Raw genomic sequence first — 52,358 nt, forward strand, 5'->3', positions numbered from 1 at the left:
CACGCAAAATGGCGCAACTAGAAGCCCCTATTTTGATTACTGGTGAAACAGGTACAGGTAAAGAGTTATTAGCTAGAGCGTGCCATTACGCATCTAATCGTTCTGTTAAACCTTTTATTGCACTGTCGTGTGCTTCACTTCCTGATGATGTTGCTGAGTCTGAGTTATTTGGTTATGCCGGGTACGAAGAAAATGCAGCGCCAAAGCGCGGTGTATTAGAGCAAGCCGATGGTGGAACTGTATTTTTAGATGAAGTTGGCGAAATGTCGACTCAACTACAAACTAAGTTACTGCGTTTTTTACAAGATGGTACGTTTAGAAAAGTAGGCGATGAGAACGAAGTTAAAGTAAATGTACGTATTGTTGCCGCTACTCAAAAAGACTTACCTGCAATGGTACAAGAAGGGGTTTTTAGAGAAGACTTATATTACCGTATAAACGTGCTTACTTTAGAAATAGCGCCACTAAGAGATAGAAAAGCAGATGTAGGACCACTTGCAGAGCATTTTATTCAAAAATATGCACAGCAAAATGGTCATGCAATTCCTGTTTTATCACAAGAGTGTTTGAGCTTTTTACAAGAGTATCCGTGGCCAGGAAATGTTCGTCAGCTGGAAAATGCAATTTACCGTGCAGTGTCGTTACTAGATGATAGCGAGCTTCGCGTAGAGCATTTACAGTTACCAACTTTTACCCATGATTTAGGGTATTTAGAGTCTGATTTTGAAGGCTCACTAGATCAAGCTGTTAAACGTTTTGAAGCGACTTTACTTCGCAAACTCTACCCAGCTTATCCAAGCTCACGTCAGTTAGCTAAGCGATTGGGCCTAAGTCACACCGCGGTAGCTAATAAGTTACGTGATTACGGTATTAACCGAAAAACAGTAAAAGTGTAACTGGCCTAAATAAATTAAAATATGGGGACTAATTTTTAGTGCCCATATTTTTTGTTACCCCGTCAATTGCAATCGTCTCGATACCTTCTTCGTTAAAGTTCATTACAATGCTGGCGTTATTACGAGTGAAAAAATAGCTACGGTCATTAAGTTCAATAACATAATCGCCTTTTACGGGGTCGCTAAATTGCTGCTTTTTTAAAGTGATCTTATGTTCGCCAATTTGCCATTCAAACTCTTCAATAAATCCATTATTAAATTCTTGCACCCATATTTGGCTGTCATCCTTTGAAAGCGTTATAGCTACCGAGTAAGAGCTAGGGATCTGCTCCATATTGTAACTTTTAGAGCCAATAGTGAATTTTTCAGCTTTTTGCTGCCATTCAAAACCAAATTTAAATTCTTTAACTACACCAGTAGGGTAAGTAACAGAGCCTTTACCCGGTAATGAAAAATCGGCAAAAGCATTATAACTAGGCACTAATAGAGTTAGCGCAGTAATGATTTTTAGTTTTGACTTCATGAGTTATCTTTTTATTGTAATAGTGATTTAAGATTAAAGTAGAATATTCGTCTTCGCAAGGGGCTATGCTACACTCGAATAAATTTAACTGGTAAGACCTTTTTTGTGAACTTATATATTCGACTTTTATTATTGTTTTTTAAAATTAAACGTAACAAGCAATATCAAAATTTACTTGATACGGTAGATATTGATTACAAAGCTCTACCTACTGATTGTGACATTAATTTACATTTAACAAACTCACGTTACCTCGCGATGATGGATTTATCTCGAACTTGGATGACTGAGCGCGTTGGCTTGCTTAAACAAATAATGAAGCGTCGCTGGTTTCCGATTGTTAACGCAACTGCTATTACTTATATTCGTGATATTAAGCCTATGCAGCGATATACAATAAGTACTAAGTTAGTTGGATGGGATCATAAATACTTTTATATTGAGCAAAAGTTTCACTCAGAACGAGGCTTACATGCTATTGCTTATGTACGCGGTGTATTTAAAAGTAAAAAAGGGATTATAAGTATTGAAGAAATGCTTGAAGTGGCTGGTTTTGATGGCCAAACACCTATATTGCCAAGTGAAGTTATGCACTGGAAAGAAATGCTAGAGCAGAAAAAGTTAAGTAACCTGCCCTAATCTCTACAAATGAAAAAAAGGCCTTTCGGCCTTTTAACACACATTGTAATTGGGTAACTACGTACTACTTTATATATGCTTTAAAAGCTGTATCTAACACCGAACATAGCAACAACGGGGTCAAGCTCTACAGTTGATGTAAGTGCTTTTGCACCATTAGCATAAACAGTGGCATCGGTATCAATATCCATAATTGATACCATGGCGTGTAAACCCCAGTTTGCATCAATTTTATAGTTAGCACCTACCTGAGCCATAAAGCCAAACGAATCATCTAATTTTACTTCTACATCGTCTGTTCCTAGCGTCGCTTTAAGTGCTTGAGAAGGTTGCTCATCAAAAAATGCAGTGTAGTTTATGCCTACACCTATAAAAGGTCTTAGCGCATAACTTGTGTCTAAAAAGTGGTATTGCGCAACTAAAGAAGGAGGAAGCTGTTTTATATCTGCAATTTTGTTGCCTGCTAAGCCGCCTGCGCCATTCACATCGTGTGAAAAAGGTGTTGCTGCTATTAGTTCTAACACCCATTGATCGTTAAATGCATAATCTACAGTGATACCTAGTTGAGTATCTGAATCACCTTTAAGGCCCAGCGTAGGTGCTTCATTAATTGCTGAGCTACTGTTATCTGGGTTTACGTTAATAGCGCCAACATTTACGCTAAAGTTAGCGTGTGCAGCTGGAGAGAGTGCTAATAAAGAGGTTAATAATGCGATGCTAATTTGAGTTTTCATGTTGTTCTCCAAGAACTACTGTTTGATTGGCGCTATTATTACCGAGCAATAAAAATGAAAACCTGTTCTAGATCAAAGTTTAAAAAACATTTTAACCTTGTGGAATACTTTATTGATTTAGATTAAATTTAGCGTCGTTCTGCTTTCATAAAGATTGACATATTTGTTTGATTAACAGTCACATGAATGTATTAAGGCTGACATCGCTTAGTCATAAACTCACGTTTTAATAAAGGCACATTAAATAATAAAGTGTGTTTAACATGTTTTTAGAAGCATTCGAAAAAAAAATCAAAAACAACGGATATTCAAAAAGAAGTTGTAGAGCACTTACAAACACTAATTCGCTTTGAATCAGTAACCCCTAACCAAGCGGGTGCAATTGATTGGCTTGCAGTTAAATTGTTGGGTTTAGGTTTAAGTTGCGAGCAATTTACTATAAATGGTGTGACTAATTTAATTGCCTGCATAAAATTCAAAGAAGGCCCATGTGTTGCTTTCTCAGGGCACATTGATGTAGTACCAGCAACAAGTAGCGGTTGGTTAAGTCCTCCTTTTGAAGGGCGAGTGCGAAATGATGCAATATACGGTAGAGGGGCGGCCGATATGAAAGGGGGTGTTGCCGCCATGCTTAGCGCCACAAAAAAGTTAATTAATAGTAAATCCGCTAAAGTAGGGACTCTTTACTGGCTTATCACGTCAGATGAAGAGGGAGAGGCTGAATTTGGTTCTCAAGAAATAGTTAATAAGCTTGCCAAGCAAGGTGTTGTATTAGATGGCTGTATTGTCGGGGAGCCATCAAGTGTGGCACAAGTTGGCGATACAGTTAAGAATGGCCGTCGTGGTGCGCTTTCAGCTCGGATTTTAGTTACTGGTAAGGCAGGTCATGTAGCTTATCCTCAAAACACACTCAATGCTGCTCATATTGCTGCAAAAATAGTAAATAGCTTGAGTGATCAGATCTGGTTACTCGATGTGGCTAGCTCAAAAACCACACTGCAAGTGACTGGAATTAACATAAATAATGTGGTCGATAATTTAGTGCCAAGTCATTGTGAGATTACATTTAATGTACGTTATAGCCACGGTTACAGTAGCGCAGCAGTTAAAACGCAATTAATGAATACCCTAAACAAGTTTGCTGAGCATTTTACAATTGAGTGGGAACGCCCATGCGAGCCTTATTATACAAGCCATAATACGGGTTGGAGTTTACTTACTCATATTGAGCAGGCTATTTACAAAAACACTTCAAGTTACCCATTACTAAGTACAAATGGAGGGACATCGGATGGACGATTTTTTGCCAGCCCCCATACTCAAGTTATTGAATGTGGTGTGCGAAACAATACGATTCATCAAGCTAATGAACACGTATCTATTAGTGATTTACTTAAAATTGAAGCTATTTATACAACTTTACTAGAGCAGATATTTATAAATAATTAAATATAAATCGAGTACTTTATAAATATAAAGCACTCTCTTATTATTGGTTATTCTAAATAACGTTTGGCTTTGTTTTCTTTTACACTTTCAAGATCGACCAATACCAATCCATCAATACAATTATTAAAATCGGGATCAATGCTAAAGCTTAAAAATTGCACGCCACCTGGTTTACAAAGTTCAGTGTATTGTTTAAATAAAGTAGGGACTTGAGCCCCCATATTAGCTAACACATGCTTTAACTCTACAAAATCTTCTTTTACGTCATTGCCGCAAAAAAGAGTATTGCACTGGGTTAGCTGTTGCTCAGTTAATTTAAATTCATTATTAGGCGTAGCTAATTCAATACCACTTTTATAGTAATGCTGATAGTAATAAACGAGCATGGCTTTTGCTTGCTCGGGTAGAGCATTTGATACACTTACAGCACCAAACAAGTATCTGTACTGTGGATAGCTTTTTATAAAAGCGCCAATGCCATACCATAAATAGTCGAGGCTCTTACGTCCCCAATATTTAGGCTGTACAAAGCTTCTACCAAGCTCAATTCCTTGTTTTAGATAGGGCGTCATAGCGTCGGTATAAGAAAATAAGCTATCAGTATACAAACCTTCGCGGCCATGCTTTTGTATTATCTGTTGTGCACAGGCTAATCGATAAGCACCTACCAGCTCTAGCTGCATTGGGTCCCACAGTACAAGGTGTTGGTAATCCATATCGTATTTATCTATATCACGACGCTTACCACTACCTTCACCGACTGCTCTAAATGCAATTTCTCTCAGGCGCCCTAACTCTCTAAAAATAGGTGAGCTACCTGCATATTGGTATAGATGAATATGCATACCGTCTTGCGTTTTACCAAGAAGTTGGCATTGCTCAATTGCTCTTTTTAGCTCTTTTCTGCACTCGGGAACAGCGATAGGTGTTTGTGTTTTTAGCGGCAGTGCTTTTTTTGTTGTAAGCCTATAAAGCTGTTTACGGATGAGGTTTACAACTTCTTTATCTTTAAGATTTTCTATTAAGTAAGATTCAGGAGGGATAGAGGCGCCAATCTCAAACTCTAAAGATTTTTGGCGCTGCTTAAACATTTCGGCCACTAATAGTAAACTTGCCAAAGGTTTATAAATCATTGATGTGCCATAAAAAAGTGGACTGTTTTTGGCTTTAATATAAATAGGTAAAATAGGGCAGTTAGCTTTTTTTGCCATACGTAAAAAGCCACTATTCCATTTGCAGTCTTTAATACCTGTTGGCCCTAATCGCGATACTTCTCCTGCCGGAAATATAAGTAATGCGCCTTCATCCTTTAAATGGTTTTGTATATTACTAAGCTCTTGTTTTTTACTCATACCAGATAAGTTATCTACGGGGAGTAAAAGTGAGTGCATTGGAGTAACCGACATCAACATGCGGTTTGCCACTACTTTTAAATCCTGTCTTACAGTTGAAAGTAATTTGATAAGTGCTAAAGCATCTAATGAACCAATAGGGTGGTTAGCAACGATAACAAGTTTACCCTCATTAGGAATATGTTCTATCTGCTTAGGTTTATAGCGCGTATCAAAATTGAGTTCATCGAGCACTTGTTCAACAAATTCTAATCCTTGTAGGTGAGGGTAGGCATCACCAAAAGCAACAAACTCTTGTTCATGTAATAAGTAGCCTAGGCCTTTTTTTACTAAACCTTTTACTTTTGGTGAGTTCTTTAGTTGTGGTAAGTTTGCAGCAATTACTTTATCAACACTTATCATATTAACCTCATATTCCGTTTGGCCTATTCGCCATACATGTAAGATTAAAAAAAGGGTGTGACAGTTACTTTGCAGTAGTGTGACTTTTTAAAGTGCTAACTTATAAACTGTGTATTGTTAGGAGAATTTATGTCGGTATTGGTTGCTATAACTGGGCGTGACAACACAAAACTAATAACGAAGTTACAAGAGCGATTACCAAATACGCTGATAGAGCAATGGCCTGATTGCAAAAACGCACATGATGTGGATTTTGTACTTGCGTGGAAAGCGCCAGAATCTATGTGGCCACAGCTACCTAACTTAAAGGCTGTGTCGTCATTTGGTGCTGGCGTAGACAGTATCGATTTAACATTACTCGACGAAAGTGTTGAAGTAGTTCGCATTGTTGACATGCAACTAGCTGATGATATGGCGGAATATGTACTGACACATGTGTTAGCTCAAAAGTTACGTTTAAAAGAGTATTACATTAAACAAACACAGCAAACATGGAAGCCAAAGCGGGCGCATAGTAATAAACATGTCGGCATACTTGGGTTTGGTGAATTAGGTAAAGCATGCGCGCAAAAGCTTATAAATAATGGCTTTAAGGTAAGTGCCTGGGCGCAAAGTAATAAAAACGCGACTAATGTCGAAATTTTTTATGGCGAGGAAGGCCTCAATAGTATGCTTTCTGATGTTGACTACCTTGTATGTCTATTACCCCTTACGCAAGCAACGACAGGCATTATTAATCACTCAATGCTCGCAAAGCTGCCTAAACATGCTGTTGTTATTAATGTGGCACGCGGTGCTCATGTTGTTGAACAAGACTTACTAAGTGCATTAAATAACGATAGCTTACGCGCAGCTACACTCGACGTATTTGATCAAGAACCTTTAGCGTCGAATCACCCTTACTGGGGAAACCCCAAAATAACGCTTACACCACATTGCGCGGCGATTTCTGATTTAAATAGTGTTATAGAGCAAATAGCCGATAATATTGAATGCTTGAATAAGGGGTTAGTACTTAATAATCCAATAGATAGAACTAAAGGTTATTAGCTGATAGCTAATTAGTTTAAAAAACAGCTTGTTAACATTTGTAATTTTTATTAGTGTAAAAGGTATTCTCACTAATAAAAAATACAAAGAGGGTGTTATGAAATCGAGTCAAAGTGGCGTTAAATTAAGCCTAGTTATTGTTTCAATTATTATACTTGGTGTTTCAGCTTGGTTTAATCAGGCTAATGCAGAGGATACTCCTTCTAAAATACAAACCCAAAGCGAGTTAACAATAGCGGACTAGCCTACTTACTATGTATTCCTCTGTTTTCGTGTTTCTTCTCGTGACTCTTTTTAGCAGTACACAAGCATTATTTTCACAGTAGTGCTTGTGCGCCCCTGAAGCTCTAATTTTCATCTTGATTGAAAGTGCTTTTTAATATTTTTAAATTCTTAACAAAAAAAAGCCCAGCAATGCTGGGCTATTAAATATTCTAGGGAAAAGTTGTTAACTTTGGGTTACATTAAATTGCCCAAATGTATAAACTTTAAACAAGTAAAAAGTATTGATCAACACTAAACTCATATTTGAAATAACACTCGACGACATAAGATCTAAGCTAAATGATAAGAATAATAAACCACACGCACTAATGGCGGCAACGCGCAGCAGTGTTATCTGGTTAATAAAGAATGCACCTAAACCTAGTGCAAGTAGTGTAGTATTTAAAAGCCAATCTAGCTCGTTTAGCATGGTCGTTTCAATAGTTCAGTTGTTGAAAAAAGGAGCGCCATTATGTTGATCTTTTGCGCACCTTTCAACCAAGTAATTTTAAATTTTCAGATTAGTTTTTTTAATGCTAAAAGTAGCTACCGATTGCTGAAAATAAACCATTATCAGTAATTACTTGATACTTTTGGCAGCTCTGCGGTTTTTGTAAGTCACTGCATAAATAAAGGGACTCACGGCTAGAATCATAGGTGGGGTGTAGGTTTGAATCAATCAAAGTAGCCCCCTTGCCAAAGAATCCGGGCCAGTAAACACTCTCACTTACCATCCCTAATTTTTTATAGGTGAGTAAGGTAGGTTTTGGAAAAGCTAAAATTATTACAGCAACGACAGCGAGTGATATAAACAGTCCTTTTTTTTGCGTTGTTTTTTGGCTTATATCATTCTTTGCACTGGAATTTAACTCGCCAGGTGAAGGGCGCTGAGTAGAACGCTGAGGTTTTCTTTTTTGCGCTGTTTTTTTTCTTGCCGGTGCTTTACCTAGCAACGATTGTTTATTTGGGGTTTTAGACATAAAGCAAATCTGGCCTTTTTTCCGTAGGTCTCTATAATTAAATGAGTAAATTTATATACTAAGCTAATTATTATGATAACTTAAAGTTAGCTTATAGCCTACGAGGAATAAAGATGAATACGCAGCTATCAATTTTAATTGTAGATGACGTTAGCACAGTGCGTAGTTTTTTGAGCCAAACGCTCATGCACTTAGGGATAGATAACGTAAAGGAAGCATCTACTGCCTCACAATGTATTAGTGAGTGCCAAGCTGCAAATTATAATATCATTTTTTTAGACATTGAATTGCCAGACGGTGATGGTAAAGATTTGATTGCACAAATCAATGAATTAAGCCCAGAGACAAATGTGGTTATGGTATCTGCACATTCAGGTATTGAGAATGTTAAGGATGCAATTGATAAAGGCGCTAAAGGGTTTGTAGTAAAGCCATTTACACCTAAAAAAATAGCGGCAATGCTTAAGAAGTTTTATCCAGATTTAGAAAATGTCTAATAAAGTAAGTACATTTAAAATTTAAACAAAAAAAACCGGCAAAAGCCGGTTTTTTATATTCTATCAAAAACAAATTATAGAGCTTTAATCTTAGCTGCTATACGGCTCTTATGACGAGCTGCTTTGTTTTTGTGAATTAGACCCTTAGTTGCGTAACGGTCTAGGATAGGTGTAGCAACAGAAAAAGCTTGCTGTGCAGCTTCTTTATCGCCCGCTTCAATAGCAACAATTACTTTTTTGAAGTAAGTGCGCATCATTGAACGACGGCTTGCGTTGTGCTGACGGTTTTTTTCGCTTGTGATAGCGCGTTTTTTTGCAGACTTGATGTTAGCCAAGGTTTGCTCCTAACAATCTTAAAATAAAGCTTAAATTAAAGGCCGTGGAATATGCCTGTTTCTATCATGAATGTCAATTTAAATTTAACAATCCAAGAAAAACTGCACCATATAACGAGCATCAATTTGCCGCTTTAGCAGTTAATACCGACATTGTAACAAAGCACAGACCCCCAGCCTAGTGCTTTAAAGCGATTTATAAAAAAGACTGTGGCATAATCGCCTATCTTGAGGATTTTTGAGTAGGTTTAAGGTGTCAAAAGGTTTATTTCGCTCCGGTATGATTGTTAGTTGTATGACTATGATATCGCGTATTTTAGGGCTCGTTCGAGATGCAGTCGTTGCCAATTTATTAGGCGCAAGTGCGGCGGCTGATGTTTTTTTATTTGCTAACCGTATTCCTAATTTTTTACGTCGTTTATTTGCAGAAGGTGCCTTCGCACAAGCATTTGTACCCGTGCTGAGTGAAATTAAAGAACAGCAAGGCGACGACAAGGTCAGACTTTTTGTTGCACAAGCAGCAGGCACATTAGGAACCATTTTACTGATTGTCACTATTATAGGTGTTGTTGCTTCACCCGTTATTGCAGCATTGTTTGGCACCGGTTGGTTTATAGATTGGTGGCAGGGCGGACCCAATGCCGAAAAGTTTGAACTTGCAAGTTCATTACTTAAATTTACATTCCCTTATTTGTTTTTTGTAAGCTTAGTTGCGCTTAGTGGTGCGGTAATGAACGTATATAACCGTTTTGCTGTTGCTGCATTTACACCTGTTTTACTCAATGTCTCTATTATTACGTGTGCAATTTTTTTACATGATAAATTTAGTGTCGGGGCTTATTCTCTCGCAATTGGCGTATTTATTGGTGGCGTTGTGCAGTTATTGTTTCAACTCCCATTTTTATACCGTGCAAAAATGTTGGCGCGTCCACGCTGGGCATGGCAAGACGAAAACGTAAAAAAAGTACGTAAACTTATGCTTCCTGCTTTGTTTGGTGTATCTATTAGCCAAATTAATTTGTTGCTTGATACCATGATTGCTTCATTACTGATGACAGGCTCGATTGCATGGCTTTATTATTCAGACCGTTTAATTGAATTTCCGTTGGGCTTATTTGGTATTGGTATTGCGACAGTTATTTTACCGGCGCTCTCTAGGTTACATAGCAGTAAAAAAAGTAGTGACTTTCAGCATACCCTCGACTGGGGGGTGCGTTTTGTTATATTTTTAGGCCTACCAGCAATGATAGGTCTAATGATCATCAGCCCGCTTATTATCACCGTATTGTTCGACCACGGTGCGTTTAAAGAAGACAGTGTTGATCATGTTAAAGCAGTTAGTTTAGGCGTAGTCGCATATTCAGTAGGGCTTGTAAGCTTTATGCTGATTAAAGTACTTGCTCCTGGCTTTTATGCTCGTCAAGACACAAAAACGCCGGTGCGTATTGGTATTATTACCTTAGTGTTGAATATGGTATTTAATATTATGCTGGCTCCTTTTATTGGTTATTTAGGATTAGCACTCGCTACTTCGCTATCGGCTAGTTGTAATGCATTTTTGCTGTATAGGCAGCTTAAAAAAGAAAATGTGTATCAGTTTTCATCAATGAGTATGCGCTTTACACTTAAATGTGTTGTTGCAAGTATGGTTATGGGAGCTGTTACATGGTTTGTGAGCAGTTACTATTACTGGGCTACATGGGCTTTTACACAGCAGGTAGTCTTATTAATAGCACTCGTGGCTTTGGCAGGTATTAGTTACTTTGCAATGCTATTTTTGATGGGCGTTAGACTAAATACGATAAAAAGTGTAGCAATTACTGAATCAAACTAAAAAAAAGATTATAATCGGCAACTCTGCGGCTTTAATTAATTTTTAGTCGTAATTAATAGCTCGCTAAACAAGGCATTAGGTGGCATGGAGTTAATTAGAGGTATACACAATATTCGCCCACACCACTTTGGTTGTGTGTTAACTATTGGTAATTTTGACGGTGTTCATTTAGGCCACGCAGAAGTACTAAAAGGCTTACTTACTGATGCTAAAGCGCATAGTTTGTCTAGCACTGTAATGCTATTTGAACCCCAGCCACAAGAATTTTTTGCTAAAAACAATGCCCCAGCACGGCTAACGCGCTTACGAGATAAGCTACGTTTGCTTAGTGATTTAGGTATTGAGCGAGTTATTTGCATTAGCTTTAATCAGCAATTTGCAAACATGCATGCTGAGCAATTTGTTAATGATATTTTGATTAAAAAGTTAGGTGTTAAAGCTCTCACTGTTGGCGATGATTTTAAGTTTGGAAAGCAGCGCCAAGGTAACTTTGACTTACTTGCTAGCATGGGCAAGCAAGCGGGCATGGACGTAAAAAGCACCGCGAGTTTTCGTCAATTAAATGCTAGAGTAAGCAGTACTTTAATACGAGATGCTTTGGCATCTGGTGACTTAGCAAGTGCTAAAATAATGCTTGGTCACGATTATGCTATTTCTGGGCGTGTTATACACGGCTGGAAAAGAGGACGTGAACTCGGTTTTAGAACGGCAAATATTGCCCTAAAACGCCAAGTGTGTCCTGTCAACGGGGTGTTTGCAGTGCAAGCAACGATTGCAGGAAAACAGATTTTTGGAGTTGCAAATGTAGGCAATAAGCCGACATTTAATGGAACTCGTGCATTATTAGAAGTTCATCTTTTTGATTTTGCACAGGATATTTACGGACAATTTATGCATGTGGAGTTAATAAAAAAACTTCGCAATGAAAAAAAATTCGAGACATTAACACAATTAACGGCGCAAATAGCAACTGATGTTGCTGCCGCTAAGCAGTGTTTTGGTTTAAATCAGGTAGCCGATAGAGACGGAATGTAGGATAAATGAGCGACTATAAACATACTTTGAACTTACCGGAAACACCGTTTCCAATGCGTGGCAATTTGGCACAACGTGAACCAAAAATGCTTAAAGCATGGTATGAAGACGACCTGTACGGTCAAATTCGCAGCGCTAAGAAAGGTAAAAAGACCTTTATTTTGCATGACGGCCCTCCGTATGCAAATGGCGACATCCATTTAGGCCACTCAGTTAATAAAATATTAAAAGACATTATTGTTAAGTCTAAAACATTATCTGACTTTGATTCACCATTAGTCCCAGGTTGGGATTGTCATGGTTTACCAATCGAGTTAATGGTTGAGAAAAAAGTAGGCAAGCCGGGCGTAAAAGTAACCGCGAGCGAGTTTCGTGAAAAATGCCGTGCATACGCTAAAAAACAAGTAGAAGGTCAAAAAGTTGATTTTAAACGTTTAGGCGTATTTGCAGATTGGGATAAGCCTTACTTAACAATGAACTTTGACTTTGAAGCGAATGCAATTCGTGTACTTGGTCGTATTATTGAAAAAGGTCATTTGCATAAAGGTGCTAAGCCTGTGCATTGGTGTACAGATTGTGGTTCTGCATTAGCAGAAGCTGAAGTTGAGTACCAAGATAAGCAATCACCAGCGATTGATGTACGTTTTACATTTGTTGATCAAGATGCTGTTGTAAGTGCATTTGATTTGGCTGATGGTCATAAAGGTGAAGGCAGTGTTGGTACTGTTATTTGGACAACAACACCGTGGACGCTTCCAGCAAACCGCGCGGTAGCTGTGCATGCCGATTTAGAATATGCATTGGTGCAGGTTGAAGATGAAGGTGTACAACAACGTCTAATTTTAGGCTCTGAGCTTGTTAAAGATGCAATGGACCGCTTTGGTTTTAATCACTTCCACGTATTAGGTTATGTAAAAGGTGCTGCACTTGAAAACTTACAAGTAGCCCATCCTTTTTATGATTTTAATGTACCAGTGATTGTTGCAGAACACGTAACGACTGACTCAGGTACCGGTGTTGTACATACAGCACCAGGGCATGGTCAAGAAGATTTCGTGGCTGGTTTAAATTACAACCTTGAAGTAGCTAACCCTGTTGGCGCTAATGGCGTTTATTTACCAGATACTGAACTTTTTGCAGGTCAGCATGTATTTAAAGCAAATGCGAGCGTAATTGAAGTATTAAAAGAGCACGGTGCATTAATGCATCATCATGCTATAACTCATAGTTACCCACATTGTTGGCGCCATAAAACACCGATTATTTTCCGTGCTACACCACAATGGTTTGTAAGTATGGATCAGGCTAACTTGCGTGAAGATTCTTTAAAAGAAATTAAAAACACGCAGTGGTTGCCAGAGTGGGGCGAAAGCCGTATTTCGAACATGGTTGAAAGCCGCCCAGATTGGTGTATATCTCGCCAACGTACTTGGGGTGTGCCAATTGCATTGTTTGCAGATAAAGATACCGGTGCACTTCATCCAAATACTCAAGAACTCATTGAGCAAGCTGCACAGTTAGTTGAAAAATCTGGTATTCAGGCATGGTACGATTTAGACCCTGCTACATTACTTGGTGAAGAAGATGCCAAGCAATACATGAAAGTGCAAGATACGCTAGATGTATGGTTTGACTCAGGTGTTTCACACGCATGTGTTGTAGACGCACGTGAAGACCTAGTTGGTCCAGCTGATTTATACCTTGAAGGTTCTGATCAACACCGTGGTTGGTTTATGTCATCAATGATGACATCAGTGGCTATTAATGGTCATGCGCCATACCGCCAAGTATTGACTCATGGTTTTACCGTTGATGAAAACGGTCGCAAAATGTCTAAGTCGCTAGGCAATGTTATTTCTCCACAAAATGTGATGAATAAACTAGGTGCCGACATTCTTCGTTTATGGGTTGCCTCTACCGATTACACGGCAGAAATGACTGTGTCGGATGAAATATTTAAACGCTCTGCCGATCGCTACCGCCGTATTCGTAACACTAGCCGTTACTTGCTTGCTAACCTAAATGGCTTTGATCCAAAAACAGATCAAGTTGCTGTTGATGATATGGTTGAGCTTGATAAGTGGATTGTTGGTCGTGCTGCTCAGTTGCAAGACGAAATTTTAGCCGCATACGATAGCTACCAAATGCTATTAGTAACGCAAAAGCTAATGAACTTCTGTACGGGTGAGCTTGGTTCGTTCTATTTAGACGTCATTAAAGATCGTCAGTACACAGCTAAGAGTGACAGCCATGCACGTCGTTCTTGTCAAACAGCGCTTTATCATATTGCAGAAGCAATGACGCGTTGGATGGCACCTATTATGAGCTTCACCGCACAAGAAATTTGGGAAGCTTTACCGGGTGAGCGTAGTGACTACGTATTTACATCTGTTTGGTATGATGGCTTACAAGCGCCAACAAATAGCCAATTTAGTAACGATGATTGGTTAGAAATTCTAACAGTACGCGACGAAGTAAACCGCTTATTAGAAGCTGCACGTAAAGAAGAAGTCATTGGTGCAACGCTTCAAGCAACGGTTAATTTATTTACTGGTAAAGAGCTTGCCGCTAAATTAAATGCGCTTGGTGATGAACTGCGTTTTGTATTATTAACATCGGCCGTAAATGTTTCTGAAGTTGATAGTCAGCCAGCTGATACACAAACTACCGAAATTGAAGGTTTATTCATTAGTGTTGCTGCAACAGATGCTGCGAAATGTGAGCGTTGTTGGCATTACAGTGAAGATGTAGGTGTTAACCCTGCTCATCCTGAAATTTGTGGTCGTTGTGTAAGTAATGTTGACGGCGAAGGCGAAAAGCGTCAATTCGCTTAGGAGTTATTCTTAGTGAGCAAACTAGCCCAAAAAAGTGGTTTAGTGTGGCTTTGGTTGAGTCTATTACTACTAGTAATAGACTTTGCCAGTAAAACACTTGTTGTAGGGACTATGGCTTATCAAGAGTCGATAAACTTACTCCCTGTTTTTAGTATTACTTATGTGCATAACTATGGTGCTGCTTATAGCTTTTTAAGTGAAGCGGGTGGTTGGCAGCGTTGGTTTTTAAGTGCGATTGCCATTGCTATTAGTGCTTTACTTGTGTGGTGGCTAAAACGCTTACCTGCAACAAACAAAGTACTATGCGGTGCTTATGCACTGGTACTTGCAGGCGCTATTGGTAATTTATACGATCGTATTGCGTATGGTTATGTAATCGACTTTATTCACGTATTTTATAAAGACTCACATTTTCCTGTATTCAATATTGCTGATTGCGCTATTTGTATTGGCGCAGCATTATTGTTATTTGATGCCTTTACCGGCGAGAGTCCGAAGGAGCATAAAGCATGAGCCAAGCTGTAATTGGTGAAAACTCGCAAGTTATTTTCCATTTTTCTATTAAATTAGAAGATGGCTCTGCCGCCGATTCTACCAAGGTGCACAACAAACCTGCTAAATTAACAATGGGCGATGGCAGCTTAACGGCAAACTTCGAAAAGTGTTTATTAGGTTTAACTGCAGGCGAAAGTAAAACGTTTGAATTAGAACCTGAAGATGCGTTTGGTCAGCCAAATCCAGATAATATTTACTACGTTGACCGTAGTAAATTTGGCCCAGAAACACCAGCTAAGGTAGGTGCAATTATTGCGTTTACTCAACCAGACGGTACTGAGCTTCCTGGATTAGTTCGCGAAGTGCAAGGTGAGTCGGTAACGATTGATTTTAATCACCCTTTATCTGGCCAACGTTTAACGTTTGAAGTTGATATTATTGAGGTGGAAGGTTAATGGAAATATTACTAGCTAATCCACGCGGCTTTTGCGCTGGTGTTGACCGTGCTATTAGTATTGTTGAGCGCGCCCTAGATATTTTTGAAAAGCCAATTTATGTGCGCCACGAAGTAGTACATAACCGTTATGTGGTTGATGGATTAAAAAGTCGTGGTGCGGTATTTGTTGAAGAGCTTGATCAAGTACCTGACGACAGCATTGTTATTTTTAGTGCACATGGTGTTTCGCAAGCGGTTCGCTCAGAGGCTAAACGTCGTGATTTAAAAGTATTTGATGCAACGTGTCCGCTTGTAACTAAAGTACATATGGAAGTTACACGTGCGAGTCGCAAAGGTATTGAGTGTATTTTAATTGGACACCATGGCCACCCTGAAGTAGAGGGAACAATGGGACAATATGATAACTCAGCCGGTGGCATTTATCTTGTTGAAACCGTTGATGATGTTGTTGCGCTTAATGTAAAAAATGCTGAAAATCTTTTTTATTGCAGCCAAACAACACTCTCAGTTGATGACACAGCAGATGTTATTGATGCACTACGCAATAAATTCCCATCAATTGACGGACCTCGTAAAGATGACATTTGTTATGCAACGCAAAATCGTCAAGACGCTGTTCGTGACTTAGCTGATAAAGTTGATGTGCTATTAGTTGTTGGCGCTAAAAATAGCTCTAACTCTAATCGCTTACGTGAACTTGCAGATAAAATGGGCACAGTTGCTTATTTAATTGATGACGCAACTGATGTACAAGAGCAGTGGGTTTCAGGCTCTAAATCAGTTGGCGTAACTGCGGGTGCATCTGCGCCAGAAGTACTTGTACAACAAGTAATAAGCCGATTAAAAGAGCTAGGTGGCACACAGGTTGTTGAGAACCCAGGTGAAGTAGAAAATATAGTATTTGCTGTTCCTGTAGAGCTACGTTAATTTAAATATATTAAACATTTAGATTAAAGGAGAGTCGTTATGAGCAAGTCACTTCAAAATGATGGTTTGCTTTTTTCGGCTCTTTTTAATGAGCGAGGCGTATTAGCCACGCTTATTGTTTCTCAAGTTATTGCTATTGTTTTAGCTTTTGCACCTAATGTAGAAGGAGATATTTGGCTACGACTTGGGATCATTAGTTTGTTTATGCATTTAATTGTTTTAGTCGGTACCTCTTCTTTATACTTCTGTAGATTTTTCTTACAAAAACGTACTCAAACTTTTCAATTAAGTTTATTTTTTGCCTTTTTTTATTATCTACCTGTATTTTTAGTATTTTATTTTCTCATTTTGCTTTTGATATAGATGATACAAATAACCTAATTTATTTCACACTTCGCAATTGCATTATAGTGGCTTTACTGGCGGCTTTATTCGTCCAGTTTTTATTAATTCATTTTGAAAAAGAGCAGCAAACTAAAGCACTTTCTCGTGCAGAGCTTGATGCCCTACAAGCTAGAATACGTCCTCATTTTTTATATAATAGTTTAAACACTGCTGCAGAGCTTACTCATCATGATGCCGATGCGGCAGAACAGGCTATTTTAGCATTAGCCGCCTTATCACAGGCTGCAATGCACTCGGGGAAGAATGTATCTCTTGAAGATGAAATAACGTTGAGTAAGCAATATATCGCACTTGAAACGTGGCGTTTTGGTAATCGCTTAAGAGTTGATTGGCAAATACCTAATGAACTACCCGCATTGAGCATTCCTTGCTTAACCCTGCAGCCATTAATTGAAAATGCGGTATGCCACGGCGTTGAAACAAGTGAGCATGGTGCAGAAATAAAAGTAGAGCTACATATCACTACCGGCTATATAACCATGATTGTTTCTAACCCTATAACAATTTCTAATGCTCAAACTAGGCCTAATAACGGAATGGCGCTTGAAAATATTCGCCAGCGATTAAATATTTATTATAAAAATAAAGCGCAGCTAACAATTACTAATAAAAATGATGTGTTTAGGGTCAAGGTCGTTATCCCTAAGCTAATTGAGGGCAGTGTATGAATGTACTCATTGTTGATGATGAACCTCTTGCGAGATCTCGCTTAATCCGTTTGTTAACACATGATAAAAGCATAGTTGTACAAGGTGAGGCAAGTAATGGTAAGGAAGCTCTAGTACTTGCTAAAAAGCAAACGCCAGATTTGATTTTTTTAGATGTTGATATGCCTGGTATGAATGGTTTACAAGTTGCTAATGAGCTCAATAGTTTAACTCTACCTCCTGCTATTGTTTTTATAACTGCCCACCCTGAGCATGCCTTCGATGCTTTACAATTAAGCGCTGCAGGTTATTTAGTTAAACCTATTTCAGAGCAATCACTGCAGAAGGTTCTTAAGCAAGTTGGGCGTTTAAATAAAGTACATATTCAAAAACAACAAAATGTAAAAATCTCTTATCAGCTAGCTGGTACTCTACGTAGTGTTGATATAAATGATGTTTTGTACTTTAGTGCCGAAGAAAAGTATACCAAAATGATATTCTCAGGTGGAGAGGCTTTACTGGAGCAAAGCCTAAAGCAATTAGAGCTGCAATATCCCGCATATGTTTTACGAATTCACCGCAATACATTGGTGCATAAACAAAAAGTAATAGCCTTGCATTCAAAAGGGAATGGCAATCATATGATTGAGCTACAAGGGGGCAGTGAGTTATTGCCAGTGAGCCGCCGCGAGCTTAAATTAGTTAAAAATACGCTTTAGACTTATTTCGCAATTAAGTTGCCTCTGACTTAAATGCATTTACGCTTAATTACTACTGTTTTGTTGAATGAGCCGATTTAATTAACCGTTTATCAACAAATATAACCGCTTGTCTTAGTCCTCATTGATTCCTCAAATAAATAGCATAAACTTATAATCAGATAATTTTTATTTGGTTCTACTATGCAGTCATCTCAAACAAAAGTGCAAAGAGGCTTCACTCTAATTGAAGTGTTAATTGCATTTATTATTCTTAGTTTTGGCCTTTTAGGCGCAGTTGCCCTGCAAGCAAAAGCAAAGCAAGCAAGCTTTGATTCTATGCAGCGTGCTGCTGCAGTTGCACTTGGTAATGATATTGTGCAGCGTATCCGTGCTAACGATACCCCTCAAATAGCGGGACTGTACACACAAACATTTGATAGTGAAACTGCAACGACAACCTCGCAAACGTGCTTTACAAATACTTGTAGCGCAGCGCAAGTTGCGGCCTTAGATCTTGAACAGTGGAAAAGAGCTATAAGAGCTCGAGAAAATACGGGATCTTTAGATGGTGCTACCGTATGTATTGCACCTACAGCAGTTGCTGGCTCGGGTGGTAAGGCATTTAATTTAGAAGTAATTGTTTCGTGGCAAGGTCGGCAAGAGTTTAATGCAAATGATGCTACTGGCGCAATAAAGTGTGGAACGGCTGACAAAAAGCGTCGCTTAGTTGTTTTGACTAGTTACATTTACCTTAGGAGCTAACATGAAGCAAAAAGGTTTTACACTTGTAGAAATGATGATTTCATTATTTATTGGTGGATTAATACTAGGTGGCGTTATGTTCACCTATATAGGTATGAAAGTAACCACTAAAGATACGATGACTATTGGTGAACTTCAAGAATCAGGGCGCCTTGCAATTAACATAATGCAACGTGATATTGAACAAATTGGCTTTTGGGGAACTTATTATGACGATTCGTTCACTGCAGTAAATACAGATACATTAGCAAACCCTGGAACAGACTGCTTTGAAGGGTTAAATAATGGGAGTTTTCCTGATTTTGCTACAGCTAGTAATTTTAGAACTATTTACGCAAAGGTTGCTGGAGAATCAAAAGAGCTTAACTGCCTAAATAATCCAATTAAAAGCACTGACATTATTCAATTAAAATTTTTACAAGGCAAGAGCTTAACAGTTAATACAGTAACTAATGAGACTCAGGCTGATGAAAACTACTTTGTAGCTGAGCAAGAGAAAGCTCAATTTTTCCGTGGAACGGTTAACGCTGCGACTCTTAATGTTAATGCAACCGTTTGGCCTTACAGCCATCATGTTTATTATCTATCAGAACAAACTTATAAAGTTAATAATAAAAATTTAACTGTACCTGCATTAATGAGAAAGCGCCTGGTTGGTGGAAGCATCAACACAGAAACTATTATGGAAGGTGTTGAGAACATGCGGTTTGTTTTTGGTCTTGATACTAACAGTGATAATCGTGTAGATACCTACCGAAGTATTCAAGATATGAAGTATACAGATTGGGAAAATCGTAAAGGTATTTTAACTGTTCAGGTTTTTTTATTAATACGCGCATTACAGCCAGACCCAGGAGTTAAAATTAAAAACCAAACTTATACGTTAGGTGAGGATGAAGATAAGCGTGTATTAACATTTACCGATAATTTCAGACGTACTGTGTTTACTACTACTATTCGATTAAATAATGTTGGATCAAATTTATGGCGTATTTAAAACAATCACGAAAAAAACAGCAAGGTGTAGTTCTAATTACAGCTTTAATAATGGTTATTGCAGTGACCGGTATTGCTGTAACACTTATGAGCAGTAGTAGTATTGATATTAAAATTACCAATGCAGCACAAGAGCGCGAAGTGGCCGAAAATGAACTCATTGGTGAAGTGCAGCGCATGATCTCTGATGAGGCAAATCAAGGCGCTAATAATCAGTTCTTCCTGACTCCCGATGAAGTAACTGCAATCGCGGATGGTGATGACAAAGGTATGGTGATTGCAAATCATGCAGATATGCAAAGCAAAATGACTAACCTGAACAAGGGGGCGTTAGATTTAGAATGTCCTCGACGCTTCAATTTTACAGCAGGTATATCGTGCAATATGTTACAGGTTGCCACAACAATAGAATATGGATCTAAAAGTAAACATGAACTAACTATTGTTACAGGTATAGCACAAGAAATGGCCAGCGTAAGCAAGGGGATTTAAGATGAAATTTAAATTAAACAAAGTGTTAGCCTCTTTGCTTGGCTTAACAATAAGTGTGTCGGTATTCGCTGAGGATATTGAGCTTTATGTAAATCATGATGTAGAGACAGACGAAAATCCAAGAGTGTTAATGATATTTGATACCTCTGGCAGTATGGCCTGGGATGTTGTAGATGGAGGCCAGTGTTATCGTCGATATCAAAATGGACAGTTTTATACATCAGATTGTTTTAAAAGTCAGACTTACTTTAGTTACACACAGCAATGTTACAAGTCTGTAAACGGATATGCACAAGCTGTTTGTGAAGATAGCCGCTTATTAGTAGCTAAAAACGCTGTTAGCCAACTTATTACCGATAATGATGATATTGATTTTGGTTTAATGAGATTTAGAGAAAGTTCAGGTGGCTATGTACTAGCAAGGCTTGGTGCTAACAAAAACACTTTACTTAATGAAGTTGACGATTTGCCTGCAAGTGGTGCAACTCCTTTAACTGAAACATTATGGGAGGCGTATAGGTATATTACTGGGCAAAGCCTTTATTATGGGTATGGTATTAACAGCAGAGATAAAGCAGCCGATGCTAATGGAACTTATAAGTCACCATTTAAAAAGGAATCAGGAGATCCTCTCAGGTGCGATAACTCAATTAATATTATTTTGATGACTGATGGAGACCCTACTAACGATGATGGTCGTGATGATCAGATTAAAAGTGTACATAATAATTTATTTAATGATTCAATCCCTTTTGTGAGCGGTGATTATTCTAATAGCTATTTAGTTGCTCTATCAAAAATAATACATGGAACAAATAATACAAAAGTAGATTTATACTCTGATACAAGTGATGTGCTAGATACTGGTAGAGTTTTTACCATTGGCTTTGGCACAGGAATGAGCGAGGGCGGTATCGACTTACTAGAGAAAGCTGCATCAGTTGGTGGAGGCCAGTACTTAGAGGCGCGAACTTCAGAAGCTTTATCTGAAGCATTAAAAAATACTATTTCAAGAATTAGAGAAGTAAATGATAGTTTTTCATCGCCTTCCGTTGCGAGTAATAATGTAGATCAAACTCGTAGCCGGGATGCTGTTTATTTTGCCATGTTTTACCCTGAAACCGGTGCCCGTTGGCGTGGAAACTTAAAAAAACTGAAAGTATCAGGGAATCAAATTGTTGATTCAAAAGGATTGTCGGCACTTGATGAGAATGGTTTAATTGACGAAAATGCAGAAACATTTTGGTTGCCAAGTGGGGAGCCAGCAGATGGTAACTTAGTTGCACAAGGTGGTGTGAACCTTCATTTAACGACATTAGATTCAGATAGCCGTAATTTATACACTGACAATCAGGGATCTATAGTAAATTTTAATACCTCAGTTGTGAGTGATATTCTCAATTTAGTCGGTAACAATCCGCTAAGCTTATCGAGTAATGATATCAAATGGGCAATGGGTATAGACGTTGATGATGAAGATGGCGATGGGTCTAGCGTTGACCAGCGCAAAGATATTTTTGGTGACCCTCTGCATTCTAAACCTGTTGCAATCGACTATGGTAATGATGATATTCGAGTTTTGATAGGAACTAATGCTGGCTTTTTACATATGTTTAAGGATTCAGATGATAGTGTAAGTGAAAGTTGGGCATTTATACCGTCTGCTTTATACAACATTATTGAACCTCTACGTGAAAATCAAGCCGATACGAAAGTATATGGTATGGATGGTCCTATTAGTATTTATTTTGATAATAAAAACTTAAATAGTGATGGTTTAAATGACGGTATTATTGATGCGAGTGGTGACGATAAAGTGTGGGCTTTTGCGGGGATGCGTCGCGGTGGTAAAAATTATTACGGACTTGATATAACAAACCCAAACATACCAAAAAAATTATGGGACGCACCAATAGAAGGCGGAAAAGGTGATTTTAAAGAGCTTGCGCAAACATGGTCAAAGCCACAAATAGCCTATATTAAAGCATTTGGTGATAAGCCTTTATTAATTTTTGGTGCTGGATACGATACAAATAAAGATGCAGCTATTCGTAGTGAGGATGATATAGGGCGAGGTATCTATATTGTTGAAGCTGAAACCGGTAAAAGGGTGTGGGCATTAACACCGGATATTAATGGCTTTAAAGGTAAGCATAGTATTGCTGCAGACATAACCACGCTTGACTCAGATTATGATGGATATATAGACCGAATTTATGCGGCAGATACCGGAGGTGATATTTGGCGTGTAGATATGCCAGGTAGTAACACTAGCGAGTTTAGCCATTATAAATTAGCTGAGCTTGGTAGTAATAAAGCAACTGAGGACCGACGCTTTTTCTATAAACCACTCGTAGCACGTACAATTTATAGTAAAGTAAGCGAGTCAACAGTTAATGGTAGTACCGTTATAACACGCTTAGATACACCGTATGATGCCATAGTTATCGGCAGTGGTAATCGCTCAAAACCAACCGGCACCAATGAAAAAGATCAATTGTTTATGATCAGAGATGAAAATACGGTTACTAAATCGTATAAAACGAATGCACCAGATACTATTGTGCCTGCTGATTTGATGCAAATGAATTCAGACCCATTTGGCAATGCTCTAGATGACGTTGATGATTTTGTTGACTTAGAAGTGGACTTGGCTAAATTTAATGGCTGGAGATATGAGTTAGGAACGGGTGAAAAGTCGCTAGCTGCTGCCACAGTTGTTGGAGGTGTTGCCTATTTTACAAGCTTCACACCTGCATCAGATACATCGACTGAAAATCAATGTTCGCTAAGTGGTGGTGGTGGTTCTTTATACGCTTTTCACTTACATTACGGTACTAAGGTGTATGACGACCTTAAATTTACAACCAGCTATGATGTACCAGATACACCTCAGTTATACTTTGGTGAAAGCCCTTCATGTGTAGATGGTAATGGCGATGGTAAATGTGATGACGACCCAACAGTTGACGTAATACAAGAAAGTCAGTTTTATTTAATTGGGCCTGGTATTAAAGGTGAAAATGCGGAAAATCCAATGAAACCTGTAGAAATAAAAGGTCCTGGTTTAACTGTTGTCGATGGTAAAGTTGTGTTGGTTAATGACAATGCAGTAGGGTTTGGCTTTAAAACCCAACAAACATATATCTATAAACGTGAAGAAAATGACGAAGTTAATAATTAAGGAAATTAGATGAAAAAACAACACGGGTTTACCTTAATTGAGCTGATGATAGCCGTTGCTATCGTCGGCATACTCGCTTCAATTGCGCTGCCTAACTATACTGAATATGTAAAGCGTGCTTCGCGCGCTGAAGCTGCTGCAGCATTGTTAGATGCTGCAAACAAGGAGGAGCAGTATTTTGTGGATAATAGGGAATATACAGGGACATTTACTGATTTAGGATTGCAAAGTAAAACCGAAAATGGCCATTTTGAGCTATCCATAAAGGTAGTTGATAGCAATACCTTCACTATTACAGCTAAGCCTATAGCCGGTGCTGTAAAGGGGGATAACGATTGTAAAGAGCTTACAATTACTGACACAGGCCTCAAAGGTGCAAAAGGAAGTAAAGGTAACTCTGATATTGATTATTGTTGGGGTCGATAGCCTAGATTACTTCTTCTGACACTTATCAGTTGATTTGATGCGAATTCTACCCGTTTGACTTACAGATAAAGCCAATCCTTCGAGATTGGCTTTATTGCTATTGGGGCAATATATAAAAGTCCCATTTTGAAAACCATTTAAAGAACCATCTGGACGAAATGTAATGGCGTTGCGCGGATACTCTAAAGTATCAGCATCATGGACATCCTCGAAAGTGCTTAAGAGTAACTCATCATCATCTAGAGTCGTTGATTTATCTTTATCGATAAATAGTGACATTTGACCATCCCACTCGTCCTTTGTACATTGACTGCCTTTTAGTGCGCAAAGCGTGACGTAAGTACCATTTTCAATTGCGTAAAGGCGGCCATAATTTATATTTCGATGTAGTAGATTCACATGGTTATCTAATCGGTTTTTAGCCAAGAAGTCTGGATAAAACCACATCGATAATTGACTGATTACACTGACAACAGCCATTGAAACCATTAATTCAAGAAGTGTCACTCCCTTGTTTTTTGATATTGATAATCTCATCCTTGAAGACCTGAGTTAATAAATGATTAACTCAGTCTAGTAAATGATACAAATATGACAAGATGAATTTGTATGTTTTTTAACCGCAAGTCTGAGCTGTATCACCGGTATAAAAAGAAGTACCAGATTGAGATACTGTTAAAGCTTTATTATTTTCACTGCCATTATTAGGACAAAATACAAAATCACCGGGGTTCGTTGTTATTCGACCACTGGTATTAAACCGTAATCTCCTATCATTACCAGTATATTTTATTTTGTCATTAAGGCTTATTTTTTCCATAACTCGTAGTAAAGAGTCTGTAGAGCTGTTGTATTGACCGCTATTATCACCATCAATGAATACAATGATAATTTTATTTCTGTCCCATCGATTACGACATTGCATTGTGTCATTTTGATTTTTTACTTCACCGTGCTGCGCGGCACATATAACGACTATTTCATCTGTACTTGCTGCTTGAGAGCGTGCATAGCTAATATTTCTTTTTAACTCCAACAAAAAATTCTCAGCTCTATTTTCTTCTAGCATATCGCTGCTATTCCAAATCGCAATAGATGCAATGATCCCAACGATAGCAACGGTTACCATGAGTTCTAAAAGAGTGAATCCGTTTTGTTTGTTTTTCATATTAATCTCATTTACTGCTAGTCATTTAAGTATAGCTATTTTTATACAATAAATTATACCATGATCGGTTGTTTTATCACCGTAATTCAATCGCTTTGTTTGCTATGAACATCATGATTGTCTAAAATCGAGGCAACTGGAGCTTTCAAAAGTAATTAATATGAAAAAAATAGAAGCAATTATCAAACCTTTTAAGTTAGACGATGTGCGTGAAGCGTTGTCGGATGTAGGTATTACAGGTATGACGGTAAGCGAAGTTAAAGGCTTTGGACGTCAAAAAGGTCACACTGAGTTATATCGTGGCGCAGAGTATATGGTTGATTTTTTACCTAAAGTAAAACTTGATATTGTATTGACTGATGAAGATGTAGACCGTGCAATTGAAGTTATTGTAAAAACGGCACAAACAGGAAAAATCGGTGACGGTAAAATATTTGTCACTGATGTTGAGCGTGTAATACGTATTCGTACTGCTGAGGAAGATGAAGAAGCGATTTAAGATTTTCTTCTACGCAGTAAAAAGGCGCTTACTAAGCGCCTTTTTGTTTATTTAGTTCTTTTATTTAGTCTTCGTGTTTGCTTTGCGTGCTCACTAAGCTCAGTTAAACCTAATTGGTCGTAACTTTTTTCCATCATTTCAAGCGCGGGATCCAAGTAACTGCTTTGTGAGTAGTGTTCAACAACAAACTTACCTCTATTAGCAGCAGCTAAATAAGCTTCACGCTCATAATAGTAAGTGGCTACTTTTAATTCATAACGTGCCATACGATTTAAAAGCCATACTAAACGACGCTTAGCTTCAGGCGCGTAATCACTTTTCGGAAAGCGTTTTACTAGTGTCGATAAATCGGTAAATGCAACACGTGTACGGTTAGCATCTCTATCAGCTCTATCTACACCAAAGTACTCTTGGAACGCATTTTTATCTGCTTTAATGTTTACTAAACCACGCATGTAATACATGTAATCTAGGTCTTTATGGTTTGGATTTAAGCGGATAAAGCGGTCAATGGTTGCAAGTGCTTGTTCAGTATTACCTGATTGGTAATGTGCATACACTAAGTCCATTTGTACTTGTTTAGAGAATGGGCCAAACGGGTAGCGAGAATCTATTGCACTCAAAAGTTCAATTGCGCGAGCATATAAACCAGAATCTAGTGTTTCTTTTGCGTCTTCATATAAAGCGTGTGCAGACTTATTCGGTACACGTTGAATGTCTTCTTGGTCTGGAGCAGACGAACAAGCGCCTAAACTAAGTACAGAAACTGAAAAAACAATGGCAAATGCACGTTTCCCTATTTTATTTATCATTTTATTTGTTACCTTCGATGTCTTCGGCTAGGCCAAGTCGGTAAAACCGAGTAAACTATGCGTATTATATTATGCTTTTATTAAAAGCGATTCTAACCCAGTCGAGCAAAGCTTGCACTGGTAAATTGGGTAAAGTTACTAATGTCAGAGCAAATTTCTCTTCAAGCCGACGTTCCAACCGAATTAGGTGGTAAACGTCTAGACCAAGTATTAGCACAATTGTTCCCTGATTATTCACGTTCTCGTATAAAAACGTGGATATTGGATGATAAAATCACCGTAGACGGTGAAATTTTCAACACTCCACGCGAAAAGCTACTAGGTGGTGAAGTTGTAAGTGTTGAAACAACAATTGAAGCACCACGCGAATACGAAGCACAAGATATCAAATTAAACATTGTTTATGAAGACGATGATATTTTGGTAATTAATAAACCAATGGGCCTAGTGGTTCACCCTGGTGCGGGTAATCCTAATGGAACAGTGCTAAACGCATTACTACATTACTACCCTGAAATAATTAACGTACCACGCGCGGGTATTGTGCATCGTTTAGATAAAGACACGACCGGTTTAATGGTTGTAGCTAAAACGATTCCAGCACAAACGCATTTAGTGACAGCGCTGCAAAAGCGTGAAAACTTTACGCGTGAATATGAAGCACTGTGTAATGGTACTATGACCGCAGGTGGTATGGTTGAAAAAGCAATTGGCCGCCATCCGACTCAGCGTACGCATATGGCAGTACATGAACTGGGTAAACCGGCAATTACACATTACCGTGTTGCTGAGAAATTCCGTGCTCATACTCGTTTACGTCTGCGCTTAGAAACAGGTCGTACTCACCAGATTCGTGTGCATATGGCACATTTAAATCACCCGCTAATTGGCGATCAATCTTATGGCGGCCGTCCGCGTCCACCTAAAGGTGCAACACCTGAGTTATTTGAGTTACTTCGTAGCTTTAGACGCCAAGCACTACATGCTGTAAAATTGAGTATTGCGCACCCAATCACGGGTGAAATGATGACATGGCAAGCACCTATCCCAGACGATATGGTTGCTATGACACTCGCATTACGTGAAGATACTAAAGCTAATCCTGATATCGATAGATAATGCACTTATTGTCAGCGACATGGCAAAACCTTCATAAAGTAGGAACGTTAAGTACTACTTGTGAAGGTGGGGTTTCAAAAATCCCATTTAAAAGTTTTAACTTGGGATTCCATGTTGGTGATAATCAAAATCATGTATCAAAAAATCGCTCATTATTAACAAATCTCCTACCTAAACCTGCCGTGTGGCTAAATCAAGTTCATAGCTCTAATGTTGTTATTGTTGATGAACATTTTGATTTTGATGAGTTACACGATGCTGATGCGCTTTATACTCAGTTATTAAATCAGCCTTTGGCTATAATGACTGCCGATTGTTTACCTATTTTATTAGTCAGTGATGATGAAAAAGAAGTTGCAGCTATACATGGCGGCTGGCGAGGGCTTGAGCAGGGAATTATTAAAAATACTTTGGAATGTTTTAGCTCAAAGTATGAAAATATAAATGCGTGGCTAGGGCCTGCAATTGGGCCAACTCGATTTGAGGTTGGGGCTGAAGTGTTTGAGTTATTTCAAAAAAGGTCCCCTTCATTTATTCACGCATTTACACCACAAGCTAATGGTAAATATCTTGCTGATATCTATGGTATTGCGCGTACTTTACTTACCCAGCAAGGCGTTAAAAATATTACGGGTGGCGACTACTGCACAGTCTCTCAAAGTGACTTATTTTTTTCTTATCGACGAGATGGACAAACTGGACGTATGGCTAGTTTGATCTGGCGCAAGTAATTCACATCTTTAATCATTATATTTCCCCCTACACCTTGAACAAACACCTAAACATACCCATTAATTAAGCAATTAGATTATTTAATAGGTAACACCATGCGTTTAGATAGATTTACAAGTAAATTTCAATCTGCGCTTTCTGATGCGCAATCGCTAGCCCTTGGTCGCGATCATCAATTTATTGAACCCGTACATTTAATGTATTCATTGCTAAAGCAAAGTGGCTCTAGTGTACGAGCATTATTTGCACAAACGGGTGTCAGCGCTGACGAACTCAACACCAAGCTTTCACAAGAAATAGAAAAATTATTTAAAGTAGAAGGTGTAGGTGGCGACGTCCAGCTATCAAACAATATGGCATCACTTATTAATCTATGTGATAAGTACGCGCAAAAACGCAAAGACAAATATATTTCAAGTGAATTATTTGTACTGGCGGCATGTGATGATAAAGGTCCACTTGGCGATATATTTAGGTCGTTAAATATTACCTCGACTAAAATTGAAACTGCAATTAAAGCGATTCGCGGCGGTCAAAAAGTTGATGACCCAAATGCCGAAGAAACACGTCAAGCGCTTGAAAAATTCACGATTGATCTAACCGAGCGAGCAGAGCAAGGTAAGCTTGACCCCGTTATTGGTCGCGATGACGAAATTCGCCGCACGATTCAGGTGCTACAACGCCGCACTAAAAATAACCCTGTATTAATCGGTGAACCAGGTGTTGGTAAAACAGCAATCGCTGAGGGGTTAGCACAGCGTATTATTAATGGTGAAGTACCTGAAGGATTAAAAAATAAACGCGTACTATCACTTGATTTAGGGGCGTTAGTTGCGGGTGCTAAATACCGTGGCGAATTTGAAGAACGTTTAAAATCAGTATTAAACGAATTGGCTAAAGAAGAAGGCCAAGTCATTTTATTTATTGATGAAATACATACTATTGTAGGTGCAGGAAAAAGTGACGGCGCCATGGATGCAGGCAATATGTTAAAGCCAGCATTAGCACGCGGCGAATTACACTGTGTTGGCGCAACCACGCTTGATGAATACCGTAAATATATAGAAAAAGACGCAGCTCTTGAGCGTCGATTCCAAAAGGTACTTATTGAAGAGCCATCTGTTGAAGATACCATTGCAATATTACGTGGCTTAAAAGAGCGATATGAGTTACATCATTCAGTAGAAATTACTGACCCCGCGATTGTTGCTGCGGCGCAGTTATCTCATCGTTACATTAGTGATCGTCAGTTACCCGATAAAGCGATTGATTTAATAGATGAAGCGGGTTCTTCAATTCGATTACAAATTGATTCAAAACCAGAGTCATTAGATAAACTCGAACGTCGTATTATTCAATTAAAACTTGAAGATAACGCACTAGCGAAAGAAAAAGACGAAGCAAGTCAAAAACGCCGAGCTGAAATGCAAGAGTTGATCACTGACCTTGATGGGCAATATCGTGAGCTAGACGAGATATGGAATGCTGAAAAAGCATCACTTCAAGGCACGCAAGTAATTAAAGCCGAGCTTGAACAAGCAAGATTAGATTTAGATGTAGCGCGAAGAGCAAGTGATTTACAGCGTATGTCAGAGCTGCAATATGGGCGAATTCCAGAACTTGAACGAAAACTTGATTTAGCCTCACAAGCCGAAATGCAAGAAATGACCCTGCTTAAAAACCAAGTAGGTGAGGATGAAATTGCTGAAATACTGTCTCGCTGGACAGGAATTCCTGTTGCAAGAATGCTACAAGGTGAGCGTGAAAAGCTGCTGCAAATGGAAGATAAGTTACACAGTAAAGTAATAGGGCAAGATGAAGCGGTTGTTGCTGTTTCTAACGCAATACGACGCTCACGTGCCGGGCTTGCAGATCCTAATCGTCCTATTGGTTCTTTCTTATTTTTAGGTCCAACTGGTGTGGGTAAAACCGAGCTGACAAAAGCACTGGCTGGTTTTATGTTTGATACCGAAGATGCCATGGTGCGTATCGACATGTCTGAGTTTATGGAAAAACATTCAGTTGCACGTCTAGTAGGGGCTCCTCCAGGTTACGTGGGTTACGAAGAGGGCGGTTATTTAACAGAAGCTGTTCGTCGTAAACCTTACTCAGTGATATTGCTTGATGAAATAGAAAAGGCACATCCGGATGTGTTTAATATTTTACTGCAAGTATTAGATGATGGCCGATTAACTGACGGGCAGGGTAGAACCGTTGATTTTAAAAATACTGTTATTATCATGACCTCAAATTTAGGCTCAGATATTATCCAAGAGCAAGCGGGTAATAATGACTATACGACCCTTAAAGCTAAAGTAATGGAAGTATTAATTAATGAGTTTAGGCCTGAATTTATTAACCGTATCGACGAGACTGTCGTGTTCCACCCGTTAGCAAATGAGCATATAAAAGAAATAGCTGATATTCAGTTAATGAAATTACGTGAGCGTTTAACTGAGATGGGATATCTGCTTGAAATAAGCGATGCTGCTCTTGAGCGAATTGCAGAAAGTGGGTTTGATCCTGTGTACGGTGCACGTCCGCTTAAGCGTGCTATTCAACAAACGATTGAAAACCCGCTGGCACAAAAGTTACTCAATGGAGACTACTTACCAGGTTGCGTGATCGTTATTGATGCAAATGACGACTCTCTGGTATTTTCCAAGCGTTAATTGTAAATAATTAAACTCAAAAGCCGCTAAAATAGCGGCTTTTTTATGTTTGTTAAACTTTAAAAGTTAGTAATAAATCGTTCACCCTACGTGAACCTTCAACAAGTTCAGCTGCTCCTTTTGCCACATTAAAGCTTAAGCTTAAGTTGTTATCTCCAAAGTCTTTAATTTGCGAAACATTATTACTAATGTCATTACTAACCATTTGTTGCTCTTCTGCAGCAGATGATATTTGTATTGCTAAATGAGATATTTCACTGATTTGGATAAAAATCCCCTCTAATTCAACTTGAGTTTTATCGGTTGTCAGCACACAATTATCGGCTTGTGCTTTAGTGCTTTGCATTACTTTAGACCAGCTAAATAAAGTATCTTGTATTTCTTTAATAGAACTGTGGATTTGTGTTGTAGCATTTTGAGTACGTGACGAAAGGGTCCTTACCTCGTCGGCTACTACAGCAAAGCCTCGACCATGCTCTCCCGCTCTAGCTGCTTCAATCGCTGCATTAAGGGCAAGTAAGTTAGTTTGATCGGCAATTCCTTCTATTTCACTCATTACTTTACCAATCTTATCTGCTTCAGAGGCTAAGCTGGTGGCTGTGGTTGCAGCCTTTTCTACTTGAAAAGCTAAATCAGATACCATTTTACTATTATCTGCAATATGGTCTTTTATTTCAGAGCAACTTTGATGGGTATTATTCACTTTATCAGCTGTTTGAGCAGTATTTACTGATATTTCACCAATGGTAGAACTCATTTGAGTCATCGCTGATGCAATTTGTTCTAAACGCTCACCTTGCGAAGAAATGCCTTTTTCAGTAAGTGCTGATTGTTTATCTAGATCAGTCGCAATGCCATTAAAGCTTAATGTAGAGTCTTTCATACGGCCAAGAACTGTGCGCAATTTTGCGTTTAGCATTTGCTCTCTATAATCACTTACGCTATGCGGTGTGTGGCCGCTGTAAATATAGCGAGATATTGAATCGGCTTTTGCTTTTTGTTCGCGTAATATTTTAGGGGTAACAATCAGTTCGTCATAATTTAGCGCAATAGCTAAGGCGCACATCAATAGGCTAATTACAGCTAAAGAGATTGATCCCGTAACAGCAATAAAAATCAGCCAAAGTAATAGGCATATAAAAGTAATGCCTTGTCTTATTGTGGTGTGTTCTCGTAGTTTAAATGATGACTTATTGGCATTTATTTTGTTGTAAAGAGCGTGTGCACGTTGCTTAAGTTGAGAGCTTGCTTTAGTTCTTACTGATTGATAACCAACAAGTCGGCTATGCTCAAAAATAGGGGTTACAAAGGCATCTACCCAATAATAACGGCCATCTTTACAACGGTTTTTAACCATACCGCGCCACGAGTGTTCTTGTTTTAATGTTGCCCACATTTCTTTAAAGGCCGCTTTTGGCATATCAGGGTGACGAACAATATTATGATGCTGACCGATAAGCTCTTGTGCGCTATAACCTGCTACAGAGCAAAACTCTTGATTGACGTATGTTATTACACCTTTGAGGTCGGTAGTAGAAACAAGCTCTTGTGACTCATCAAAGTATACTTCTTCATTTTTTAAGCTTTTATCATTGTGCATTATGTTTATTATCATCCTTTATTGTTGCTGTCATTATATTGGTTACACACTACAAAGCAAAAAATAGCGTCTTTCCTTTTATGCTCATAAGGCAAATAATTGTTTTTATTGATCTAGATCAAATTTAAATATCGAGTAGCTAAGTTGAACTCATTTTAAATAAGTTCCGGTCTATTATTTTAGGCTTATATTTTGCGTATTTAATTTATACTTAAATACGCATTTAAAGCATTTGTATAATGCCCAGAGCAATGGCAATATTACGACTTAATATAATGATGTTGGTCATATTGAGCGCATGTATAGAGTGGGTAAATAATTATTAACTTAGAAAAATTATATTGTTCTAGCAATTTATACCAGTTGCATTAAATAAGTGATCAATTATAGCGCTAAGAAAATAGCACAATAACAAGGCGAAAATTATGACATATATTTGTTCTATATGAATAATTTTTAACGCAGTGAGTGCGCTATTTAATGCGATAGAATGATCATATTTTCAATAAAATTGGTATTAATCTTGAGTCTAAGTAATTAGCCCCCATAACCTTATGATTAAGCCACGTGGCCCGAGGAAAGATTTTTTGACAACACATGATTTAGCTAACGCACTTGAAGCGTTATCAGTAAATGAGCACCAACATGCAGTTAAAGGCATTAAACGTGGCATAGAGCGAGAGTCGCTAAGAATACAAGATAATGGTGCAATATCACCTCAAGGTCACCCCAAAGGTGTGGGCAGTGCGTTAACTAACGGCCATATCACAACTGATTTTTCTGAGTCTTTACTTGAATTTATTACTCCAGTTAGTGAATCGTCAACGCAAACGCTTAAGCAATTAAAAGACCTTCAAAAGTTCACTCTAGAAAAAATGGGCGATGAACTACTTTGGCCCATTAGCATGCCGTGTTTTATTGAGCACCAAGACGATATAGTGCTAGCTCAGTTTGGTAGTTCAAATACTGGTCAAATGAAAACACTATACCGTGAAGGATTAAAAAATCGCTACGGTAGTATGATGCAAGCAATTGCAGGTGTTCACTTTAATATTTCATTCCCAGATACGCTTTGGCAGTCACTTCATTCTTTACAAAAAAGCAATGCAAGCCTTCAAGATTTTATTTCAGAAGGCTACTTATCCCTTATTCGTAACTTTAAACGCGAACTATGGCTAATAAGTTACATGTTTGGCGCATCGCCAGCATTGTGTAACTCATTTTTGCAAGGTCGAAAAACTGACTTACCATTTAAAAAACTAGGTAAAGGCACGCTTTACTTAGAAGTTGGTACAGCACTGCGTTTAGGTAATTTAGGTTATACAAATAGCGCTCAGTCGTCACTACGCGTAATGTATAACTCGTTAGATGAATATGTAGCGGGCCTTAAAAAAGCAATCAACACACCATCAGAAATTTATGGTGATCTTGATGACTATAAGAGTAAAAACCCTAAGCAGTTAAATAAAAATATTCTGCAGATTGAAAACGAATTTTACTCGCCAATTCGTCCTAAGCGCAATGCGAAAAGTGGCGAAACGCCAACGGATGCATTGCTTCGAGCAGGCATTGAATACGTAGAAATTCGCGCATTAGACGTTAACCCGTTTAGCGAAGTTGGTATTGATATTGAGCAAATTCACTTTTTAGATGTGTTTTTAACGTATTGTTTATTAAAAGATTCAGCTCCAATGGATTGGAAAGAACAAGCACGTAGTACTGAAAATCTCGACACAGTAGTAAACCAAGGTCGAGAAGAAGGGCTAATGCTTAACTTTAATAACACACAGCGTAGCCTTCAGTCGTGGGGCGATGAAATATTTACCCAGCTTACAGATGTCGCTAAATGGATGGATAATGCTTATGGTGTTAACTATTACTCAGATACTATAAAGCGCATGGCAACGTGGATACATAATCCAGAGCTTACTTACTCTGGACGTTACGTGTCACAATTAAAAGAGTCTGGTTTAGACAACGGTCACTTTGCACTAGCATTGGCTAGTAAATATAAGCAAAGTCACGCAGATACTGACTACAGCGAGTTTTTAAAGCCTTGGCTGGAACAACAAGTTGTAGAGTCTAACGAAGCACAAGCTGCAATTGAGCAAGCAGATACCCAGTCATTTACCGCGTTTTTAGATGCGTATTTTGACGGTAAATAACCTTGGTATTTAGCAAAATTTAAGCAAAAAAAACGCAGCCTAAGTTGGCTGCGTAAATATATTCAGGGATGAATTAATGCTGTACTGCTGCATTCATTGAGTCAGACCCACACTTTATAAAAAAGTTCTGTGAGATCTTAGAAAAATGAAAAAAAATGCAATTATCCTATCTCTCGCCATTACTTTAGCCGGTTGTGCTACAGCACCTCCAAAGCAACCTAACGATTTATGTAAAATCTTTGAAGAAAAGCCAGATTGGTATTTCGACGCAAAAGATGCACAAGAAAAATGGGGTTCTCCCAAGCATGTACTCATGAGTATGATGTACCAAGAAAGCTCATTTAAGCATGATGCCGCTCCGCCTATGGAGTACTTCTTATGGATAATTCCTACCGGTCGCGCAAGTGATGCCTATGGTTACTCGCAAGCTAAAACACCAACATGGTCTGATTATATTCGTGAAACAGGCAACAACGGTGCTGATAGAGACGACTTTGACGATGCAATCGACTTTATGGCGTGGTTTGTTTATAAAACGCATAAAGTAAATAAAATATCTAAATGGGATGCTTACGCACAATACCTTAATTATCATGAAGGTTGGGGTGGGTATAAGCGTGGCACGTACAAAAAGAAAAAGTGGCTAATAGGTGTTGCGAACAAAGTTAAGCACAGAGCAAGCCGTTATGGTGCGCAATTAAAACACTGCGAAGAAGAGCTTGATAAAGGTTGGTTTGAACGTCTTATATTTGGCTAGATAGTTATTAATGGATATAAAAAAGGAGCCAATTGGCTCCTTTTTTATTTAGCGAGAACGCTTATTCGGCAGTATCTTCACTTGTTTTATCATATTTTCTTTAACTTCGAGTACTTCAATAGGATATCCCGCGATACGCAAACTAATATTTGCATCAGGAATATTCTCCAAGTATTCAACAATTAAACCACTCAAAGTTTTAGGTCCATCGAGCGGGAAATCCCAACCCATTTCTTTATTTAAATCGCGTACGTTAGCGCCGCCATCCACAATACATGAGCCATCAGTTTGTGTTTCTACTTCTTCGCTCGGCGTACGAGTTTGCGTAGTTGTGAAATCGCCAACAACTTCTTCTAAAATATCTTCTAGGGTCACTAGGCCTTGGATGTCGCCATACTCATCTACCACTAAGCCTATGCGCTCTTTAGATTGCTGAAACTTTAACAGCTGAGTATTTAGTGATGTTCCTTCAGGGATAAAGTAAATCTCACGTACAGCTCGTAGCAAAGAGGGTTTATCAAATTGCTCTTTTGTAAGTAGACGAAGCGCATCACGAGAGTGAATAAAACCTACTGCATCATCTATGTTATCGCGATACAACAACACGCGAGTGTGTTGTGCATGGGTAAGTTGGCGGCTAATTAGTTTCCAGTCGTCATTAATATCAATGGCCACAATTTCGTTTCGTGGGATCATAATATCTTCAACGGTTACTTGTTCTAAATCTAAAATTGAGGTCAACATACTTTGGTGACGAGCAGGAATAAGTGCGCCTGACTCATTGAGTACTGTTTTTAATTCTTCTTTACTCATGCTGTGTTCGTCGATTTGTGCGGCACTAATACCAAATAATCGCAATATTCCGTTGGTCATCCAGTTAATAACAACCACAAAAGGGAACATTATTTTAAGTAGCCCTTTTAAAATAATAGAGCTTGGAAAGGCAACTTTTTCAGGATAAAGAGCAGCAAGGGTTTTAGGGGTTACTTCAGCAAATATAAGCACGACTAAAGTTAACACACCTGTAGCTATTGCAATACCGAGGTCACCGTAAAGGCGAATACCTATAATGGTTGCAACTTGGGCTGCTGCAATATTAACAAGGTTATTACCGATTAAGATTAAACCGATGAGCCTATCTGGACGGCTAAGTAATTTACTGACTCGTTTAGCTGCACGATGATCCTCTTTAGCAAGGTGTCGCAGGCGTATACGATTGATTGACATAATTCCGGTTTCTGAACCAGAAAAATAAGCAGAAAAAAGCACCAAAAAACCTAAAATGATAAATAGGGTACTTGTCGATATGTCGTCCAACGATGGATCCTTTTCTTATAAATCAATGCGTATTAAGCTAGAGTGAGCAAGCAGAGTCAAGTTAAAACTTATTTAGTATCACTTCTTGTATGAAACGGCTGCCAAAATAAGCGAGTGTGAGGACAAATGCAGCGACCATGATTGTAATAACCACCGGTTTACCGCGCCAACCCTTTTTCATATGCCCGATAGCTACAACGGCAAAAATAGCCCACGCAACTAACGATAATATTGTTTTATGAATGAACTCTTTAGCGAACATTCCATCAAGAAATACAAACCCTGAAAGTAATGCAAATGTGAGTAATATAGTGCCTAAATTAAGAAGTTGGTAAAGCTGGCGCTCCACAACCATTAAAGGCGGAAGATGGCTATGCACAATTGCTAAATCTTTACGTTTTAAACGTTTATCAATAAAGTAAAACTGTACACCATATAAAGTGGCGATAATTAAAATACAGTAGGCTAACAAAGATAAAGAGATGTGCGTTACTAAACCCACCTCAATATTAATACTTTGCAATAAAATATGATGAGGTATAAATAAACTGGCAATGGTTAGTAAGGCACCAAAACCATAAACAACGGGCAACAATAAAGTTGCAGGGAATTTTAGCGAGACAGTCGTCACCGAGACCACAATCACCCAGCACGTCAAAAGAGCGACGTTTACGATACTTAAATCTTGACCGTCGGCTCTAAAAACAGAGTTAACTAACAGCAGCATGTGCGCCACTATAGCAACCGTGCTTAAAATAACGGTTACTTTTTGGCTTGGGCCTTGTTGATGAAACAGGCGTGAAAGCACGTGAGACGTTGCTAACACATAAAATAAACTGGCAATAATAGTTAAACTAATAATCAGCATTGTGCTTGGGCCACTTAATTTGAGACAAAATAATCCTTGTTGTTATATAGCCATTGTATTTTATAGCAAAGCAAATGCATAGACCTTAAAAAAAGAAACTCATCAAGGTGCACTTGAACACTATATTGTAAGACGCCATATACGGTATACTACTTTTAATTGAAACTTAATAAGTCAATCTAGGTTAATTGAAAAATCAAATTAATCGTAAAATTTAAATGGATTGATATAAACGTCTTATCGGAACCGTTACATGTTTGAGAACCTCCAAGAACGATTAGGTAAAACCTTAAAAAATATCAGTGGCCGTGGCCGTCTGACGGAAGACAACATAAAAGACACACTTCGCGAAGTGCGTATGGCATTTTTAGAAGCCGATGTGGCATTGCCTGTTGTTCGCGACTTTGTAAAACAAGTTAAAGAACGTGCAGTTGGGGTTGAAGTTACAAAAAGCTTAAGCCCAGGCCAAGTATTTATAAAAATAGTGCGTGAAGAACTAGAAAAAGCAATGGGCGAGGCTAATGAAGAGCTAAGTCTAAATGCGCAACCGCCAGCCGTTGTAATGGTAGCGGGTCTACAAGGTGCGGGTAAAACCACCAGTGTAGCTAAGCTTGCTAAGTTTTTAAAAGAGCGAAAAAAGAAATCAGTACTTGTAGTAAGTGCCGATGTTTATCGCCCTGCGGCGATTAAACAGCTAGAAACGCTTGCAGCAGAAGTTGATGTTGATTTCTTCCCAAGTGATATTTCGCAAAAGCCAGTTGATATTGCAACCGCTGCAATTTCTCATGCTAAAAAGAAATTTATAGATGTAGTACTTGTTGATACTGCAGGTCGTCTACATGTTGATAGCAACATGATGGATGAAATTAAAGATCTTCATAAAGCAATCAATCCAATTGAAACCTTGTTCGTTGTTGATGCAATGACAGGTCAAGATGCGGCGAATACAGCTAAAGCATTCGACGAAGCATTACCACTTACCGGTGTTATATTAACAAAAACCGATGGTGATGCGCGTGGTGGTGCTGCTTTATCTATTCGTCACATCACTGGCAAGCCTATTAAGTTTATGGGTGTGGGTGAGCGCACTGACGCACTTGAACCTTTCCACCCAGACCGTATAGCGTCGCGTATTTTAGGTATGGGTGACGTACTTTCATTAATCGAAGAAGTCGAGATGAAAGTAGATAAAGAGCAAGCTGCTAGAGTTGCTGAAAAAGTATTTAAAGGCGCAGGTTTTACTCTTGATGATTTTGCTGACCAATTAAAGCAAATGAAAAGCATGGGTGGCATGATGTCAATGCTTGATAAGCTCCCTGGTATGTCTAACTTACCAGATGCTGTTAAAGGTCAAATGGGTGATAAAACATTTATCCAAATGGAAGCTATTATTAGCTCTATGACTAAAAAAGAGCGTGCACGCCCAGAAATCATTAAAGGTTCGCGTAAAAAACGCATAGCAGCTGGCTCTGGTACACAAGTACAAGAGATTAATAAGTTGCTTAAGCAGTTTACGCAAATGCAAAAAATGATGAAAAAAATGAAAGGTAAAGGCGGCATGACTAAAATGATGCGCGGTATGAAAGGCATGTTACCACCTGGAATGATGGGCGGCGGCGGTCCTAAATTTTAAAAAGTACCATTAAGTTACTTTTTAAAATAATAGCGAATCATATTTAAAGGAGCAAATAGCTCCTTTTTTGTTGAATAAATTATGCATGTAATACACCTTTAACTCTTATTTGTCGTTGAGATCACGGTTTAACCTACTAAACTGCCTTTTTGGTTCACTTCTTACTTGCGTTATTGCCAAAAACTCGTACAATTCCCCAGCTCCCCATTCTGGGGAGTAAATCTTATTAATGAAAACAGTCAATCTTTATAGAGGACGGTATGGTAACTATTCGTTTGCAACGTGGTGGCGCTAAAAAACGCCCTTTCTATCAAATTGTGGTTGCGGATAGCCGTTTCTCGCGTGACGGTCGCTTCATCGAGAAAGTAGGCTTTTTTAACCCAATTGCTTCAGGTCAAGAAGAAAAAATTCGTTTAGATTTACCACGTGTTGAACACTGGGTAGGTCAGGGCGCATCTCTTTCAGATCGCGTAGCTAAGTTAGTAAAAGACGCTCGTAAAGCGGCTTAATAGGCGTAAGTGTAACCATGAGTCAAGAGAACACCTCATCAATAATTGTCGTAGGAAAGCTCGGTGCCCCATATGGTATAAAGGGCTGGCTTAAGGTACATTCATTTACTGATGATCCCGTAGGGATCTTCGATTTCAGCCCGTGGTTGATAGGGCAGCAAGGTAAATGGCAGTCCTTAGAAGTGGTCGACTGGCGTCGCCACAACAAAGGCTTTATCGCTAAATTTGCGCAGGTAAACGACCGAGACGAAGCAATGGCTTATACCCATGCTGAAATCTCAATGGATGCAGCGCATTTACCAGAACTCCCGCAAGGTGAGTTCTATTGGCGAGATCTCATTGGCATGTCTGTTGTAACCGATAAAGGTTATAGCTTAGGCATTGTTGATGACCTGATGGAGACAGGATCAAATGACGTACTGGTTGTTAAAGCAAACAGTAAAGACGCATTTGGTCAAGCTGAGCGTTTGATTCCTTTTTTAACTGATTCAGTTATTAAAGAAGTTAAATACGACGCAAGAGAAATTACCGTAGACTGGGATCCTGGTTTTTAATGACGCAAACTAGTTCATTATGGGTAGGGGTGATAAGCCTTTTTCCAGACATGTTTGACGCTATTACAGACCAAGGTGTTACCGGTCGCGCAGTAAAAAATGGCTTAATTGATTTTAACTGCTGGAATCCGCGAGACTACGCTTTAGATAAGCATAGAACCGTAGATGACCGTCCTTACGGGGGCGGACCTGGTATGTTAATGATGGTTGAGCCATTAAAAAAAGCGATTGCCGAAGCTAAAAAAGCAGCTGGTGATGGTGCTAAAGTAATTTATATGTCCCCGCAAGGGCGCAAACTTGATCAGCAAGGTGCTAGCGAACTCGCTAACTCTAAAAAACTGATTTTGATTGCCGGTCGCTATGAAGGTATAGATGAGAGAATAATAGAATCATATGTTGACGAAGAATGGTCAATTGGTGATTTTATTTTGAGTGGTGGTGAACTACCTGCCATGACATTAATTGACGCAGTAGCGCGATTAGTGCCAGGTGTGTTAGGTCATAATCAGTCAGCAGAACAAGATTCGTTTTCAGATGGCTTGTTAGATTGTCCACACTATACACGACCAGAAACATTGGATGACAAACAGGTTCCTGCTGTATTACTCAGTGGTAACCACCAAGAGATAGCAAAATGGCGGCTTATGCAGTCATTAGGCAGAACTTGGTTACGACGTCCTGACTTGTTGCATAACCTAGCTCTGACTGAGGAGCAAGCGGTATTACTCGCGAAATTTCAGCAAGAGTACCAAAAAGCTTGTGGCTAGAAGACAGTTACACCTAGGAAAGTGAGAAACATAATGGCAAAAGTAAACCAAAATATTATTAAAGCGCTTGAAGATGAGCAGCTTAAAACAGACGTACCTGCATTTGGCCCTGGTGATACAGTGGTTGTACAGGTAAAAGTAAAAGAAGGTGCTAAAGAGCGTCTACAGGCCTTTGAAGGTGTTGTAATCGCTAAGCGTAATCGTGGTCTTCACTCAGCATTCACAGTTCGTAAAATCTCGAACGGTGAAGGCGTTGAGCGTGTATTCCAAACGCACAGCCCTCTTATTGATAGCGTAACAGTTAAGCGTCGCGGTGCAGTTCGCCGTGCTAAGCTTTACTATCTACGTGAGCGTTCTGGTAAATCTGCACGTATTAGAGAAAAGCTTAACTAATACGCGCTGTTTATCAACGCAAAAAAACGGGTTGCATCCTTCGGGTTGCAACCCGTTTTGGTTTTAGAATATTATTTTCTCAATTCTCAATTCTCAATTCTTAATTCTCAATTCTCAATTCCTCATTAGTAAAATTTCCGCTTTAGCCTTTTCTCAGTTAGCTGATCCTGTTAGTATTTATCGTATTGATTAGTTTACTTTTATGTAAATTTATATTTACGTTATTTGGTTTTTTAAGGTGGGACGAACGTGGCTGACATAAGTGATTTATCACAGCTAAGAGAAGGTATAGATGAATGCGATGCACAACTTGTTGCCTTACTCGCTAAACGTAATGGTATTACGCAAAAAATTGGTGAGATAAAACAACAAACAGGCGCGCCTTTACATGCACCTGTCCGTGAAGCAGAGCTATTAGCGGCAAGACGACAAGAAGCAATAAATCAAAATGTAAGCCCAGATCTCGTTGAAGATATACTAAGACGTATGATGCGAGAAGCCTATCAAAACCAACAAGCAAAACTTGCATGCGCAGCGCCAGAGCTTTCGCCAATTGTAATTGTGGGTGGTCAAGGTGCCATGGGCCAGTTATTTGCACAGCAGTTTATTCGCTCAGGTTACGAAGTTAAAATCTTAGATAAAGATCAGCAAAACGATGCTAAAAGTATTTTAAAAGGTGCCAAGCTGGTAATGATTAGCGTACCTATTAATGCATTGGACGCTGTAGTTGCTAAGTTACCTAAACTAGATGAAGACTGTTTACTAGTTGATATTACATCGGTAAAGCAATCGCCTATTAAAGCACTAAAAGCTGCGCACAGTGGCCCTGTGGTTGGTTTGCATCCTATGTTTGGGCCTGATATATCACACTGGGTAAAACAAACAGTCGTTGTATGTGAAGGACGAGAGCACCAAGCGGCAAAAGGTTTGTTACAGCAGTTACAAGTATGGGGTTGTCAGCTTGTTGAGCTTGATGCTAAAAAGCATGATGAAGCAATGCAAATTATTCAGGTAATGCGCCATTTAACGACATTTGTGTACGGACAATTTCTAGCAAAACAAAGTCATACACTAGAAGAATTACGTAGCTGCTCGTCACCTATATATCAATTAGAACTGATGATGGTAGGGCGTTTATTTGCGCAGTCGCCTGAGCTTTACTCAGATATTATGCTAGCACAATTCGATGATGTAGAAACCTTACTTGCACAGTACCAAGATACCTTCGCAAGTACGTTAGCAAAATTAAAAGCGGGAGATAAAGCAGCGCTTATTGATTCTTTTGCTGAGGCTAAAGTTTACTTTTCTGACTCGACAGAACACTTTTTAACGCAAAGCAGAAGCTTATTAAATAAAGCGAATGATTCAAAAGTTTTAGATTAATATTTGTTATACCGTTTGCTTAAGTATGGGGATTTAATTCGTTAAATTGCTAAAATATTTATGCAGACTGGTACTAGTTAACGAAAAAGGGCCGATATCGGCCCTTTTTGATTTGTAAAATTGCTTATTAAGTATTAACGCTTACTGCCTGTAGTGACTCGCTTTGGTAGCATCCTAAAATACGTACATATTGGGTGTGCTCTTTAAGTTCTTCTAGCGCTTCTTTTACTTGGCTTTCAGCTAAGTTTGCTTCTAGGTCAACATAAAAAACTTCTTCCCACGGATTGCCCGGAGTAGGGCGAGATTCAAGTTTTACTAAATTAATCTTATGCTGCTTAAAAATCATTAACGCATCGGCTAGTGAGCCCGCTTGTTGTTTTGTCGACATGATCAAACTAGTTTTAGTTGGAATTTGGTTAGACACTTGTAGAGGCTTACGTGCAACAACAATAAAGCGGCTATGGTTTTCGCTTTGATTAGCTAGGTTTGATTTAATAACCTCAAGCCCGACATTTTTCCCCGCTTGTGCAGAGCCAATTGCAGCACTGTATGGAGTGTTCAGAGCTGATTGTAGCGCGCTTGATGTTGAGTCACATGTTTCGTGTTGTAAATCACCTAAGCCCTGTAAAAAACGGCTGCACTGCGCAAATGGTTGTGGGTGTGCAAATATTTTTGTTAGTTGACTAAGTTCAGTATCAGGGTTGGCGAGTAAGCAATGCTCTACACTGTGAGTTACTTCTCCAACAATAGACACTTGCGCGTGCTGTAATAAGTCAAACACCTCGTTAATACTGCCAGAGCTTGTGTTTTCAATGGGTAATAAACCAAAATCAGCTTGTCCGTTTTCTACTTTACCTGTTATTTCGTCAAACGATGTACAGCCAATTTCAACTAATTTACCCGGGCGGCGGCTAAAATATTTATGGCATGCTAGTTGGCTATAAGAACCCTGACCACCTAAGTAAGTTACACGGTGTGTTTCACTAAGGGCATCTGGATTCAGGTTTTTTTGTAGCATTGCTTGTTGGTGTAAAACTGAGTCTTCCAAAATAGTTTGAAAAACATTATTCACGTAGTAAGCATCTAAACCTAGTGATTTACCATAACCAATCAGTTTCTCTAAAAGTGCGAGTTCACGTGCTTCATCGCGAATTGGTTTGTTGTTAGCAATTTTATACTCAACCACACCGTGGCTAATACGACGACGTTTAGCTAATAACACGAGTAAATCGGAGTCTATTTCATTTATATCGTGTCTTAGTGCATTTAATACATCATTTGTCATTTTGGTATCCTCATTCCAAAAGTAGGCTGTTATTACACAGCAAAAACAAAAAAGCCTCCCGGTTGGGAGGCTTTACTATTCGATTGATTTTATCTCACAAACAGGGAAGCCTCTTCTATATAAAGAAGCTAAAAAACGAAAAAAAAGTGCGAGAGATAAATATGTTCATGCAGTTAATGTATGGAGAGTTGCTACCAATGTCAATAAAGATCTAAATAAGCTTAGAGTACTATTTATTTCCCTATATTAGTTTTTATAGAAAGTTTACAAATAATTTATAAATATGAATGCGGATCTGGTATATTTCGTTAACTGGTTCAAATAATAACAATTATTAATAATTAAGGTTGACCCGTGGTTTACAGACGCCCTCCATCGCGTTTTGGATTGAATTCTTTAAGTGTAAAACTATCGCTACTCATATCCGCTATTTGCTTAATAGCTGGGGTATGTGCGGCTGCCTTAATGCTTAAATCTGAAGAGAAACAACTCGTTTTTGAAGAACACGAAGTTTTAAAAAGCTCGACAGATTTATTAGTGAAGCAATTTAATGAGCGCATTAAAACAAAAGTAAATATTGCTCAGCAAGCTAATAACGTAGTAACACAACAACTTTTTCAACCCAATTCACCAATTAATTTAAGCAATAAATCACAGTTACAATTTAATAGTGACGGTACGATTCGAAGTGCCTCTGCTGATGGTTTATCAGCAGCATTTTTACCACAGCAAAATTACTCTCCTTTTTATAAACGCCTATTTAATGATTCTGAGATGCTGTGGCGCATAATTTCTCCTACACTGGTACACGACTTTTTTAACTTTTATCTAATAACAGATGATGATTTTATTCGTGTTTCTCCTCCAAATTGGGCATTAAACGCACCTGCCGACTTTAGAGCAACGAATGGCTCAACTTATAAATCGATTAAAAGCACGCTTGAAACAGTAAGAGAGCCTGCATGGTCAAAAGTCTATTACGATACAGTATGGCGCAAATGGGTTATTAGCTTACTAGTGCCAGTTTATGTCGATAATGAGTTTTTAGGTGTGACGGGGAGCGATATTTCCCTCAACAAACTTATTTCATTTTTACCTGTTGGTGATAAAGAAAAACACCTACTTGTGTTTGATAGTAAAGGGCAATTGTTAGCACACCCAGATCTAAATCCGACCTTACTAGCCGACTATGGTAGTGATAATAAAGCACTCGCTACTAATGAATTTGTAAACCCAGCACTGCAGTCGATTATTGATGATGTAATTGCGGTGAAATTACCTGAATACGCAAATTCGTTTGAAAAAAATGACGAAGCTCATATTATCAATATTCGTAAGATTGATGACTTAGATTGGTACATAGGGGTATATAAAAAGCGTTCATCGACGTTATCTGCATTACAAGATTTAAAACTGAAGTTTTTTGGTCTCTTTATTTTATACGCAATATTAGTTGCCTTATTGCTGCATCAAGCGCTTTATCAACTAGTCCTTCGCCGTTTACATACTTTGGTTTATGCAGTTACAAGTTTTGGCAAAGGTCAATTAACTACAGAGTTCCCACCAGAAAACAAAGATGAAATTGGCACGCTTAATGGCTCATTTAGAGACATGACGGTAGAAATTCGCAAACTTATCGATGGCTTAAACCAGAGAATTACAGAAAAAGAAATTGCTGAAAAAGCAGCTAACCGTTTATCTAAAGCGGTAGCATTCTCGGGCACAGGCGTTGTGATCACCGATGAGAATTTTGTAATTGAATACGTAAATCCAAAAATGCTCGAAATGACAGGCTACCCAGAAAGTCATTTTAATAGAGCACCATTACTTAATATTATTGCCTCAGAAATGTCTATTTTAGTTGAAGATATAGACATAGATTTACGCAGCCGTAATTACTGGCGCGGTGATACATTAATTCAAGGCTTGAATAAAGAGCCAATTTGGGTGTCTTTAAGTGTTTCGCCAATTCGTGAAGAGGGCGGTGAAATAACCAGTTATGTAGCATCTGCACAAGACATTTCGTTTGTAAAAGAAAGCCAGCGTAAAATGGAGCAGCTTGCTTACTTTGACACCCTTACGGGCCTTGCCAACAGAACGTTCTTTAGAATGCAATTGCGTAAATCAATGGCATTAGCAGAACGTGGGCACTATGCATTTGCATTGTTTTACTTTGATTTAGACGAATTTAAACGTATTAACGATACATTAGGCCACGATGCCGGCGATCAATTATTAATTGAAGTGGCAAACAGACTTAAAAAACGTTTACGAGCCGAGGACACCATAGCGCGCTTAGGTGGTGATGAATTTGCAGTATTACTCAGTGGTATAGAAAGCCAAGCTCACGCGACTGATGTTGCCAATACAATTCAAAAAACACTGAATGTGCCTATAAAACTAGGTAGTAATGAAGTTATTGTGAGCGCGAGTATTGGTATTACAATGGCTCCGTACGATAGCCTAGAAGAAGATCAGTTATTAAAACATGCTGACTTAGCAATGTATGAGGCAAAAGCAAAAGGGCGTAATACATTCCATTTTTATAGCCAAGAATTGAACGCAGCTGCTAATGAGCGTTTATTTATTGAAAATGAGCTACGTATAGGACTAAAAGAAAAACAGTTTGTAGTTTACTACCAACCTCAAGTTGATAGTCGTACTCATCAGGTCATTGGCTATGAAGCGTTATTAAGATGGTTCCACCCAACTGAAGGCGCAATCCCTCCAGATAAATTTATTCCTATTGCAGAAGCGACAGGCCTTATAGTTGAATTAGGCGAATGGGTGCTTCAAGAGTCTTGTGATTTTGCCGTAAGATTAACAAAGCAAGGCCTAGAAAATAATATATCGATAAACTTATCGGCTCGCCAGTTCAAAGACTCAAGCTTAGTCTCAACACTGAGTAAAATGATAATTAGGACGGGTGTTTCGGCTAAGCGCCTTCACTTAGAGCTGACTGAAAGTATGCTAATGGGAAATGTAGAAGCTGCAATTACACAACTCCACGAGCTTAAAGCCTTAGGTATATCTATTTCTATTGATGATTTTGGTACTGGCTATTCGTCACTCAGTTACTTAAAACGATTCCCGGTTGATATATTGAAAATTGACCGTTCATTTGTAAAAGATATCCCTGAGGATACAAATGATATGGAAATCACTGCCGCTATTATTGCCATGGCGCAAAAGTTAAAGCTAGACGTGGTCGCAGAAGGGGTTGAGACAATAGAGCAGATGCAGTTTTTACAAAATAATAATTGCTTCATTGTACAAGGCTATTATTTTAGTAAACCAATTGCTGAGCACGAACTGCCAAAATTGTATGAAAGGTTAAATGAACTCTCAAATAGCGAAGTAAGTAGTTAATAAAATTGCGGGTTAACCACCCGCAATTTTAACTTTAAATTTTAACGCTTCTAAAATGGCTTTTAGTTTATCGCGGTCATCACCTTGCACTTCAATAATGCCTTCTTTTACTGCGCCGCCTTGGCCCATTTTGCTTTTTATAGTTTTAGCTAACTTTTTTAAATCATGATCTTTTGGATCAATGCCTACAACTAACATTACGCCTTTGCCTTTACGTCCTTTTGTTTGACGCTCAATGCGAATAAAACCATCTTTAAAAAGCTTAGCTTCTAACTCTTTTTCTGGTTTTGGCTGGTCAATGCGCCCCGTACTTGTTGAATATACTAAGTGACTATCACTCATACCTTACCTTTATGGATAAAAATTAATTAAATATTGGCGTAAATGATAGCAAATTTGAAGTTGTGTGTTTTTCTTTTTGCTAAATACTTTTAACAGGTTATATTTAGTTCAAAGGAAATATTATTGGAGTTTAATATGAGTTTAACTAAGAATGAATCAGTCGATGGCACTACATTAACAATACAAATCAAAGGTAAATTTGACTTTAATTTAGTGCAATCTTTTCGCCAAGCTTATGCTCAAATGAGCGAAAAAACAGTAAAGGTTATTATCGATTTAAGAGAGACTGACTACATGGATAGCTCAGCACTTGGCATGTTACTTAACATGAAAAAAACAATTGATAGCCAAGTGAAAACTATTGAAATAAGCAATTGCCAACCTCAGCTTAGAAAAATTCTACAAATTTCACGTTTTGATAAAAAGTTTGATATTAGCTAATGATACATGTGTTAATTGTGGATGATCAGGCGCTCAATCGCATTTTACTAAGTAAAATGCTTGAGCAAGAGGGTTATAAAATATCAGTGGCTTATAACGGGCTAGATGCACTTAATGTACTTAAAAGAGAGCAAATAGACGTTGTTTTACTCGATGTTTTAATGCCTGTAATGGATGGTTTTGAAGCTGCTGAAAAAATAAAGCAGCAGTATAGTGAAGTTTACTTACCGATTATTTTTATAACCTCCTTAGAAGATCAAGCAAGTTTTGAGCGCTGCCTCGAAGTGGGTGGCGATGACTTTATTCATAAACCATTTGAAAAAGTTATTCTGCATGCAAAAATTAAAGCACATATTCGCACCAGAGAGCTGAGTAAAAAAGCAAACCAGCAAAAAAAATTGCTTGAATATCATCATAATCAAATTGAACGTGAACACGAAATAATTGAGCATATTTTTAATAACTCATTAGAAAACCAAGGTAAGTTTAAAGAGTATTTAGATTTTAATTTATCACCGGCCTCTATGTTTAACGGCGATATGTTTTTAGTAGCGCAAAGCCCAATCGGTAATTTGTATTGCATGTTGGGAGATTTTACGGGTCATGGCCTTGCAGCCGCTATTGGTGCATTACCAACTTCTCGTGTGTTTTATACTATGGTACAAAAAGGCATGGCGGTTAACGATATTGCCTGTGAGTTAAATACACTACTGTACAACCTACTACCTGGGCATATGTTTTGTGCTGCAACCATTATAGAGCTTAGTGCATCAGGTAAAAGTGTTTCTGCATGGATGGGCGGCTTACCCGATGCCTACCTAATAGATAAAGACGGTAATGTAAAACAAGCATTAGAATCGCAGCATATGGCGCTGGGGATTTTAGATGAACAAGAATTTGAATATGAAGTTATTCATTTTGAAACAAATAGTAATACACGCCTAGTATTAGCAACCGACGGTATTATAGAAACCGCAAACAAAGAGGATATATTTTTTGGGGAAGAGCGTTTTTTACAAACCTTAAAAAGTAAATCGATGATTAGTAGTGAAGACATAGTTGCAAATGTTACTAAGTTTGCAGATGGTACTAAGCAGCAAGACGATTTAAGCATTGTTTTACTAAACTGCCTGCCTTTAATTCCCGTGGAACAAGAGCGAGAAGCATTTTCTACTTTGGCTTTTAATTTGTCTTTGAGCTTAAATTCAGAGCAAATAAAAAAAACAGACCCCGTTTACGACGTCGTTAATATTTTAAGCAGTGTTGAGGGGTTAAATACTCACCGTTCTAATATATTTTTACTGTTGTCTGAGGCTTATAACAATGCGCTTGATCATGGTGTATTAGGCCTTAACTCAGAAATTAAAAAACAAGAGGACGGCTTTTTTCGATATTACGAGTTGAGAGAGGCAGCCCTTGCTAAACTTACAGATGCCATGATTATTATTGATATGCGCTATTGCCCCGACACGCTCAGTTTATATTTTATTATTTGTGATTCAGGTCGAGGGTTTAGTAGTAAGCACGATGAGTTGGCAAAGGCTAATAACGAATTTGGCAGAGGGGTGTCTTTATTAGAAGAAATAGCCGAAAAAGTCACTTATAACGCCAGTGGTAACCAAGTTGAAATGTGCTACAAGTTGAGCTAGCTCTGTAAAAATATCCATGCTATTATTCTCGAAACTTTAGATGTATGGATGGCCAAATGATTTCTTCTTACTTAAAACAAGCACAACTTAGTGCTAATCCAGCTTTGATTTCAACAGAGCTTGAAAAGCTTGATCTACATTTAGCAAACACTGCTTTGCCTGATGTGTGTTGGGAGTATCAAATACCAGAGCTTGGCGAGGGCGGTGCATGTAGTTTATTTGGTTACTTACAAGATGAGCCATTCAAATTAACTGACTATATTAAAAATGATGAGCAAAAACAGTTTAAGCTGGCTAATTTACAAAGTATTGTAAGCTACATTGAGCAGCAAACGGGCGTTGATTGGTATGGTATTTATCAATCAACTAATACCCCTGAAGGTAATCAACTATTAAAATTGGCTTATCATGGAGCGCCTAGTCGTCCGTTGTTTCCTTTAACGCAAGCATTTGCAGCTGGCAGTAACAACGTACAGGTTGCGCTATCTCACAAGGGCCGCATTATTAATAACGTTGAGGCGTATTTATCACAAGGTGGTGAATACTACACATGCGATCCTAAAGTTAAATCAGAAACCTGCCTACCTTTATTTAATGCACAAAATGAATGCGTTGGTATTGTAGATGCAGAAGCCTTTAAAAATGATTTTTTTGATGAAAAGACACTTGCCGTTTTAATTGCATGTTGTATTAAAATTCCTCACTTTCTAGTGTAAATAACGCTAGTCAATATGATGTGCTTTTATGTTAAGCTTAGCTTAACAGCTAACCCCTAAATAACGATAAGAGATAGCCAATGTTCTCAGTATTAAAACCATTACCAACAGATCCTATTCTTGGCCTTATGGCGGCCTATAAACAAGATACAAACCCTAATAAAATTGATTTAGGTGTAGGTGTCTACAAAGATGAGCAAGGCAATACACCGGTTCTTAAAGCGGTTAAAAAAGCTGAAGCGTTTCGTCTTGAAAACGAAATGAGCAAATCTTACATTGGTTTAGCGGGTAATTTAGATTACTGCCAAAAAATGGAGCAGTTACTATTAGGTGAGCATCAAGTATTACTAGCTAACCGCGTACGTACTGCGCAAGCTCCTGGTGGTACGGGTGCACTTCGTGTTGCAGCTGAATTTATTAAGCGTTGTAATACAGACGCAACTGTTTGGGTAACTAACCCAACATGGGCTAACCATATTAGCTTGTTTGAAGCTGCAGGCTTAACAGTAAAAGAATACCCGTATTACGATTACGAAAATAAAGACTTACTGTTTGATGAAATGATCAATACACTTAAACAAGTGCCTAAAGGTGATGTGGTTTTAGTGCATGCATGTTGTCATAACCCAAGCGGTATGGACTTAAACGAAACACAGTGGAACACAGTTGCCGAACTTGCAAAAGAAGTTGGCTTTACACCACTTGTTGATATTGCATACCAAGGCTTTGGTGCTTCACTTGAAGAAGATGCACGTGGCTTACGTATTTTAGCTGATGCAGTAGAAGAGCTAATTATTTGTTCTTCATGTTCTAAAAACTTTGGCTTATACCGCGAGCGTATTGGTGCATGTTCACTAATTGCAAAAGATAGCGCAACAGCAGATATTTCAAACTCTGTAATGCTAAGCGTTGTACGTAGTATTTACTCAATGCCGCCAGCGCATGGTGCTGATATTGTTAATACTATTTTAAGCAGTACAGAGCTTACACAATTATGGCACTCTGAGCTTGATGAAATGCGTAGCCGCATAAATGGCTTACGTAGTTTAATTAAGGAAAGCTTAGCAACTAAAGATATTGCGCAAGACTTCTCATTTATTGAACGCCAAAACGGTATGTTTTCTTTCTTAGGTATTAATAAAGAGCAAATTGCTCGCCTACAAAAAGAATATGGTATTTATATTGTTGGTTCTAGCCGCGTAAATGTTGCAGGTGTTAGCCAGTCAAATATTGAATACTTTTCAAATGCTGTAGCTGACGTTTGTAAATAAACGCAGTTAATATAAAAAANA

49 protein-coding genes, 1 pseudogene and 1 other annotated feature (1 of these 51 cut by a window edge) are annotated in these 52,358 nt (G+C 38.5%); of the genes and pseudogenes, 36 read left to right on the plus strand and 14 right to left on the minus strand.

Going from position 1 to position 52,358, the window contains the following annotated elements; translation table 11 throughout:
• Positions 1-896: the 3' portion of a transcriptional regulator TyrR gene (gene tyrR / locus P20429_RS15065; RefSeq protein WP_007581355.1), read on the plus strand. Its footprint begins 661 nt before the window's first position; 896 of the gene's 1,557 nt are visible here — the last part of the coding sequence; its start codon lies beyond the left edge, outside the window; its stop codon occupies positions 894-896.
• A gap of 28 nt (positions 897-924) precedes the next feature.
• Here tyrR and P20429_RS15060 read toward each other — a convergent pair whose 3' ends face one another.
• Positions 925-1,419, minus strand: coding sequence for a hypothetical protein (locus P20429_RS15060; protein ID WP_007581357.1), 495 nt, complete (start codon positions 1,417-1,419; stop codon positions 925-927).
• 105 nt (positions 1,420-1,524) lie between these two features.
• Here P20429_RS15060 and P20429_RS15055 point away from each other — a divergent pair, with 105 nt between their 5' ends.
• Positions 1,525-2,058, plus strand: a complete 534-nt coding sequence (locus P20429_RS15055; protein WP_002958217.1) for a thioesterase family protein — start codon at positions 1,525-1,527, stop codon at positions 2,056-2,058.
• An 80-nt stretch (positions 2,059-2,138) separates the two neighbouring features.
• Here P20429_RS15055 and P20429_RS15050 read toward each other — a convergent pair whose 3' ends face one another.
• Positions 2,139-2,792, minus strand: a complete 654-nt coding sequence (locus P20429_RS15050; RefSeq protein WP_002958218.1) for an OmpW family protein — start codon at positions 2,790-2,792, stop codon at positions 2,139-2,141.
• Positions 2,793-3,098: 306 nt separating this feature from the next.
• Between P20429_RS15050 and dapE the strand changes: the two genes are divergently transcribed.
• A complete protein-coding gene (gene dapE, locus P20429_RS15045; RefSeq protein WP_050548722.1) occupies positions 3,099-4,241 on the plus strand; it encodes a succinyl-diaminopimelate desuccinylase in 1,143 nt (380 codons plus the stop codon).
• Between the two features lie 47 nt (positions 4,242-4,288).
• Here dapE and P20429_RS15040 read toward each other — a convergent pair whose 3' ends face one another.
• Positions 4,289-5,995, minus strand: coding sequence for a lysophospholipid acyltransferase family protein (locus tag P20429_RS15040; RefSeq protein ID WP_007581363.1), 1,707 nt, complete (start codon positions 5,993-5,995; stop codon positions 4,289-4,291).
• 129 nt (positions 5,996-6,124) lie between these two features.
• Between P20429_RS15040 and P20429_RS15035 the strand changes: the two genes are divergently transcribed.
• Both P20429_RS15035 and P20429_RS20690 read left to right on the plus strand, forming a co-directional pair.
• Complete coding sequence (locus tag P20429_RS15035) at positions 6,125-7,045, plus strand: glyoxylate/hydroxypyruvate reductase A (RefSeq protein ID WP_007581364.1); 921 nt, start codon at positions 6,125-6,127, stop codon at positions 7,043-7,045.
• A 97-nt stretch (positions 7,046-7,142) separates the two neighbouring features.
• Positions 7,143-7,289 (plus strand): hypothetical protein, encoded by a 147-nt coding sequence (locus tag P20429_RS20690; protein ID WP_007581365.1) that lies wholly within the window; start codon positions 7,143-7,145, stop codon positions 7,287-7,289.
• Between the two features lie 204 nt (positions 7,290-7,493).
• On the opposite strand, the gene P20429_RS15025 is transcribed toward P20429_RS20690, so the two are convergent.
• The gene (locus P20429_RS15025) at positions 7,494-7,739 is read right to left on the minus strand and encodes a hypothetical protein (RefSeq protein WP_002958222.1); all 246 of its coding nucleotides are present in this window, start codon (positions 7,737-7,739) and stop codon (positions 7,494-7,496) included.
• 106 nt (positions 7,740-7,845) lie between these two features.
• Positions 7,846-8,289: a hypothetical protein gene (locus P20429_RS15020; RefSeq protein WP_007581366.1), complete on the minus strand. Its 444-nt coding sequence runs from the start codon at positions 8,287-8,289 to the stop codon at positions 7,846-7,848.
• Positions 8,290-8,402: 113 nt separating this feature from the next.
• Between P20429_RS15020 and P20429_RS15015 the strand changes: the two genes are divergently transcribed.
• Positions 8,403-8,786, plus strand: a complete 384-nt coding sequence (locus tag P20429_RS15015) for a response regulator (protein WP_002958224.1) — start codon at positions 8,403-8,405, stop codon at positions 8,784-8,786.
• A 74-nt stretch (positions 8,787-8,860) separates the two neighbouring features.
• On the opposite strand, the gene rpsT is transcribed toward P20429_RS15015, so the two are convergent.
• Positions 8,861-9,121 (minus strand): 30S ribosomal protein S20, encoded by a 261-nt coding sequence (rpsT, locus tag P20429_RS15010; protein ID WP_002958225.1) that lies wholly within the window; start codon positions 9,119-9,121, stop codon positions 8,861-8,863.
• A 295-nt stretch (positions 9,122-9,416) separates the two neighbouring features.
• On the opposite strand from rpsT, the gene murJ reads away from it, so the two are divergent.
• The 13 genes and pseudogenes from murJ to P20429_RS14950 all read left to right on the plus strand — a co-directional run bounded on the left by murJ (position 9,417) and on the right by P20429_RS14950 (position 24,316).
• Positions 9,417-10,955, plus strand: coding sequence for a murein biosynthesis integral membrane protein MurJ (gene murJ, locus P20429_RS15005; RefSeq protein WP_033012718.1), 1,539 nt, complete (start codon positions 9,417-9,419; stop codon positions 10,953-10,955).
• A gap of 84 nt (positions 10,956-11,039) precedes the next feature.
• A complete protein-coding gene (gene ribF / locus P20429_RS15000; RefSeq protein ID WP_007581368.1) occupies positions 11,040-11,990 on the plus strand; it encodes a bifunctional riboflavin kinase/FAD synthetase in 951 nt (316 codons plus the stop codon).
• Positions 11,991-11,995: 5 nt separating this feature from the next.
• Positions 11,996-14,824 carry an isoleucine--tRNA ligase gene (gene ileS / locus P20429_RS14995; RefSeq protein ID WP_007581369.1) on the plus strand — a complete coding sequence of 943 codons (2,829 nt, stop codon included), beginning with the start codon at positions 11,996-11,998 and terminating at the stop codon, positions 14,822-14,824.
• A gap of 12 nt (positions 14,825-14,836) precedes the next feature.
• Entirely contained in the window at positions 14,837-15,337 is a 501-nt protein-coding gene (gene lspA, locus P20429_RS14990) for a signal peptidase II (RefSeq protein ID WP_007376920.1), read from the plus strand.
• The gene (fkpB, locus tag P20429_RS14985) at positions 15,334-15,774 is read left to right on the plus strand and encodes an FKBP-type peptidyl-prolyl cis-trans isomerase (protein ID WP_002958231.1); all 441 of its coding nucleotides are present in this window, start codon (positions 15,334-15,336) and stop codon (positions 15,772-15,774) included. The genes lspA and fkpB overlap by 4 nt, the downstream gene beginning before the upstream one ends.
• Positions 15,774-16,703, plus strand: a complete 930-nt coding sequence (gene ispH, locus P20429_RS14980) for a 4-hydroxy-3-methylbut-2-enyl diphosphate reductase (RefSeq protein ID WP_007581370.1) — start codon at positions 15,774-15,776, stop codon at positions 16,701-16,703. Before fkpB ends, ispH begins: the two co-directional genes overlap by 1 nt.
• 39 nt (positions 16,704-16,742) lie before the next feature.
• Positions 16,743-17,776: pseudogene (locus P20429_RS21035) on the plus strand (sensor histidine kinase).
• Positions 17,773-18,474, plus strand: a complete 702-nt coding sequence (locus P20429_RS14975) for a LytTR family DNA-binding domain-containing protein (protein ID WP_007581373.1) — start codon at positions 17,773-17,775, stop codon at positions 18,472-18,474. Before P20429_RS21035 ends, P20429_RS14975 begins: the two are co-directional and overlap by 4 nt.
• 183 nt (positions 18,475-18,657) lie before the next feature.
• Entirely contained in the window at positions 18,658-19,218 is a 561-nt protein-coding gene (gene pilV, locus P20429_RS14970; RefSeq protein WP_007581374.1) for a type IV pilus modification protein PilV, read from the plus strand.
• 1 nt (position 19,219) lies between these two features.
• Positions 19,220-20,215 carry a PilW family protein gene (locus P20429_RS14965; RefSeq protein ID WP_007581375.1) on the plus strand — a complete coding sequence of 332 codons (996 nt, stop codon included), beginning with the start codon at positions 19,220-19,222 and terminating at the stop codon, positions 20,213-20,215.
• Complete coding sequence (locus tag P20429_RS14960) at positions 20,203-20,706, plus strand: hypothetical protein (protein WP_007581376.1); 504 nt, start codon at positions 20,203-20,205, stop codon at positions 20,704-20,706. The genes P20429_RS14965 and P20429_RS14960 overlap by 13 nt, the downstream gene beginning before the upstream one ends.
• Position 20,707: 1 nt before the next feature.
• The gene (locus P20429_RS14955) at positions 20,708-23,890 is read left to right on the plus strand and encodes a pilus assembly protein (RefSeq protein ID WP_007581377.1); all 3,183 of its coding nucleotides are present in this window, start codon (positions 20,708-20,710) and stop codon (positions 23,888-23,890) included.
• 9 nt (positions 23,891-23,899) lie between these two features.
• Positions 23,900-24,316: a type IV pilin protein gene (locus P20429_RS14950; RefSeq protein WP_007581378.1), complete on the plus strand. Its 417-nt coding sequence runs from the start codon at positions 23,900-23,902 to the stop codon at positions 24,314-24,316.
• Positions 24,317-24,322: 6 nt separating this feature from the next.
• Here the strand turns inward: P20429_RS14950 and P20429_RS19235 are convergent, their stop codons facing one another.
• Positions 24,323-24,853, minus strand: coding sequence for a GspH/FimT family pseudopilin (locus tag P20429_RS19235; RefSeq protein WP_033026393.1), 531 nt, complete (start codon positions 24,851-24,853; stop codon positions 24,323-24,325).
• A 79-nt stretch (positions 24,854-24,932) separates the two neighbouring features.
• The gene (locus P20429_RS14945) at positions 24,933-25,484 is read right to left on the minus strand and encodes a GspH/FimT family pseudopilin (protein ID WP_007581379.1); all 552 of its coding nucleotides are present in this window, start codon (positions 25,482-25,484) and stop codon (positions 24,933-24,935) included.
• A gap of 160 nt (positions 25,485-25,644) precedes the next feature.
• On the opposite strand from P20429_RS14945, the gene glnB reads away from it, so the two are divergent.
• The gene (gene glnB / locus P20429_RS14940) at positions 25,645-25,983 is read left to right on the plus strand and encodes a nitrogen regulatory protein P-II (protein ID WP_002962211.1); all 339 of its coding nucleotides are present in this window, start codon (positions 25,645-25,647) and stop codon (positions 25,981-25,983) included.
• Between the two features lie 47 nt (positions 25,984-26,030).
• On the opposite strand, the gene P20429_RS14935 is transcribed toward glnB, so the two are convergent.
• The gene (locus P20429_RS14935) at positions 26,031-26,795 is read right to left on the minus strand and encodes an outer membrane protein assembly factor BamD (RefSeq protein WP_007581382.1); all 765 of its coding nucleotides are present in this window, start codon (positions 26,793-26,795) and stop codon (positions 26,031-26,033) included.
• A 141-nt stretch (positions 26,796-26,936) separates the two neighbouring features.
• On the opposite strand from P20429_RS14935, the gene rluD reads away from it, so the two are divergent.
• The 3 genes from rluD to clpB all read left to right on the plus strand — a co-directional run bounded on the left by rluD (position 26,937) and on the right by clpB (position 31,318).
• Positions 26,937-27,914, plus strand: coding sequence for a 23S rRNA pseudouridine(1911/1915/1917) synthase RluD (gene rluD / locus P20429_RS14930; protein ID WP_007581384.1), 978 nt, complete (start codon positions 26,937-26,939; stop codon positions 27,912-27,914).
• Complete coding sequence (gene pgeF, locus P20429_RS14925; protein WP_007581386.1) at positions 27,914-28,645, plus strand: peptidoglycan editing factor PgeF; 732 nt, start codon at positions 27,914-27,916, stop codon at positions 28,643-28,645. Before rluD ends, pgeF begins: the two co-directional genes overlap by 1 nt.
• 96 nt (positions 28,646-28,741) lie before the next feature.
• On the plus strand, positions 28,742-31,318 hold the full coding sequence (gene clpB, locus P20429_RS14920) for an ATP-dependent chaperone ClpB (protein WP_007581388.1): 2,577 nt from the start codon (positions 28,742-28,744) through the stop codon (positions 31,316-31,318).
• 52 nt (positions 31,319-31,370) lie between these two features.
• Here clpB and P20429_RS14915 read toward each other — a convergent pair whose 3' ends face one another.
• Complete coding sequence (locus P20429_RS14915; protein ID WP_007581390.1) at positions 31,371-32,918, minus strand: PAS domain-containing methyl-accepting chemotaxis protein; 1,548 nt, start codon at positions 32,916-32,918, stop codon at positions 31,371-31,373.
• A gap of 587 nt (positions 32,919-33,505) precedes the next feature.
• Between P20429_RS14915 and gshA the strand changes: the two genes are divergently transcribed.
• Both gshA and P20429_RS14905 read left to right on the plus strand, forming a co-directional pair.
• Complete coding sequence (gene gshA / locus P20429_RS14910; protein ID WP_007581392.1) at positions 33,506-35,083, plus strand: glutamate--cysteine ligase; 1,578 nt, start codon at positions 33,506-33,508, stop codon at positions 35,081-35,083.
• A 145-nt stretch (positions 35,084-35,228) separates the two neighbouring features.
• A complete protein-coding gene (locus P20429_RS14905) occupies positions 35,229-35,840 on the plus strand; it encodes a transglycosylase SLT domain-containing protein (protein WP_007581394.1) in 612 nt (203 codons plus the stop codon).
• Between the two features lie 48 nt (positions 35,841-35,888).
• On the opposite strand, the gene P20429_RS14900 is transcribed toward P20429_RS14905, so the two are convergent.
• Together P20429_RS14900 and P20429_RS14895 are read right to left on the minus strand one after the other, a co-directional pair.
• Positions 35,889-37,157, minus strand: coding sequence for an HlyC/CorC family transporter (locus P20429_RS14900; protein ID WP_007581396.1), 1,269 nt, complete (start codon positions 37,155-37,157; stop codon positions 35,889-35,891).
• Between the two features lie 61 nt (positions 37,158-37,218).
• A complete protein-coding gene (locus P20429_RS14895; RefSeq protein ID WP_007581398.1) occupies positions 37,219-38,025 on the minus strand; it encodes an inner membrane protein YpjD in 807 nt (268 codons plus the stop codon).
• A 253-nt stretch (positions 38,026-38,278) separates the two neighbouring features.
• Here P20429_RS14895 and ffh point away from each other — a divergent pair, with 253 nt between their 5' ends.
• From ffh to tyrA, 6 genes are all read left to right on the plus strand, one after another.
• On the plus strand, positions 38,279-39,658 hold the full coding sequence (gene ffh / locus P20429_RS14890) for a signal recognition particle protein (RefSeq protein ID WP_007581399.1): 1,380 nt from the start codon (positions 38,279-38,281) through the stop codon (positions 39,656-39,658).
• A 260-nt stretch (positions 39,659-39,918) separates the two neighbouring features.
• A complete protein-coding gene (rpsP, locus tag P20429_RS14885) occupies positions 39,919-40,167 on the plus strand; it encodes a 30S ribosomal protein S16 (protein ID WP_002962192.1) in 249 nt (82 codons plus the stop codon).
• Between the two features lie 17 nt (positions 40,168-40,184).
• On the plus strand, positions 40,185-40,721 hold the full coding sequence (rimM, locus tag P20429_RS19240) for a ribosome maturation factor RimM (protein WP_010554631.1): 537 nt from the start codon (positions 40,185-40,187) through the stop codon (positions 40,719-40,721).
• A complete protein-coding gene (trmD, locus tag P20429_RS14880; protein WP_007581405.1) occupies positions 40,721-41,488 on the plus strand; it encodes a tRNA (guanosine(37)-N1)-methyltransferase TrmD in 768 nt (255 codons plus the stop codon). The genes rimM and trmD overlap by 1 nt, the downstream gene beginning before the upstream one ends.
• 33 nt (positions 41,489-41,521) lie before the next feature.
• The gene (gene rplS / locus P20429_RS14875; protein ID WP_007581406.1) at positions 41,522-41,881 is read left to right on the plus strand and encodes a 50S ribosomal protein L19; all 360 of its coding nucleotides are present in this window, start codon (positions 41,522-41,524) and stop codon (positions 41,879-41,881) included.
• A 249-nt stretch (positions 41,882-42,130) separates the two neighbouring features.
• Positions 42,131-43,264: a bifunctional chorismate mutase/prephenate dehydrogenase gene (gene tyrA / locus P20429_RS14870; RefSeq protein WP_007581408.1), complete on the plus strand. Its 1,134-nt coding sequence runs from the start codon at positions 42,131-42,133 to the stop codon at positions 43,262-43,264.
• Positions 43,265-43,391: 127 nt separating this feature from the next.
• On the opposite strand, the gene P20429_RS14865 is transcribed toward tyrA, so the two are convergent.
• A complete protein-coding gene (locus P20429_RS14865; protein ID WP_007581410.1) occupies positions 43,392-44,549 on the minus strand; it encodes a chorismate mutase in 1,158 nt (385 codons plus the stop codon).
• A gap of 44 nt (positions 44,550-44,593) precedes the next feature.
• Positions 44,594-44,711 (minus strand) — a sequence feature (Phe leader region).
• Between the two features lie 192 nt (positions 44,712-44,903).
• Here P20429_RS14865 and P20429_RS14860 point away from each other — a divergent pair.
• A complete protein-coding gene (locus P20429_RS14860; protein WP_021032079.1) occupies positions 44,904-47,918 on the plus strand; it encodes an EAL domain-containing protein in 3,015 nt (1,004 codons plus the stop codon).
• 12 nt (positions 47,919-47,930) lie between these two features.
• On the opposite strand, the gene P20429_RS14855 is transcribed toward P20429_RS14860, so the two are convergent.
• The gene (locus tag P20429_RS14855) at positions 47,931-48,260 is read right to left on the minus strand and encodes a translation initiation factor (RefSeq protein ID WP_007581414.1); all 330 of its coding nucleotides are present in this window, start codon (positions 48,258-48,260) and stop codon (positions 47,931-47,933) included.
• 135 nt (positions 48,261-48,395) lie between these two features.
• Between P20429_RS14855 and P20429_RS14850 the strand changes: the two genes are divergently transcribed.
• From P20429_RS14850 to P20429_RS14835, 4 genes are all read left to right on the plus strand, one after another.
• Positions 48,396-48,701 (plus strand): STAS domain-containing protein, encoded by a 306-nt coding sequence (locus tag P20429_RS14850; protein WP_002962948.1) that lies wholly within the window; start codon positions 48,396-48,398, stop codon positions 48,699-48,701.
• Positions 48,701-50,350 carry a SpoIIE family protein phosphatase gene (locus P20429_RS14845; protein WP_033026396.1) on the plus strand — a complete coding sequence of 550 codons (1,650 nt, stop codon included), beginning with the start codon at positions 48,701-48,703 and terminating at the stop codon, positions 50,348-50,350. The genes P20429_RS14850 and P20429_RS14845 overlap by 1 nt, the downstream gene beginning before the upstream one ends.
• A gap of 56 nt (positions 50,351-50,406) precedes the next feature.
• Positions 50,407-51,066 (plus strand): GAF domain-containing protein, encoded by a 660-nt coding sequence (locus P20429_RS14840; RefSeq protein ID WP_007581418.1) that lies wholly within the window; start codon positions 50,407-50,409, stop codon positions 51,064-51,066.
• Between the two features lie 80 nt (positions 51,067-51,146).
• The gene (locus P20429_RS14835; RefSeq protein WP_007581419.1) at positions 51,147-52,337 is read left to right on the plus strand and encodes an amino acid aminotransferase; all 1,191 of its coding nucleotides are present in this window, start codon (positions 51,147-51,149) and stop codon (positions 52,335-52,337) included.
• Positions 52,338-52,358: the final 21 nt, after the last annotated feature.

The sequence above is a fragment of the Pseudoalteromonas sp. BSi20429 genome, assembly GCF_000238895.1.
GTDB lineage: Bacteria > Pseudomonadota > Gammaproteobacteria > Enterobacterales > Alteromonadaceae > Pseudoalteromonas > Pseudoalteromonas arctica.

Excerpts from the sequence above, each read along its gene's own strand:
- murJ (WP_033012718.1), top strand. The coding sequence starts at position 9,417 with ATGACTATGATATCGCGTATTTTAGGGCTCGTTCGAGATGCAGTCGTT.
- P20429_RS14965 (WP_007581375.1), top strand. The coding sequence starts at position 19,220 with ATGAAGCAAAAAGGTTTTACACTTGTAGAAATGATGATTTCATTATTT.
- fkpB (WP_002958231.1), top strand. The coding sequence starts at position 15,334 with ATGAGCCAAGCTGTAATTGGTGAAAACTCGCAAGTTATTTTCCATTTT.
- pgeF (WP_007581386.1), top strand. The coding sequence starts at position 27,914 with ATGCACTTATTGTCAGCGACATGGCAAAACCTTCATAAAGTAGGAACG.
- P20429_RS14975 (WP_007581373.1), top strand. The coding sequence starts at position 17,773 with ATGAATGTACTCATTGTTGATGATGAACCTCTTGCGAGATCTCGCTTA.
- P20429_RS14945 (WP_007581379.1), bottom strand. The coding sequence starts at position 25,484 with ATGAAAAACAAACAAAACGGATTCACTCTTTTAGAACTCATGGTAACC.
- rplS (WP_007581406.1), top strand. The coding sequence starts at position 41,522 with ATGGCAAAAGTAAACCAAAATATTATTAAAGCGCTTGAAGATGAGCAG.
- P20429_RS15015 (WP_002958224.1), top strand. The coding sequence starts at position 8,403 with ATGAATACGCAGCTATCAATTTTAATTGTAGATGACGTTAGCACAGTG.
- P20429_RS15060 (WP_007581357.1), bottom strand. The coding sequence starts at position 1,419 with ATGAAGTCAAAACTAAAAATCATTACTGCGCTAACTCTATTAGTGCCT.
- rluD (WP_007581384.1), top strand. The coding sequence starts at position 26,937 with ATGTCAGAGCAAATTTCTCTTCAAGCCGACGTTCCAACCGAATTAGGT.
- rpsP (WP_002962192.1), top strand. The coding sequence starts at position 39,919 with ATGGTAACTATTCGTTTGCAACGTGGTGGCGCTAAAAAACGCCCTTTC.
- P20429_RS14955 (WP_007581377.1), top strand. The coding sequence starts at position 20,708 with ATGAAATTTAAATTAAACAAAGTGTTAGCCTCTTTGCTTGGCTTAACA.
- P20429_RS15050 (WP_002958218.1), bottom strand. The coding sequence starts at position 2,792 with ATGAAAACTCAAATTAGCATCGCATTATTAACCTCTTTATTAGCACTC.
- P20429_RS15020 (WP_007581366.1), bottom strand. The coding sequence starts at position 8,289 with ATGTCTAAAACCCCAAATAAACAATCGTTGCTAGGTAAAGCACCGGCA.
- P20429_RS20690 (WP_007581365.1), top strand. The coding sequence starts at position 7,143 with ATGAAATCGAGTCAAAGTGGCGTTAAATTAAGCCTAGTTATTGTTTCA.
- P20429_RS14855 (WP_007581414.1), bottom strand. The coding sequence starts at position 48,260 with ATGAGTGATAGTCACTTAGTATATTCAACAAGTACGGGGCGCATTGAC.
- P20429_RS14950 (WP_007581378.1), top strand. The coding sequence starts at position 23,900 with ATGAAAAAACAACACGGGTTTACCTTAATTGAGCTGATGATAGCCGTT.
- P20429_RS19235 (WP_033026393.1), bottom strand. The coding sequence starts at position 24,853 with ATGAGATTATCAATATCAAAAAACAAGGGAGTGACACTTCTTGAATTA.
- P20429_RS14960 (WP_007581376.1), top strand. The coding sequence starts at position 20,203 with ATGGCGTATTTAAAACAATCACGAAAAAAACAGCAAGGTGTAGTTCTA.
- ribF (WP_007581368.1), top strand. The coding sequence starts at position 11,040 with ATGGAGTTAATTAGAGGTATACACAATATTCGCCCACACCACTTTGGT.
- P20429_RS14935 (WP_007581382.1), bottom strand. The coding sequence starts at position 26,795 with ATGATAAATAAAATAGGGAAACGTGCATTTGCCATTGTTTTTTCAGTT.
- rimM (WP_010554631.1), top strand. The coding sequence starts at position 40,185 with ATGAGTCAAGAGAACACCTCATCAATAATTGTCGTAGGAAAGCTCGGT.
- P20429_RS14895 (WP_007581398.1), bottom strand. The coding sequence starts at position 38,025 with ATGCTGATTATTAGTTTAACTATTATTGCCAGTTTATTTTATGTGTTA.
- P20429_RS14905 (WP_007581394.1), top strand. The coding sequence starts at position 35,229 with ATGAAAAAAAATGCAATTATCCTATCTCTCGCCATTACTTTAGCCGGT.
- trmD (WP_007581405.1), top strand. The coding sequence starts at position 40,721 with ATGACGCAAACTAGTTCATTATGGGTAGGGGTGATAAGCCTTTTTCCA.
- P20429_RS15040 (WP_007581363.1), bottom strand. The coding sequence starts at position 5,995 with ATGATAAGTGTTGATAAAGTAATTGCTGCAAACTTACCACAACTAAAG.
- ffh (WP_007581399.1), top strand. The coding sequence starts at position 38,279 with ATGTTTGAGAACCTCCAAGAACGATTAGGTAAAACCTTAAAAAATATC.
- P20429_RS14840 (WP_007581418.1), top strand. The coding sequence starts at position 50,407 with ATGATTTCTTCTTACTTAAAACAAGCACAACTTAGTGCTAATCCAGCT.
- P20429_RS15025 (WP_002958222.1), bottom strand. The coding sequence starts at position 7,739 with ATGCTAAACGAGCTAGATTGGCTTTTAAATACTACACTACTTGCACTA.
- P20429_RS14865 (WP_007581410.1), bottom strand. The coding sequence starts at position 44,549 with ATGACAAATGATGTATTAAATGCACTAAGACACGATATAAATGAAATA.
- clpB (WP_007581388.1), top strand. The coding sequence starts at position 28,742 with ATGCGTTTAGATAGATTTACAAGTAAATTTCAATCTGCGCTTTCTGAT.
- P20429_RS15035 (WP_007581364.1), top strand. The coding sequence starts at position 6,125 with ATGTCGGTATTGGTTGCTATAACTGGGCGTGACAACACAAAACTAATA.
- pilV (WP_007581374.1), top strand. The coding sequence starts at position 18,658 with ATGCAGTCATCTCAAACAAAAGTGCAAAGAGGCTTCACTCTAATTGAA.
- ileS (WP_007581369.1), top strand. The coding sequence starts at position 11,996 with ATGAGCGACTATAAACATACTTTGAACTTACCGGAAACACCGTTTCCA.
- P20429_RS14845 (WP_033026396.1), top strand. The coding sequence starts at position 48,701 with ATGATACATGTGTTAATTGTGGATGATCAGGCGCTCAATCGCATTTTA.
- glnB (WP_002962211.1), top strand. The coding sequence starts at position 25,645 with ATGAAAAAAATAGAAGCAATTATCAAACCTTTTAAGTTAGACGATGTG.
- P20429_RS14915 (WP_007581390.1), bottom strand. The coding sequence starts at position 32,918 with ATGCACAATGATAAAAGCTTAAAAAATGAAGAAGTATACTTTGATGAG.
- ispH (WP_007581370.1), top strand. The coding sequence starts at position 15,774 with ATGGAAATATTACTAGCTAATCCACGCGGCTTTTGCGCTGGTGTTGAC.
- P20429_RS14835 (WP_007581419.1), top strand. The coding sequence starts at position 51,147 with ATGTTCTCAGTATTAAAACCATTACCAACAGATCCTATTCTTGGCCTT.
- P20429_RS14850 (WP_002962948.1), top strand. The coding sequence starts at position 48,396 with ATGAGTTTAACTAAGAATGAATCAGTCGATGGCACTACATTAACAATA.